Below are 56,940 nucleotides of genomic sequence, written 5' to 3'. Positions count from 1 at the left end.
TAAAATCTTACCGTTATTCTATAAGGATCCCCAGAAGTATGCCTTCTTGCTCCAAATCTACTTTTTAAATAAACGGCTGGATAGCATCAAGGCCGCTAACGCTGATCCAGAAAGCGTGATGGACCGGTCAATCTTTGAAGATTCCCTGTTGTTCCATCTGAACGCGGACCTCGGCCGAGCGACCAACACGGAAGTTGATATTTACGACTCTTTGTTGCAAAACATGATGCAAGAATTACCAGAGGGGACTTACCAAAAGAACCCAGACCTGTTGATTCACATCAACATCTCGTTTGAGACCATGCTAGAACGCATCAAGAAGCGGGGGCGGTCGTACGAGCAGATTGCTAACGACCCGAGCCTATATGACTATTATAAGCAGTTAGACCAACGCTATACGGCTTGGTATGCTGACTACGACAAGTCGCCGAAGATGCAGATCAACGGGGATGAACTGGACTTTGTCGAGGATCCCAGTGCCCGGCAACAGGTCTTACACTTAATCGACGAGAAAATTGCGTCGCTCTAGGACTTGTTTCCTAACAAAAAGTGGGGTATGATAACGGTACTTCAAACACGAGGTGCCTAATCCTAGTAGACGACCAGAGAAGCGGGGAAAGCTGGAAACCGCGACGTCGAATCATTCCAGCACTAATCACGTGGGCGGGTAATGCCGCACGGTGCAAACCGTTATCATGTTCAAGGGTGTTATTGAGGCGACTTAATGACGAACTTGGGTGGTACCGCGAAGGTCTTCGTCCCATGTGACGGAGGCTTTTTTTGTACCATTTGATCAGTAGAAGGGAGAACTAAAATGTTAGATTTAAAGATGATTCGCCAAGAGACCGACATGGTCAAAGAAAAGTTGGCAACTCGCGGTATTCCGGCTAAGGAAATTGATGACTTATTGGCCTTAGATGCCAAACGGCGGGAATTGATTGCGAAGAGTGAGACCATGAAGGCCCAACGTAACCAGGTATCCGATGACATCTCTAAGATGAAGCGGGCGCACGAATCAGCTGACGACCAAATTGCCCAAATGCGACAAGTCAGTGCAGCCATCAAGCAAGCAGACGCCGAACTAGAAACGTTACAAACACAGGTTCACGATGCAGCGGCACAGTTGCCGAATATTCCTAACGATAACGTTCCGGTCGGTCTGGACGAAACAGGGAGTGTGGAAATCCGGAAGTGGGGCGAAAAGCCGAACTTGGACTTCACGCCGAAGGCCCACTATGAACTGGGTGAAGACTTGGACATCCTGGACTTCGAACGGGGAGCCAAGGTCTCTGGTAGCCGGTACCTTTACTATTTGGGTGCTGGGGCGCGCTTAGAACGGGCCGTGTACAACTTCTTCTTGGACCAAAACACCGCAGCGGGCTTTAAAGAAGTTCTGCCACCATACATCGTCAATGACGACTCGATGTACGGGACGGGGCAATTCCCGAAATTCAAGCAAGACGTTTACTCCTTGGAAGGCCAGGACATGACGTTGATTCCCACGGCCGAAGTTCCGTTGGTCAACTATTACCGTGATGAAGTCATCCCGGAAGAGAAGCTACCCGTCTGGTTTACGGCGTTAACGCCCGCTTTCCGGTCTGAGGCTGGGAGTGCCGGCCGAGACACCCGAGGGTTGATTCGGTTGCATCAGTTCAACAAGGTCGAAATGGTGAAGTTCTGTAAGCCGGAGGATTCTTGGAACGAATTGGAATCCTTAACGAAGCACGCTGAAATGTTGTTACAGAAGCTAGGCTTGGCCTACCATGTGATTACCCTGACTACCAGTGACATGAGCTTTACGGCGGCCATGACGCATGATCTGGAAGTTTGGTTCCCTGCACAACAAACGTACCGGGAAATCTCTAGCTGCTCCAACACGACGGATTTTCAAGCCCGGCGCGCGCATATCCAGTACCGAGATGAAAATGGTAAGCTCCAATACGTACACGCTTTAAATGGGTCTGGCTTAGCTGTCGGCCGGACTGTTGCGGCAATTCTGGAAAACTACCAAAACGAAGATGGTTCCATTACCGTTCCAGAAGTCTTAGTCCCTTACATGGGCGGAATGACAAAAATTACGAAGTAAGACAAGAGCTTAAGGGCTGCGGCGTGAGCCGCGGCCCTTTTGCCGTCTATTTAGGGCTCAGTTACGGGCAAATAACGAAAAAAGGGGGGGATTTAGAAGATGGTGCACAGTTTTTTGCAAAAAAATGCAAAAAAGGGGTAGCTTTTTTGCGATGGTTACGCTATGATATTAAATGTTGTTAAGGCAGTAGTTATTCAGCAAACGAATAATTATTCAAAAAGTTTTCAAAAATAAGTTGACAACATTTCCACGACATGGTAAATTGTAATAGTTGTCACGGCGATGTGAAAGTGACAAGCAACGGATTGAATTGAAGAACGGATATTTATTCAAAAACATTTCAAAAAGTTGTTGACAATTCCCGAATCAAATGTTACATTATAATAGTTGCTTCAAACGAGTTATCAAAAACTTGATTGAACATATGGAGGATTAGCTCAGTTGGGAGAGCGTCTGCCTTACAAGCAGAGGGTCACAGGTTCGAGCCCTGTATCCTCCATTGGGACTCCGGTTCCCAAGGGAACTATCGTCACTACGCAGGTGTGGCGGAACTGGCAGACGCGCTAGATTTAGGTTCTAGTGTCTTATGACGTGGGGGTTCGAGTCCCTTCACCTGCATTCATCATCGTAATTGCAAAATCTTAAATGATTTTGCCGACTTAGCTCAGTTGGCAGAGCATCTCACTAGTAATGAGGAGGTCGGAGGTTCGAATCCTCTAGTCGGCATGGCACCATTAATTGAATTTGCCAATGCGGAAGTAGTTCAGTGGTAGAACATCACCTTGCCATGGTGGGGGTCGCGGGTTCGAATCCCGTCTTCCGCTTTTGCCCTTTTGCCGGGGTGGCGGAATTGGCAGACGCACAGGACTTAAAATCCTGCGGTCAGTGATGACCGTACCGGTTCGATCCCGGTCCTCGGCATTTAACTTAATATTGACTATGCACCCATAGCGCAATTGGATAGAGTGTCTGACTACGAATCAGAAGGTTGTAGGTTCGACTCCTACTGGGTGCATTTTTGTCGCTTGTAAATCTAGTTTATGGGCAGACTCGGGAAGTAGCTCAGCTTGGTAGAGCACCTGGTTTGGGACCAGGGGGTCGCAGGTTCGAATCCTGTCTTCCCGATTAACCGGTGATTGCCGATTAATCAATAGCATAGTAAGGCTTATTATCGGGAAGTAGCTCAGCTTGGTAGAGCGCCACGTTCGGGACGTGGAGGTCGCAAGTTCGAATCTTGTCTTCCCGATTTTTTAGTCTTATAATTCAGAAAAGCCCCCTTAATCATTAATGTTATGCGTCAAGGCACCGACCTTCCATCGAATTGTTTGGAAGCCGGGGCCTTTTTTGGTATCATAGACTACCAGGGCAAAGCCCGTTTAGTCCGTTAAGTGGACCAGCGGGTAAGGATTAGTAAAGACTAATCCATTGCATTTTTATGGGAAGTTCGTATAATATTAGTCAACATTAGTCAAAAGAACTGCTGAAGGGGGATGCGAATAATGGAGAATCAAAATATTTCGGATATTATTGAAGCTTACCTCAAGCAGATTCTCGCCGAATCGCAAGAAGTTGAGATTCGGCGCTCGGAGATTGCGAATCAGTTCAATGTTGTGCCCTCACAGATTAACTACGTGATTAAGACGCGGTTTACGATTCAAGATGGGTACGTGGTTCGGAGTAAGCGTGGTGGCGGTGGCTATATTCGGATTGAGAAGGTCAAGTTACTGGATAACCTAGACTTTATCGACTCGTTGGTCACGGCTGTGGGTGATCGCATCACCCGCCACGATGGCTTGGCAGTGGTGCGCAGCCTATTTGAAGCGGGCACCATCAATCGCCGAGAGGCCAATATCATGTTAGCGGCCATTGACAAAACCGCAATCAATACTGGGAACCGTGATTTGGACGAACAGTTACGGGCGCGGATCTTAATCTCAGTTTTAGACCATTTACGTTACGAGAGTTAAGAAAGTGAGGAGTTGCAATGGATAACCTATTTACGCCAAGTGCTAAGAGCGTGTTAGTCTTAGCCCAAGAACAGGCAAAGTATTTTAAGCATCAAGCGGTGGGTACAGAACACTTGCTGCTGGCCCTCACCATTGAAAAAAACGGAATCGCCAACAAGGTCTTACAACAATTTTCTGTCAGCGACGATGATGTTCGTGAGGAAATTGAACGCTTTACGGGTTATGGCACTCTAGATAACACCGACAAGGACAGCTATTTACCGTACTCCCCGAAGGCTAAGGCGATGCTGGCCATTGCTGGTGACGAAGCGAAACGCTTAGGCGCCACCAAGATTGGGACGGAACACCTGTTATTAGCGCTGCTCAGTGACGAAACGATTCTGTCTTCACGGATCTTGAAGAACTTGAACGTGGAACTGACAACGGCACGTAAGGTCGTTCTGCGGAAGCTCGGAGTCACTGAGACACCTAAGCGGCGCAACGAGACCCGTTCTCGGCGCGGTCCGGCTCAAGGGACGCCAACGCTGGATTCCTTGGCCCGGGACCTGACCCAGTCGGCTCGTGACGGTAAAATGGATCCTACGGTGGGCCGTGACAAGGAAGTTAAGCGGGTCATTCAGATCCTGAGTCGGCGGACCAAGAACAACCCCGTCTTGATTGGGGAACCCGGCGTTGGGAAAACGGCGATTGCCGAAGGCCTGGCGCAACGGATCATCAAAGGTGACGTTCCGGAAGACATGCAACGCAAGCGGTTGATGATGCTCGATATGGGTTCATTGGTCGCAGGAACCAAGTACCGGGGCGAGTTTGAAGACCGCTTGAAGAAAGTTATTGAAGAAATTTACAATGATGGGCAAGTTATTCTGTTCATTGATGAACTGCACACCTTGATTGGTGCGGGAGGCGCAGAAGGTGCTATTGATGCATCGAACATCTTGAAGCCTGCCTTGGCTCGGGGTGAACTGCAAACCATCGGGGCCACGACGCTGGACGAATATCAAAAATACATTGAATCCGACGCAGCGTTGGAACGGCGGTTTGCGACGGTCCAAGTCGATGAACCAACGAGTGACGAAGCCTTGGAAATCTTGAAGGGGCTGCGGCCACGGTATGAAGACCACCATCACGTGAATATCACGGACGAAGCGTTGTCCCAGGCGGTCAAGTTGTCCGTTCGCTACATTAGTGATCGGTTCCTGCCTGATAAGGCTATCGATTTGATGGACGAAGCGTCAGCCAAGGTTCGTATCGACCAGATGGATAAACCAACGCCTGAAAGCAAATTGTCTCAGCAACTGACTCAGTTGGCTAAGGACAAGGATACAGCTATCGAACAACAAGACTTTGAAAAGGCAGCCCAACTGCGGACGGAAGAGATTACGTTGCGTAATAAGCTGGAGACGCGTAAGGCCAAAGTAGCGGCTGCTAAGCCGGATGAAGGCCAGCAATACCAGTTGGACGTTACGGGTGAGGACGTTGCCCAGGTCGTCGCAGAATGGACCGGTGTGCCGTTGACGCAGTTGAAGCAGACGGATGCCGAACGACTGGTCAACCTGGAAAAGATCTTGCACGAACGCGTTATTGGTCAAGAAGAAGCCGTTTCGGCGGTTGCCCGAGCGATTCGGCGGGCCCGTTCCGGGTTGAAAGACCCGAACCGGCCAATTGGGTCGTTTATGTTCCTGGGCCCAACCGGGGTCGGAAAGACTGAATTAGCCAAGGCTTTAGCGGCCGCGATGTTTGGTTCTGAAGACAACATGATTCGGGTCGATATGAGCGAATACATGGAGAAGTACTCCACGAGTCGTTTGATTGGGTCGGCCCCAGGTTATGTTGGGTACGACGAAGGTGGTCAGTTGACCGAAAAAGTACGGCAAAAGCCATACTCCGTCGTTCTCTTTGACGAAGTGGAAAAGGCGCACCCGGATGTCTTCAACCTATTATTGCAAGTCTTAGATGATGGGTATTTGACCGATTCCAAGGGTCGACGCATCGACTTCAGAAACACGATCTTGATCATGACATCAAACTTAGGGGCCACGAAGCTACGGGACGAAAAGACTGTGGGCTTTGGGGCTGAGAACGAAACGAACGATTACCGGGCCATGGCGACGACGATTCGTCAGACCTTGAAGCAATCTTTCCGGCCAGAGTTCTTGAACCGAATCGATGAGACCGTCATTTTCCACGCCTTGAAGAAGCCTGAATTGCACCAGATCGTGAAGCTGATGGCGCAACGCATTACCAAGCGGGTGGCTGACCAAGACATTAAGTTGAAGTTCACGCCAGCAGCCTTGGATGCGGTGGCCCAAGCAGGTTATGACCCAGAGTACGGGGCCCGGCCGTTACGGCGGGCGTTGCAGACACAAGTCGAGGATAAGCTGAGTGAGGCTCTGTTATCGGGTGAGGTAAAACCACACGAACAGGTTACTATTGGAGCGACTCGCGGTAAGATTACGCTGAACTCTAAAGCATTGACGCCTCGGAAGGCCGTTACCAGCAAATAAGTAAGGATTAATCAGACACAACGAGAGCAGTGTGGTGGGTGTAAGCCTACTAACACTGCTCTTTTGGTCAGTGTTGAGGTGTGGTAAACTGACATTATTGAGAAACGAAAGGAACGAATGGCGTCATGAAGAGAAAAGAGCAACTGACCCAAACCCATGCGGCAATATTAGCGGCGGCCCGCGAACAATTCTTGACCCAGGGCTACCAGGCAACGTCGACCCGGGAGATTGCTCGGCAGGTGGGGATTACCCAACCAGCTTTGTATCACCATTTCAGCGATAAAGAGGCCATCTTCCTAGCGGTCGTGGCAGAAGTGGGGCACGAGACGCAGACCGGTATCTTGGCGGTCAATGCCCGGGTCAAGGCAGAGAAGCTGACCGACCCGGTCGAGGCGCTAGCCGCTGTGACTGAAGTTTTATTGACCGTTCATCCTCGCGACGTCTTCACCGTGTTGCACGCTAGTTTTCGTTACCTGGCGCCCAGCAATAAAGGTCAACTCGGCAAGATCATGATGCAGGATTACCTGGGACCACTGGCAGCGTTCTTTGACCAGGGCCTCGTCACCCTCCAGCCGCACCTGACGTCACAGGAAGCAGCCTCGTTTTATTTGACCAGTCTCAGTCCACTGTTTAATAATTTTCATCACGTAGGACCGGCCGACGCATCGAAACACGATCAAATCGTCATTTTGCTGCGATTAATTTTATTTGGCATCGCCACAAAGAATTAAGGGTTAAGTATTGACAGATAGACAATAGTTTTGTATTATATCATCTGTATGCAACTGTGAACTGAAATTGGGGTAACCGATCTATTGTCCGGGGCACCCACTATAAGAAGCCAAAAGCAAATTTTGATTTTGTTTTTGGGTTTTTTTTGCCAAAAAACCGTTAAAAAGTGCATTTGTAATCAAAATGTAACATTCGGTTTGGCCAGTCACAGAATAAATAGGAGAGGTGAACAACTTGGCAGGACACTTAGTGAAATACGGGAAACACCGTACGCGTCGTAGCTATTCACGGATCAAGGAAGTTCTTGACTTACCAAACTTGATCGAGATCCAAACCAATTCTTACAACTGGTTCCTCGATGAAGGGTTACGTGATATGTTCGATGACATCATGCCAATCGAGGATTTCCAAGGAAACCTTTCGTTAGAGTTTGTGGATTATCAATTATTGGAACCCAAGTATACGGTCGACGAAGCACGGGAGCATGATGCTAACTACTCCGCGCCGTTACACGTCACCTTACGGCTAACGAACCACGAGACGGGCGAAATCAAGTCACAAGATGTCTTCTTCGGCGACTTCCCATTAATGACCCATCAAGGGACGTTCATTATTAATGGGGCAGAACGGGTAATTGTTTCTCAATTAGTTCGTTCGCCAGGCGTTTACTTTAATGAAGATACCGATAAGAATGGCCGGACTATTTTTGGTGCCACGGTCATTCCTAACCGCGGGGCTTGGTTGGAATTCGAAACCGACGCCAAGAACATTTCTTACGTGCGGATTGACCGGACACGGAAGATTCCAATGTCCGAATTAGTGCGGGCCTTAGGATTTGGTTCTGACGACGAAATCTTGGATATTCTAGGTGACAACGAAAGTCTGATGGCGACGTTGGAAAAGGATATTCATAAGGATACCGACGACTCCCGGGTCGAAGAGTCCTTAAAGGATATTTACGAACGCTTGCGGCCAGGTGAACCGAAGACGGCGGATTCTTCACGGAGTCTGTTAACGGCCCGGTTCTTTGACCCGAAGCGTTACGACATGGCCCCTGTTGGTCGTTATAAGACCAACAAGAAGCTCAGCTTAAAGACCCGGCTGTTAGGCCTGACTTTAGCTGAAACGTTAGCGGATCCAGACACTGGTGAAGTCATTGCGCAAAAGGGAACGACGGTCGACAAGGACGTCATGAAGACTTTGGCACCTTACTTGGACCGCGATGACTTTAAGATGGTCACTTTCCAACCATCCGATGAAGCCGTTGTAACGGAACCGTTGAAGTTACAAATCGTGAAGGTGCAATCACCGGATGACCCTGAACAAGACGTTCCGGTTATCGGTAACGGCAATATCGATTTGAAGCTGAAGCATATTCGCCCAGCTGACATCATTGCCTCGATGAACTACTTCTTCGATCTGCAATTAGGTATCGGCAACACTGACGATATCGACCACTTAGGGAACCGGCGGATTCGTTCTGTGGGTGAATTGCTTCAGAACCAATTCCGTATCGGGTTATCCCGGATGGAACGGGTCGTTCGTGAACGGATGTCGATTCAAGATGCTGCGACGGTGACGCCACAACAATTGATCAACATTCGTCCAGTTGTAGCTTCCATCAAGGAATTCTTTGGGTCCTCACAATTGTCACAATTCATGGACCAAACCAATCCGTTAGGTGAACTGACGCATAAGCGGCGGTTGTCTGCCTTAGGACCTGGTGGGTTAACGCGTGACCGGGCCGGTTATGAAGTCCGAGACGTGCACTACACCCACTATGGTCGGATGTGCCCAATCGAAACCCCTGAAGGCCCGAACATTGGGTTGATCAACTCGTTGTCCAGCTATGCGCGGGTCAACAAGTACGGGTTCATCGAAACGCCATATCGGCGGGTTTCATGGGACACTCACAAGGTTACCGACAAGATCGATTACCTGACCGCTGATGAAGAAGATAACTATGTTGTAGCGCAAGCTAACACGCCGTTGAATGATGATGGTTCTTTTGCCACGGATACAATCATGTCCCGGGCAAAGTCCGAAAACATTGAAACGACGCCAGACCGCATCGACTACATGGACGTTTCGCCAAAGCAAGTTGTTTCTGTGGCGACAGCCTGCATCCCATTCTTGGAAAACGATGACTCCAACCGGGCCTTGATGGGTGCGAACATGATGCGTCAGGCGGTGCCATTGTTGAACCCACACGCCCCATTGATTGGGACTGGGATTGAATACAAGGCGGCCCATGACTCCGGTGTTGCGCTGATTAGTGAACACGCCGGAACCGTTGAATACGTTGATGCTCGTGAAATTCGGGTGCGGCGTGAAGACGGTGCTTTAGATAGCTACAAATTAATGAAATTCCGCCGGTCAAACGGTGGGAAGAACTACAACCAACGGCCAATCGTTAAGGTGGGCGACCACGTTGACAACGACGAAGTCATTGCCGATGGTCCTTCCATGGAAGGTGGAGAATTAGCCTTAGGGCAAAATCCACTGGTTGCCTTCATGACTTGGCAAGGGTACAACTTCGAAGATGCCATCGCCATCAACGAACGGTTGGTTCGCGATGACGTTTATACGTCAATTCATATTGAAGAGTATGAATCCGAAGCCCGGGATACTAAGCTCGGACCGGAAGAAATGACGCGTGAAATCCCTAACGTGGGTGAAGACGCCTTGAAGAACTTGGACGAAGATGGGATTATCCGCATCGGTGCCGAAGTTCAAGACGGCGACATCTTAGTTGGTAAAGTCACGCCTAAAGGGGTCACGGAACTCTCCGCTGAGGAACGGCTATTACACGCTATCTTTGGTGAAAAGGCCCGTGAAGTTCGGGATACTTCCCTGAAGGTTCCTCATGGTGGCGGCGGTATCATCCAAGACGTTAAGATCTTTACGCGTGAAAACGGGGATGAATTATCACCAGGTGTCAACATGATGGTGCGGGTCTACATCGCGCAAAAGCGGAAGATTCAAGTTGGTGACAAGATGTCTGGTCGGCACGGGAACAAAGGGACCGTTTCGGTCGTTATTCCTGAAGAAGATATGCCATACATGCCAGACGGTACACCAATCGACATCATGTTGAGTCCCATGGGTGTGCCTTCCCGGATGAACATCGGGCAAGTGCTCGAATTGCATTTAGGGATGGCTGCCCGGAAGTTAGGCATCCACATGGCCACGCCGGTCTTTGATGGGGCCCGTGATGCTGATATCTGGGACGCCGTTAAGGAATCTGGCATGTCTACGGACGCTAAGACGATCCTTTACGATGGCCGGACTGGTGAACCGTTCGATAAGCGGGTTGCCGTCGGGGTCATGCACTACTTGAAGTTGGCCCACATGGTCGACGACAAGATGCATGCCCGTTCGATTGGACCTTACTCCTTGGTTACGCAACAACCCCTTGGTGGGAAAGCGCAATTTGGGGGCCAGCGGTTTGGTGAAATGGAAGTCTGGGCCTTGGAAGCTTACGGGGCTGCTTACACCCTGCAAGAAATCTTGACTTACAAGTCTGATGACGTTGTGGGTCGGGTGAAGACTTACGAGGCCATTGTTAAGGGCGAACCAATTCCTAAGCCGGGTGTTCCAGAATCCTTCCGGGTACTGGTTAAGGAACTTCAATCCCTTGGTTTGGATATGAAGGTCTTAAACGGTAACAACGAAGAGATCGAATTACGCGACATGGATGATGAAGACGATGACGTGGTGAACGTTGATGCGTTGAGCAAGTATGCCCAACAACAGGAAGAACAACGGAAGGCCCAAGCTAGTGATAGCAAGGAAACCAAACCCGCGGCAACGACAAATCAAAACGAGAGTCAACCGAATACGCAAGATTAATTCATAAGGGAGGTCGCTTCTTTGGTCGATGTCAATAAGTTCGAAAGTATGCAAATCGGACTCGCCTCACCAGATAAGATCCGCAGTTGGTCTTATGGTGAAGTCAAAAAGCCAGAAACCATCAACTACCGGACGTTGAAACCGGAAAAAGACGGTCTGTTCGACGAACGCATCTTCGGTCCTACTAAGGACTGGGAATGTGCTTGTGGGAAGTACAAGCGCATCCGTTACAAGGGTGTCGTTTGTGACCGTTGTGGGGTCGAAGTTACCCGCTCCAAGGTACGTCGGGAACGGATGGGCCACATTGAACTGGCTGCGCCAGTAACGCACATCTGGTACTTCAAGGGAATCCCAAGTCGGATGGGCTTGGTCCTTGATATGAGTCCCCGGGCGTTGGAAGAAATTATCTACTTCGCTTCCTACGTTGTCTTAGACCCAGGTGACACTGCGTTGGAACGCAAGCAATTGCTGTCCGAACGCGATTACCGGGATAAGGTTGCCGAATACGGCTCCAAGGCCTTCAAGGCTGAAATGGGCGCCGAAGCCATTAAGAAGTTATTGATGGCTGTCGATTTGGATAAAGAAGTTAAAGAATTAAAAGAAGCTTTGAAGGAAGCCACTGGCCAAAAGCGGACGCGGGCCGTTCGTCGTTTGGACATCTTGGAAGCCTTCGTGACGTCGGGTAACCGTCCGGAGTGGATGGTTATGGATGCCATTCCGGTCATTCCGCCTGACTTACGGCCGATGGTTCAGTTGGAAGGTGGCCGGTTTGCCACGTCCGACTTGAACGACCTGTACCGTCGGGTCATCAACCGGAACAGTCGACTCAAGCGGTTGCTTGATTTGAATGCCCCCGGCATCATCGTGCAAAACGAAAAGCGGATGTTGCAAGAAGCTGTCGATGCGTTGATCGATAATGGTCGGCGCGGTCGGCCAGTGGCTGGACCGGGTAACCGGCCGTTGAAGTCACTGTCCCACATGCTAAAAGGGAAGCAAGGTCGGTTCCGGCAAAACTTGCTGGGGAAGCGGGTTGACTACTCTGGTCGTTCCGTTATCGACGTTGGGCCTTCTTTGAAGTTCAACCAAATGGGCTTGCCCGTTCCGATGGCGCTGGAACTCTTCCGGCCGTTCATCATGAAGAAACTGGTTGCTCGGGGTTTGGCGTCGAACATCAAGAACGCTAAGCGGCAAATCGACCGGGAAGACGATGACGTCTTTAACGTTTTGGAAGATGTTATCAAGGAACACCCCGTTCTGTTGAACCGGGCCCCTACGCTTCACCGGTTAGGGATTCAAGCCTTTGAACCCGTCCTGGTCAGTGGAAAAGCGATGCGGTTGCACCCGTTGGCGTGTGAAGCTTACAACGCCGATTTCGATGGGGACCAAATGGCCATCCACGTGCCGCTGTCTGACGAAGCCCAAGCGGAAGCACGGTTGCTGATGCTTGCGGCGCACCATATCTTAGCCCCAGCTTCTGGGAAACCAGTTGTGGCGCCTTCTCAAGATATGGTTATCGGGAACTACTACCTGACGATGGAAGAATCCGGTCGGGAAGGTGAAGGCATGATCTTCACCGACTTGAACGAAGCCGTCTTGGCTTACCGTAACGGGTTAGTGCACTGGCACACCCGGGTTGGGGTTCAAGTTTCCTCCATGCCAGACAAGCCGTTCACCGACGAACAACGGCAAAAAATCATGGTGACGACCGTTGGGAAGTTGATTTTCAACAACATCCTGCCGAAGTCGTTCCCATACTTGAACGAACCGACGGACACGAATTTGAACGGTTACGTTCCGGACAAGTACTTCTTGGCACCGGGCGAAGACATTCATGATTACCTGCAAAATGCAGAACTCATCGGGCCATTTAAGAAGGGCTTCTTGAGTGACATCATTGCGTCGGTTTACCAACAATACAAGGTTACCGCGACGTCCGAACTCTTGGACCGGATCAAGGACTTAGGGTACGATGAATCTACTAAGTCTGGGTTGACTGTGGGGATTTCCGATATCACTGACTTGAAAGAAAAGCCAGTCATCATCGACGAAGCCCACAAGAAGGTCAAGACGGTCACGAAGCAATTCCGGCGTGGTTTGATTACCGACCATGAACGTTACGAACGCGTTATTGGCATCTGGAACGACGCCAAGGACGACATTCAAAACGCCTTGATTCACAGTTTCGAGCAACAGAACCCAATCTTTATGATGAGTGATTCTGGGGCTCGGGGGAACATTTCTAACTTTACCCAGTTAGCCGGGATGCGTGGTTTGATGGCGGCGCCAAATGGTGAAATCATGGAACTGCCTATCACCTCTAACTTCCGTGAAGGACTCTCCGTCATGGAAATGTTCATTTCGACCCACGGGGCTCGTAAAGGGATGACCGATACGGCCTTGAAGACTGCCAACTCAGGTTACCTGACGCGGCGGCTGGTTGATGTGGCCCAAGACGTGATTATTCGGGAAAAGGACTGTGGGACTGACCGTGGTTTGAAGATTCGGGCCATCACCGATGGTAACGAAATGATCGAACCATTGTACGACCGGATTCTTGGTCGTTACACCCAGAAGTCCGTCATTGATCCACAAACTGGTGATGTGATTGTACCGAAGAACCAAATGATTGTTGAAGACACCGCCCAGAAGATCGTTGATGCTGGGGTTCAAGAAGTCACGATTCGGTCTGCCTTTACTTGCAACACAGAACACGGGGTTTGTGAACGCTGCTACGGTCGGAACATGGCTACTGGTGATGAAGTTGAAGTTGGTGAAGCTGTCGGAACGGTTGCCGCGCAATCTATCGGTGAACCAGGGACGCAGTTAACCATGCGGAACTTCCATACCGGTGGTGTGGCTGGTAACGAAGATATCACCCAAGGGCTTCCCCGGGTTCAAGAATTGTTTGAATCTCGGAACCCTAAAGGTAAAGCTGAGATTACTGAAGTCACCGGGACGGTTGAAAAGATCGAAGAAAATCCGGCTGAACGGACTAAGGAAGTCACCATTAAAGGTGAATCCGATACGCGGAGCTACACGTTGCGAATTACGGCCCGGATGCGGGTTTCCGAAGGCGACTTTGTGCACCGTGGGGCAGCCTTGAACGTCGGGTCTGTCGATCCGAAGGAACTGCTCCGAGTTCGGGACGTCTTGTCTACTGAGACCTATATCTTAGGTGAAGTTCAACGGGTTTACCGGATGCAAGGTGTGGCTATCAGTGATAAGCACGTGGAAATCATGGTTCGGCAGATGCTCCGGAAGGTTCGCATCATGGATCCAGGTGACACCGATGTCTTACCAGGTACCCTGATGGATATCCAGGACTTCCGGCGCGCTAACTACCAGACGTTGATTTCTGGTGGCATTGCGGCAACGGCTCGTCCGGTGATCCTCGGGATTACCAAGGCTGCGTTGGAAACGAACAGTTTCTTATCTGCAGCTTCCTTCCAAGAAACGACGCGGGTTCTGACCGACGCGGCTATCCGCGGCAAGAACGACCCGTTAGTTGGGTTGAAGGAAAATGTTATCATTGGGAAGATTATTCCTGCCGGGACTGGGATGCCAGATTACCGACAGATCAAACCCAAGGAAGTCGGCAGTGCTTCAACGGAGGGCGTTTACTCAATCAGCGACCTCGAAAAGCAAATGCAAGAAGACTCCCAAGCTTAATTGAACAATTAAGTGAAAGATAAAAGAACAGGTTGGCCTTACGGCTGACCTGCTCTTTGTCTTATAATGGGGACGGAATCCAGGTTGACCAGCCCCACCAAAACCAAGCACTAAGGGTCAATGCTGGAATGAATGCAAAACGTGCACGTGGCGTCTTGCGGGTGGTTGCTAGAGCGAGCCCGCAAGCGACCACTAACCACTGACTGGTCGCCCAAAGTCCCCAAGTAATCAAATAGCTGATAATGAATTCGAGATCACCATCCCCAATCCAGGGACGAGGCCACCGGGGCCAAAGTACGTGAATCAAGAAGTAGCTCCCCAACAACCAGGCGCCAGTACTAAATGACCAGATGTGCGGTGCCACCAAAAGGTTCGCGACCCCAATCCAGGCGGGAAACGTCAGGTTGGTTCGGTCACAAAGGGCGGCGTAGCCCCAAAGAAGGAGCCACGCGATGGGGTGCCAGTCAGTGGGGGTGTGGTAGGTCGTAAGGAGTAGCCCACAACCTAACTCGACCAACACGGTCGTTGGGGGGATTGGACTATGACAGTAGAAGCATCGGCCGCGAAGTAGCCAGTAGCTGACTCCCGGTACCAGTTGCCAAGCGGCTAATGGCGTTTGACACCAGTCGCAGTGTGAAGCCGGAAAGAGTAGTGATTCGTGGGTTGTGTAGCGGTGGGCGGCTGCCACGATAAAGGAGCCCATGCAACACCCGTAGATAAAAAGAATTAACGTCATGATTATCACCTCAGAATCATTTCCGCAAACTCCGACGAAAAGTTTGAGGGATTTTGAAAACGGCAAGTTGACAGTCTTTGACGTGCGTGGTATTCTATTCAAGGTGCTTTTCGCAGACAGGTCTTTGGTATTATTTTTACCGGACATGCTGACTGGACGGCGAGGAGGACACTTCAATTGACAGACACCATTGTGGTGGCTTTTTCTTTAAAGAAAAATGAACCACCTGGATGTGTGGACTTAAAAATCTAGCAAAGATATGGAAAGGAGGACTATTTAGATGCCTACTATCAACCAATTGGTACGTAAAGGTCGTAAATCTAAAAGTTCGAAATCAGATGCCCCAGCTTTAAACTATGGGTATAACAGTTACAAGAAGGCGCAAGTTAAGAATCCTGCTCCGCAAAAGCGGGGCGTGGCCACTCGTGTTGGAACGATGACGCCAAAGAAGCCTAACTCAGCTTTACGGAAGTACGCGCGTGTGCGTTTATCTAACTTAATTGAAGTGACTGCTTACATTCCAGGGGTTGGACACAACTTGCAAGAGCATAGTGTTGTCTTAATCCGTGGTGGCCGGGTAAGGGATTTACCTGGGGTTCGTTACCACATTGTTCGTGGTGCGCTTGATACGGCCGGTGTGACTGACCGTCGTCAAGGCCGTTCCAAGTACGGTACTAAGAAGCCTAAGAACTAAAAGAATCATGTTAGCAGCTGCACGGTTGCCGTCAGCTTCTAAACAAGTTACTTCAAGGAGGATATTGAATAATGCCTAGAAAAGGAAACGTACAAAAGCGTGAAGTCCTTCCTGATCCAATCTACAACTCAAAGCTGGTTACTCGTTTGATTAACCACACGATGATGGATGGGAAACGTGGAACTTCCACTAAGATTATTTATGGTGCATTTGACATCATCAAAAACGAAACGAACAACGACCCCGTAGAAACGTTCGAAGAAGCAATGAAGAACGTTATGCCTGTCTTGGAAGTCAAGGCACGGCGGGTTGGGGGTTCTAACTACCAAGTCCCAATCGAAGTTCGCCCAGACCGGCGGACGACGTTAGGCTTGCGTTGGATCGTGCAATACGCACGGCTCCGGGGCGAACATACCATGGTTGAACGGCTTGCTCGTGAAATCATGGATGCCGCTAACAACACTGGTGCTGCGGTTAAGAAGCGTGAAGACACTCACCGGATGGCTGATGCTAACCGGGCCTTCGCCCACTACCGCTGGTAAGCGAGCAGTTTTTAAACTGCACGTCCGTCAGTGTGCTAGAATACTGGGGCAAAACGTGCTAGCCACGTTTACCGCTCTAGTTTAAAGGAGTAATCCTTTAATTTAGAGGTGGCTACAATCTATAGATGATGGTAGTCACCTTTTGTTCAAACGACGATCATTTTGAGAGGAGTTACACATTAATCATGGCTAATACTCGTGAATTTCCGCTTGAGAAGACGCGTAACATCGGTATCATGGCCCACATCGATGCCGGGAAGACGACGACTACTGAGCGTATCCTGTATTACACTGGTAAGATCCATAAAATTGGTGAAACCCACGATGGGGCTTCACAAATGGACTGGATGGAACAAGAACAAGAACGTGGGATCACGATCACGTCTGCCGCAACTACGGCGGAGTGGAAGGAACACCGGATTAACATCATCGATACCCCAGGACACGTGGACTTCACCGTTGAAGTTGAACGTTCATTACGGGTCTTAGATGGTGCCGTTGCCGTTCTGGATGCTCAAGCCGGAGTTGAACCACAGACTGAAACGGTTTGGCGTCAAGCGTCCGACTTTAGTGTTCCCCGGATTGTGTTCGTCAACAAGATGGATAAGATCGGGGCTAACTTCGACTTCTCCGTTCAATCCTTACACGACCGTTTGGATGCCAACGCCGTAGCCTTACAAATGCCAATCGGGGCCGAAGACAACTTTACTGGGGTCGTCGACTTGATTGAAATGAAGGCCTACGTTTATGACATGGACGACTTAGGTTCCAAGTGGGACACGGTCGACATTCCAGATGACATGAAGGAAGAAGCTCAAAAGCGCCATGAAGGCATCATCGAAGCCGTTGCTGACGTCGATGACGAAATCATGGAAAAGTACCTGGAAAACGAAGAAATCACTAAGGATGAATTGAAGGCTGCCATTCGGCGGGCAACGTTATCCCTAGAAATGTTCCCAGTTTTCGCTGGTTCTGCCTTTAAGGATAAGGGTGTTCAGATGTTGATGGACGCCGTTGTGGACTACTTACCATCTCCATTGGATGTTAAGCCTTACAACGCCACGGATCCTGATACTGGTGACGCCGTTGAACTTCGGGCTAACGACGAAGATTCCTTCGCTGCGTTGGCCTTCAAGGTGGCCACTGACCCATTCGTTGGTCGGTTGACTTACATCCGGGTTTACTCCGGAACCTTGGAAGCTGGTTCTTACGTGCTGAACTCCACGAAGGACAAGCGTGAACGGGTTGGACGGTTGCTGCAAATGCACTCCAATCACCGTCAAGAAATCCCTGAAGTCTTCTCCGGTGATATTGCCGGGGCCATTGGGTTGAAGAACACCACTACTGGTGATTCTTTGACTGACCCTGATCACCCACTGCACTTGGAATCCATGGACTTCCCAGATCCAGTTATCCAGGTTGCCGTTGAACCGAAGACTAAGGCTGACCAAGACAAGATGAACACGGCCCTCCAAAAGCTTTCTGAAGAAGACCCAACTTTCCAGGCGGAAACTAACCCTGAAACTGGTGAAACTCTGATTGCCGGAATGGGTGAACTTCACTTGGACATCATCATTGACCGGATGAAGCGTGAATTCAAGGTTGAAGCCAACATTGGTGCGCCACAAGTGGCTTACCGTGAAACCTTCACCAAGGACACGTCCGTTCAAGGTAAGTTCGTTCGTCAATCTGGTGGTAAAGGTCAATATGGTGACGTTTGGATTGAATTCACCCCTAACGAACGTGGTAAGGGTTACGAATTCGAAGACGCCATCGTTGGTGGGGTTGTTCCACGTGAATTTATCCCATCTGTCGACCAAGGGTTACAAGAAGCGATGGCCAACGGGGTCTTAGCTGGTTACCCATTAGTTGACGTTAAGGCTAAGCTCTATGATGGGAGTTACCACGAAGTCGATTCTAGTGAAGCAGCCTTCAAGGTTGCCGCTTCTCTGGCTTTGCGGAACGCCGTTAAGAGTGCCGGTCCAGTGATCTTGGAACCAATCATGAAGGTTGATATCCAAGTTCCTGAAGAATACATGGGTGATATCATGGGTCAGGTTACCGCACGTCGGGGCCGGGTCGATGGTATGGAAGCCCGCGGTAACGCACAAATGATTCACTCATTCGTGCCGTTAGCCGAAATGTTCGGTTACGCCACTACTTTACGGTCTGCTTCGCAGGGTCGTGGGACGTTTACCATGACGTTCGACCACTACGAACCAACGCCTAAGAGTGTTCAAGCTGACATTATCAAGAAGAATGGTGGCACTCCAGTCGAAGACTAAGCGCTAATTGTTCTTAGTGCGAGGAAACTCGGACGCAAAGCGTCGTCAAACCCAATTTGGGCTTGGCGACGTTTTTTTGCTATTTTTTAAAATAATTTATCCATTGCCGATAAAGTGATTAAAGAGCTGGAAAATCCTGCTACCAGCTTCGTCCTTGATGAAGTGGTGCCGCTTATTGATGGCGAACGTCTTGTGAATTGTGTAGATGAACTGTGGGGCGGGTGACGCCCATGTTCATTCAAGAACCATTCGGAGCGTCCGGGGCGTATGCTATGATGGTCAAGCGGGATTACCAGTTCTTATCCCGGCAGATTGAAAACAAAGGCCAAGTCATCAAAGGCGATATCGACTAGATTTTAGCCGACGTTCGAGCGGTGCTTTAAGTCTAATAATGATTAACTTGAATCGGAATGTAAAACCGTAGGGATTTTAAAAATAATTAGTGGCGTGAAAGCTTGATTTCACGCCATTTTTTGCGCCTGATACGGGAAAAAGTAGCTAAAATGATTTACAAATCGCGCAACATTACTATAATAATGAAAGCAATAAACTAATGGGGGTGCAGATTTGGCATATTTTGAAACGGAACGACTCGTGCTACGGCCGATTCAGCCGACCGACCACGACCAGTTACAGGCATTGATTTTAGATCCACAAGTGGTCGCGTACGTGCGCTACCGGTCGATTCAGACCCCGGCCGCTTTTGATGCGGCGTTCACGACGCACTTTTTAGCGGAACCACGGACCGTCTTTGGGCTGGAAACGAAGCGTGACCATCAACTAATCGGCTTTTATGAATTTCACATGACTCAAACGACCGGTGAACTGACCTATGCTTTGCGACAGTCCGCGTGGGGCCACGGGTACGTGGCGGAAGCGGGGACGACTCTAATGGCCTATGGTTTTGACAGCTTGGCGCTAGAGCGGATTGAAGCGCACTATGCCAGCGTGAATCCCAATTCTGGCCGGGTCATGGCCAAGATGGGTATGCACGATGAAGGGGAATTACAGACCCACACCCTGGATAATGGGGAGACCGTGCACGTGATGATGTATGGGTTGAGCCGTTCGGACTGGCGGGGGCAACGTCACAGTCAAAGTGCCTAAGCCGACTAAATTGAATAGGAAGTCGAGTCATAAAAAACGCGTTAGCAAGAAGCTAGATTTTTGCAGCGCGTTTTTGTGGTTAAAGACTGGCGGGATGGGAGTTAAACGGACAGTTGATCGAATAAATGAGAAACTTTGCTACCATAATAATAGACTTCACTTAAGGTAAGCAGGAGCTTGGCCGTTTGACTTACTAAATCCAAGTAACGAAATGATTGACAAACACCTTAATTTCGCGGTATTCTAAAACGCGAATTTATAAAAGTTTTTGCGGACCCTAACACGGGAGAATCCCCAAAAAGTTTGAGGAATTCTACGAATGCCCTTGTCATACGGCGCTTTATTTAGTATGATATTTAAGTGCTGATCTTCAGGGGTGTCTTTTTGTACGCCTGTTAGCGGCCCAAAAGTTTAAGCGATGATGTGGGAGATTGCGACACGCCCGGCCGCATTGCCATGAGGGCGTGGCGGGAATTCACACGGAGTTAGTCTTATTTTTAAAATAGACGAAGGAGGGAACACAATGGCAAAACAAAAAATTCGGATTCGGTTGAAGGCTTACGAACACCGTATCTTGGATCAATCAGCAGAAAAGATTGTTGAAACGGCGAAGAGAACTGGTGCTGGCATTTCTGGCCCAATCCCATTGCCGACTGAACGGACGGTCTACACTGTCTTACGTTCACCGCATAAGTTCAAGGACTCGCGTGAACAGTTCGAAATGCGGACGCACAAGCGTCTGATTGATATCGTTAACCCAACGCCAAAGACGGTCGACTCATTAATGAAGCTTGACCTGCCTAGCGGTGTGGACATCGAAATCAAGTTATAATTTAGTACCAAAATCTAAAAAACATTAAATCGGAGGTGTACTCATGACCACTAAAGGAATCTTAGGGAAAAAGGTCGGGATGACGCAAGTCTTCACTGATGCTGGTGAATTGATCCCCGTGACTGTTGTCGAAGCAACGCCCAACGTTGTGTTGCAAGTTAAGACGATGGAAAACGACGGTTACAATGCCATTCAACTTGGCTACCAGGACAAGCGTGAAGTTCTTAGCAACAAGCCCGAACAAGGTCATGTAGCAAAAGCAAACACGACTCCTAAGCGCTTCATTCGTGAATTCAAAGATGTTGAGCTGGGAGATTACAAGGTAGCTGACGAAGTTAAGGTCGACGTCTTCCAGACGGGCGACATCGTTGACGTCACTGGTGTCACTAAAGGTCATGGATACCAAGGTAACGTCCACAAAGACGGTCAAAGCCGGGGCCCTGAAACCCACGGTTCTCGTTATCACCGTCGTCCAGGTTCTCTGGGTGCCATCATCAACCGGGTTTTCCCTGGGATGAAGCTTCCAGGTCGGATGGGTAACAAGCGTGTTACGATCCAAAACCTGCAAATCGTTAAGGCTGACGTTGACAACAACGTTCTGCTGATCAAGGGTAACGTGCCAGGTGCTAACAAGTCACTCGTTGTTGTCAAGAGTGCTGTTCGTCCGCCACGTCCTAAGCAATCTGAAAAATAAATCGGAAGGGAGGATAATTAAATGACAAGCGTAGCATTATACAAACAAGATGGTAGCCAAAACGGCGACGTAACCTTGAATGCTGATATCTTCGGCATCGAGCCTAACGAAAATGTCGTTTTCGACACGATTTTGATGCAACGAGCTTCCTTACGTCAAGGAACCCACGCCGTTAAGAACCGGAGTGCTGTTCGTGGCGGTGGTAAGAAGCCATGGCGTCAAAAGGGTACTGGTCGGGCACGTCAAGGTTCCATCCGTTCCCCACAATGGGTCGGTGGTGGTGTGGTCTTTGGCCCTACCCCTCGTTCCTACAGTTACCGCCTTCCTAAGAAGGTTGGTCGTTTAGCACTTAAGTCCGTTCTTTCCCAAAAGGTTCTGGATGAAAGCTTGGTCGTTGTTGACGGCTTGGCCTTCGATGCACCTAAGACGAAAGAATTTGCTGCTGTGCTGACTGGTTTGAATGTCACGACCAAGACGTTAGTGGTCTTAGAAGACGACAACACGACGGCTGCTTTAGCTGCTCGTAACTTGGCTAACGTTAAGGTTATCCCAGCGAAGAGTTTAAACGTCTTAGACGTTGCGAACGCGGATAAGTTAGTGATTACTCAACCAGCTCTTTCTCAAGTAGAGGAGGTGCTCGCATAATGGAAGCACGCGACATTATCTTACGTCCCGTTGTCACTGAAGCAACGATGGCAACCATGGACGACAAGCGTTACACTTTCGATGTTGATGTCCGGGCAACCAAGACGCAAGTCAAGCACGCCATCGAAGAAATCTTCGACGTGAAGGTTGTTAAGGTCAACATCATGAACTTAAAGGGTAAGAAGAAGCGTCAAGGACGTTACGAAGGCTACACTAAGAAGCGTCGTAAGGCCATTGTCAGCTTATCTGCCGACTCAAAAGAAATCAAATTATTCAACGAAGAATAATATCCTGATAAATATAGGAGGGAAATAACGTGGCGATTAAGAGATACAAACCAACAAGTAATGGTCGTCGGAACATGACGAGCTTGGTTTACAAAGACGTCATCACTAAGACGACTCCTGAAAAATCATTGCTTGCTTCACAAAGCCACACCGCTGGCCGGAACAACGCCGGTCGGATGACGGTTCGTCATCGTGGCGGTGGTAACAAGCGCCAATACCGGATCATCGATTTCAAGCGAATCAAAGATGATGTTCCTGCAACGGTTAAGGCCATCGAATATGATCCTAACCGGACGGCTAACATTGCTTTACTGGTCTATGCTGATGGGGTAAAATCCTACATCTTAGCACCTAAGGGCTTAAAGGTGGGCGACCAAGTTCAATCTGGTCCCGAAGCTGATATCAAGACTGGTAACACGTTACCATTGAAGAACATTCCGTTTGGAACGGTTATTCACAACATTGAATTGAAGCCAGGTAAGGGTGGCCAATTGGTCCGCTCCGCTGGGACTTCCGCACAACTTTTAGGTAAGGCCAACGATGACAAGTATGTCTTGGTTCGTTTATCTTCCGGTGAAGTTCGGATGATCTTAGGCGCTAACCGGGCAACCATCGGTGCAGTTGGTAACGAAGAACACGAATTAATCAACGTTGGTAAAGCCGGCCGGACTCGTTGGGCTGGTCAACGTCCTCACGTTCGTGGGTCTGTTATGAACCCTAACGATCACCCTCATGGTGGTGGTGAAGGTAAAGCACCAGTCGGGATGCCATCTCCTCTGTCCCCATGGGGTAAGAAGACGGTTGGTAAGAAGACTCGTAAGAAGAAGAACCGGACCGACAAGTTTATTGTTCGTCGTCGTAAGGGTTCTAAGATGTAATTATCCGTTTCAACGGATAATTGATACCGGGTGTCATCGTTTAAACGATGCGCCACAAGTAGAGGAGGTTTCATAAATGGGTCGTAGTTTAAAAAAGGGACCTTTCGCCGATGCGCACTTGCTGAAGAAAATCGATGCGCAAAAGGATCAAGATAAGAAGGCCGTCATTAAGACCTGGTCCCGCCGGTCTACTATTTTTCCTAGCTTCATTGGTTACACCATTGCTGTTTATGACGGACGGAAGCATGTCCCAGTTTACATCCAAGAAGACATGGTGGGCCACAAGTTAGGCGAGTTCGTACCAACGCGGACCTTCCATGGTCACGGTGGCGACGACAAGAAAACTGCACGATAAGGAGGATTAACTAATGGCTGAACAAGTTACATCAGCACAAGCGACTGCTAAAACGGTGCGCATTGCTGCTCGTAAGGTCCGTCTGGTTATCGACCTTATCCGCGGTAAGAGCGTTGCTGAAGCACTAGCTATCCTTAAGTTCACACCCCGTGGTGCTTCACCGGCTGTGACTAAGGTTTTAAACTCTGCAATTGCGAATGCAGAAAACAATTTTGACTTAGATCGTCAAGATTTAGTTGTTAGCGAAGCCTATGTCAACGAAGGACCAACCCTCAAGCGGTTCCGTCCTCGTGCCAAAGGTTCTGCTTCACCAATCAACAAGCGTACGAGTCACATTACGGTTGTTGTATCTGAAAAAGAGGAGGGATAACGCGTGGGTCAAAAAGTAAATCCAACCGGATTACGGGTCGGTATTATTCGTGACTGGGAAGCAAAGTGGTATGCTGAAAAAGATTTTGCTGCTTACTTACGAGAAGACCTTCAAATTCGTAAATTCATCGAAAAGCGTCTTGAAGATGCTTCCGTTTCAACTGTTGAGATCGAACGGGCTGCTAACCGGGTCAACATCTCGATTCACACTGCCAAGCCAGGAATGGTCATTGGTAAGGGTGGTTCCGAAGTTGAAAACCTGCGGAAAGAATTAAACGCCTTGACTGGCAAGCGAGTTCACATTAACATTGTGGAAATCAAGAAGCCAGACTTGGATGCCAAGTTAGTTGGCGAAAACATTGCTCGTCAATTGGAAGGCCGGGTTGCTTTCCGTCGGGCAATGCGTCAAACGATGCAACGCACGATGCGTTCTGGTGCTAAGGGTATCAAGACGCAAGTTTCAGGCCGGTTAAACGGTGCTGATATGTCCCGTGTTGAATCCTACGCTGATGGTACGGTTCCGTTGCACACGTTACGGGCCGACATCGATTACGCTTGGGTAGAAGCGCACACGACTTACGGTTCCATCGGGGTTAAGACCTGGATCTACCGTGGTGAAATTTTACCTGAAAAGAAAGATAACGGACAAGGAGGGAAATAAGCATGCTGGTACCTAAGCGAGTAAAGTTCCGTCGTGTCCACCGTGGTAAGCTTCGTGGTGAAGCTAAGGGTGGCAAGAGTGTTGCCTTTGGTGACTACGGTTTGCAGGCTCTGGATTCCCATTGGATTTCCAACCGTCAAATTGAAGCTGCCCGTGTTGCGGTCACGCGGTATATGAAGCGTGGTGGGAAAGTTTGGATCAAGATTTTCCCTCACAAATCCTACACTGAAAAAGGTGTTGGGGTTCGGATGGGTAATGGTAAAGGTGCGCCAGCTGGCTGGGTTGCCCCAGTTAAGCGTGGTAAGGTAATGTTCGAAGTTGGTGGCGTTGATGAAGCGACTGCCCGCGAAGCCTTACGTCTGGCTGCCATGAAACTTCCCGTTCGTACTAAGATTTTAACCCGAGAGGAAGTAGGTGGCGAATCTAATGAAGACTAAAGACATCAATGAATTAACCACTGCTGAAATGCTCGATAAAGAAAAGAGCTACAAGGACGAATTGTTTAACTTGCGGTTCCAATTAGCCACTGGTCAGTTGGAAAACACCGCTCGGTTGAAGCAGGTTCGGAGAAACATTGCACGCATCAAGACTGTTCTGCGTCAACAAGAGCTGAACAAGTAGAATACGATAAAGGGAGGCCAATAATACATGAGTGATGTACGTAATCACCGTAAGGTATACCGCGGTCGCGTTGAATCCGACAAGATGGACAAAACGATCACGGTCGTCGTTTCAACGACGAAGACTGATGCACGGTACGGCAAGCGGGTCAAGTACTCCAAGAAGTACAAGGCACATGATGAGAACAACGAAGCCCAAACTGGCGACATCGTTGAAATCATGGAAACGCGGCCACTGTCTGCCACTAAGCGGTTCCGTTTAGTTGACATTGTTGAAAAAGCAGTCATTATTTAAGTGTCGTTTTTATCGTATTCTGAACTAGAACTGAAGGGAGGACACTAGCTGTGATCCAACAAGAAAGTCGCTTAAAGGTTGCCGATAACTCCGGCGCCCGGGAAATCCTGACGATCAAGGTTCTGGGTGGCTCTAAGCGTCGCTACGCCGGAATCGGTGATGTCATCGTTGCTACTGTCAAACAAGCAACACCAGGTGGCGTTGTCAAAAAGGGTGATGTGGTTAAGGCTGTTATCGTACGGACGAAGTCTCGTGTTCGGCGGACTGACGGAACTTACATCAGTTTTGATGAAAATGCTGCAGTGCTGATTAAAGACGACAAGAGCCCACAGGGGACTCGGATCTTTGGCCCAGTTGCTCGTGAATTACGGGACAACGACTACATGAAGATCATCTCATTAGCACCCGAAGTACTATAATCAAGAAACGTGTAAACAAGGAGGTGCCTACAGGAATGCTTATTAAAACTGGTGACAAGGTCCGCGTGATCGCTGGCAAGGATAAGGGCAAGGAAGGAACTGTGTCCAAGGTCTTATTTGCTAAGAACCGCGTGATTGTCAAAGGCGTCAACATGATTAAGAAACACCAAAAGGCTTCACAAACGAACCCTCAAGGCGGAATTCTTGATGTTGAAGCACCAATTCACGCATCCAATGTTATGTTTATCGATCCATCGAACAACGAACCAACCCGGCTTGGCGTTCGCATCGAAGATGGTCACAAGGTCCGGTTTGCTAAAAAATCCGGCGAAACCATCGACAAATAAATCCACGGAAGGAGGAATAACATTTCATGTCAGCTCGTTTAAAAGAAAAGTACGTAAATGATATCACACCATCTTTGGTGGAGAAATTCAACTACAGTTCTGTGATGCAAACCCCTAAGATCGACAAGATCGTCTTGAACATGGGTGTTGGTGACGCGGTTGCCAACGCTAAGAACCTGGACGAAGCCGTTGAAGAACTCGGACTGATTTCTGGTCAAAAGCCATTGGTTACTAAGGCCAAGAAATCCATCGCGACCTTCCGTCTTCGTGAAGGTATGTCCATTGGGGCCAAGGTTACCCTTCGTGGTGACCGGATGTATGAATTTCTGGATAAGTTGATCAACGTGTCATTGCCACGTGTTCGTGACTTCCACGGTGTTAGCACCCGTTCTTTTGATGGACGTGGGAACTACACGTTGGGGGTTAAGGAACAATTGATCTTCCCAGAAATCAATTTCGACAACGTTAACCGTGTTCGTGGTTTGGACATCGTTATCGTTACGACGGCAAACACTGATGAAGAGTCTCATGAATTACTGGCTCAATTCGGCATGCCGTTTGCACACTAATATAAGGAGGTTCACACAAATTGGCTAAGAAATCTCAAATTGCTAAGAACAAGCGTCCTGCGAAGTTCTCTACTCAGAATTATACTCGTTGCGAACGTTGTGGACGTCCACACTCTGTTTATCAAAAGTTCCATCTTTGCCGGATCTGCCTACGCGAATTAGCCCACAAGGGTCAAATTCCTGGCATGAAGAAGGCTAGCTGGTAAACCGATTTTTAAACAAAGGGAGGGAAAACGTTAATGTCCATGACTGATCCAATTGCAGACTTCTTGACGCGGATTCGTAACGCCAACATGGTTCGTCACGAATCACTCGAAGTACCTGCATCAAAAATTAAACGTGACATCGCTGAAATCCTGAAGCGTGAAGGATTTATCCGCAACGTCGAATACATCGACGACGACAAGCAAGGCATCATTCGTGTCTTCTTGAAGTACGGTAAGGATAACCAACGCGTCATCAGTGGTTTGAAGCGTATTTCGAAGCCAGGTTTACGTTCATACGTGAAGTCTGACGCCGTACCAAAGGTATTGAACGGTTTAGGTATCGCCATTATCTCCACCTCTGAAGGGGTTATTACTGATAAAGAAGCGCGGGCCAAGAAAATCGGTGGCGAAGTTCTCGCCTACATTTGGTAAAAATCTTATAAAGACAGGAGGTGCCTTATAGTGAGTCGTATTGGTTATAAAACAGTTGTCATTCCTGCTGGTGTAGAAGTTAAGCGCGATGGCGACGAAGTTACGGTCAAGGGTCCTAAGGGTTCCTTAACGCGGACTTTCGCAACTGAAATTTCGATGAAGATCAGTGACGGTGAAGTTAACTTTGACCGTCCTGATAATGACAACAAGACGCGGGCTATGCACGGAACTCAACGTGCGAACTTAAACAACATGGTCGAAGGAGTCGTTAACGGCTTTGCCAAGACCTTGAAGCTTGTCGGTGTTGGGTACCGGGTTCAATTGAAGGGTTCAGACCTGATCTTGAGCGTTGGTTACTCCAACCCAGTTCACATGGAAGTTCCAGAAGGCCTGGACGTTAAGGTTCCAGACAACACCACCATCAACATTGCTGGTATCAGCAAGCAAGGTGTTGGTGACTTCGCTGCCGAAGTTCGTGCCGTTCGTTCCCCAGAACCTTACAAGGGTAAAGGGATCCGTTACGAAAACGAATACGTTCGGATTCGTGAAGGTAAGACCGGTAAGTAAACTTAAAGCAGCTTAATTGCTGAAATTTTTCAAAGAGGTGACTATTTTGATTACGAAACCAGATAAAAACAAGACGCGTCAAAAGCGTCATGGACGTGTCCGGAACAAAATTTCTGGTAATGCAGAACGCCCACGCTTAAACGTTTTCCGCTCTAACAAAAACATCTACGCTCAAGTAATTGATGACGTAGCGGGTGTAACGCTTGTTAGTGCCTCGACGTTAGATGACGGTGTTAGTGGCGACAACAAGACCGAACAAGCTGCGGCTGTTGGGGCTTTAGTTGCTAAGCGTGCCGTTGAAAAGAAGATTGAAAATGTTGTGTTTGACCGTGGCGGGTACTTGTACCATGGCCGTGTTCAAGCGCTTGCGGAAGCTGCTCGTGAAAACGGGCTTAAATTTTAATAGGTAAGGAGGAATAACCACACATGGCAAAGTTTATTGATCCCGATAAGTTGGAACTAGAAGACAACGTTGTTGCTATCAACCGGATTACTAAGGTTGTTAAAGGTGGTCGGCGTCTGCGTTTTGCTGCCCTGGTCATTGTCGGCGACAAGAACGGTCACGTTGGCTTCGGTACTGGTAAAGCACAAGAAGTTCCCGAAGCAATCCGGAAGGGCGTTGAAGCCGCTCGGAAAAACTTGATCGAAGTTCCAATCGTGGGAACGACCATTCCTCACGAAGTTATTGGAAACTACGGTGGTGGGAAGACGTTATTGAAGCCTGCTGCTGAAGGTTCTGGAGTTGCTGCTGGTGGTGCCGTTCGTTCCGTCATGGAATTAGCCGGTGTTTCCGATGTAACGTCCAAGCGTTTAGGATCCAACACGCCAGTTAACGCTGTTCGTGCAACGTTTGAAGGCTTGGCCCAATTAAAGCGTGCTGAAGAAGTAGCTGCCCTCCGGGGTGTCTCCCTTCAACACTTAGCTGAATAAGGAGGAGTTTTAAGATGGCTCAATTGAAAGTTACTTTAATTCATAGTGCTGCCCACCGCCTCCCTAAGCAGCGGAAAATCGTTGAGGCTTTAGGTTTGAAACGAATCAACAGTTCTGTTTTACAACCTGATAACGAAGCGACTCGCGGTGCGCTTTTCCCAATCGCACATTTAATTAAGGTTGAAGAAGTTAAGTAGTATTCATATCATTAAATAAGGAGGTGCGCAATAGCATGAAGTTGAATGAACTAAAACCTGCTGAAGGCTCACGGAAGGTTCGTAACCGAGTTGGCCGTGGTGATTCTTCTGGTAACGGTAAGACCTCTGGTCGGGGCCAAAAGGGTCAAAAAGCGCGGAGCAAGACTCGTTTGGGCTTTGAAGGTGGCCAAATGCCATTGTACCGTCGGATTCCAAAGCGTGGGTTTACCAACATTAACCGTAAGGAATTTGCTGTCGTAAACCTGTCTGCTTTGAACGTTTTTGATGACGGCGCTGAAGTTACGCCAGCTGCCTTAGTTGAAGCTGGTATCGTGAAAAACGAAAAGGCTGGCATCAAGGTCTTGGGTAACGGAGACTTGACGAAGAAGTTGACGGTTAAGGCCGCTAAATTCTCCAAGTCCGCCGCTCAAGCCATTGAAGCTGCTGGTGGTAAGACTGAGGTGATTTAATGCTATCAAGCTTGAAAAACGCCTTTAAGATTAAAGACATTCGTAATAAGATTCTCTTTACTCTACTGGTTTTGATCGTCTTTCGTCTCGGAACGTATATTACGGTTCCGGGCATCAATGCGGAGGCCCTTCAAAGCGTTGCGTCTTCTGGATTGGTTAGTATTTTAGATACCTTTAGTGGTGGTGGGTTGACCAACTATTCCATCTTTGCGATGGGGGTCTCCCCGTACATCACGGCACAAATCGTTATTCAATTGTTACAAATGGACATCGTTCCGCGTTTCGTGGAATGGAGTAAGCAAGGTGACGTGGGTCGCCGGAAATTAAATCAAGCCACGCGATACCTCGCGATTGTCTTGGCTTTCTTTCAATCTATTGGGATCACGGCCGGTTTCAGTGCGTTAAGCTCACTGAAATTGGTTGAAAGCCCCAGCGTGACAACGTACGTTTCTATCGGGATCATTTTGACCGGTGGGACGATGTTGACCACTTGGATGGGGGATATGATTACCGACCGCGGATTAGGTAATGGGATTTCGATGATTATCTTCGCCGGGATTATTGCCCGGACACCGAAGTCGGTGTACCAAATTTACCAAACTTACTTCGTCGATGCCGATAAAGGAACGTTATGGAAGAGTGTCTTGTTCATTGTTGCTATGATTGTTCTGGTCTTGATCATCGTGACGTTTGTCACCTGGGTCCAACAGGCCGAACGGCGAGTGCCAATTCAATACACGCGGCGGGTGTCTGGGTCACCAGATAGCAGTTACCTTCCATTAAAGGTCAACGTGGCCGGAGTTATCCCCGTTATCTTTGCGAGTTCGTTTATTGCCACGCCGCAAACTATTTTGATGGCGTTCCAAAATGCACACTCTCAAGACACGTGGTACCAAGTTCTTTCCGACGTCTTCAACATGCAAACGTTAGATGGTGCGATTTTGTACACCGTTCTGATCATTGTGTTCACGTTCTTCTACGCGTTCGTTCAAGTTAACCCCGAGAAGTTATCTGAAAACTTGCAAAAGCAAGGCAGTTACATTCCTGGTGTTTGGCCTGGTCACGAAACGCAATCATATGTTTCCAGTTTGTTGATGCGCCTGAGTACCGTTGGGTCGCTCTTCCTTGGATTCATATCCTTAATTCCGTTGTTAGCCCAAAACCTATGGGACTTAGATGAGTCGATTGGGTTAGGGGGTACTAGCCTCTTGATCGTGGTTGGTGTGGCCATCGAGACGATGCGTCAAGTTGACGGATTGATGATGAAGCGCGAATACGTTGGCTTTATCCAAGGTCCAGAACCAGCTTAATGAGTTTCCAGCGGGTGTGTTGAATCCTTTTGGCACACCTGCTTGTGTTTTTCAGGCTAAGTTAACGAATAAGGAGAGCGAACATGACAGCAATGAACTTAATTCTAATGGGTCTGCCGGGTGCCGGTAAGGGCACACAGGCTCAAAAGATTATCGATGAATTCCATTTACCCCACATCTCAACGGGAGATATCTTCCGCGATGCGATGAAGAATGAGACCGAGATGGGTGTGGCCGCGAAGAAGTACATCGATAAAGGTGAATTGGCTCCCGATGAAGTGACAAATGGAATCGTGCGTGATCGGTTAGCCCAGGATGATACCCAAGCAGGTTACATGTTGGATGGCTTCCCGCGTTCCCTGGCTCAAGCTCAAGCCCTTGACAGCTTTGGTCCTGAATTGGACCGGACCGTCAACGGGGTCATCAACATTCACGTTGAACCTGACGTGTTAGTTGAACGCTTGTCCGGACGGTACATTTGTCGGACTTGTGGGGCCACGTACCATAAGCTCTACAATAACCCGAAAGTTGCAGGCACGTGTGATGTTTGTGGCGGACATGATTTCTATCAGCGCGAAGATGATAAGCCGGCAACGGTGAAGAATCGCTTGGCGGTAAACCTGAAGGCCAACACGCCGTTAGTTGATTACTACACCAAGAAGGGGTTACTCTACACGGTTGATGGTAACCGCGACATCGATGACGTTTACGTCGACATCGAAAAAATCCTTAAAGCGTTGAAGTAAACCTGAATCTTGCTTTGTTAAAGCATGTATGGTAAGATTATTCAGGTTTAGCCTGTAAATGGCGCACTGCCGCAATTCGCAGGTGCTCGGTGAGGGCAAATTGGTGTTCTCACCGCTTTTCCGCGTAGTTGATACGCAATTATTAAGGGAGGTACTTTCGTGGCGAAAAGCGATGTCATTGAGGTTGAAGGTAAAGTTACCGAAACATTACCTAACGCGATGTTTCGGGTAGAATTAGAAAACGGTCATGAAATTCTCGCTCACGTTTCGGGTAAGATTCGGATGCATTACATCCGCATTCTGCCTGGTGATCGAGTAACTGTTGAAATGTCACCGTATGACTTGTCTAAGGGCCGGATTACGTATCGTTTTAAGTAACCGGTAGGACAAAAGTAGGAGGGTTATTCATGAAAGTAAGACCATCAGTTAAGCCAATGTGCGAACACTGCAAGGTTATCAAGCGTAAGGGTCGAGTAATGATTATTTGCTCTGCCAACCCAAAGCACAAACAACGTCAGGGTAAGTAATTTAATTTAATAGGAGGTGCAAGTAATGCCACGTATTGCAGGAGTGGATTTACCACGTGATAAGCGTATCGCTTATGGTTTGACCTACATTTTCGGAATCGGAATCAACACGGCACATAAGATTGTTGCTGATGCTGGGGTTGCCGAAGACGTTCGGGTTCGTGATTTAACGCCGGACCAAGAAGATAAGGTGCGGGCCGAAGTTGATAAGTACCGTGTTGAAGGTGACTTACGTCGTGAAGTTAGCTTGAACATCAAGAACTTACAAGAAATCGGGTCATACCGGGGTATGCGTCACCGTCGTGGATTGCCCGTTCGCGGTCAACACACGAAGAACAACGCGCGGACTCGTAAGGGTAAAGCCGTTACGATTGCCGGCAAGAAGAAGTAATTCAGTAAGTAAGGGAGGTCAAACACTTTTATGGCAACTAGAAGAACTAGTCGCAAGCGTCGGGTCAAAAAGGATATTGAATCCGGGGTTGCGCACATTCATGCTACGTTTAACAACACTTTAGTGATGATCACTGACGTTCAAGGGAACGCAATTGCTTGGTCATCTGCAGGTGCTTTAGGTTTCAAAGGTAGTCGGAAGTCAACGCCATTTGCTGCTCAAATGGCTGCTGAAGCCGCTGCTAAGGCTTCGATGGAACACGGGGTTAAGTCCGTGGAAGTCGCTGTTAAGGGTCCAGGTTCAGGACGTGAAGCCGCTATTCGGGCTATCCAAGCAGCTGGTATCGAAGTTACGGCTATTCGTGATGTGACGCCAGTGCCACATAACGGTACTCGTCCTCCAAAGCGTCGTCGGGTCTAACGTGAGCGTTTCATTTATGAAGATTGCCTTCATGATGGGATTGACTTATAGGAGCTCAACGCGGTTTGAAAGGGGTAAACGATAAGAATGATTGAATTTGAAAAGCCTAACATTCATAAAATTGACGAGAGCAGTAACTACGGCAAGTTTATTGTTGAACCGTTGGAACGGGGCTATGGGACGACCTTAGGGAACTCATTGCGTCGGATTCTGCTTTCTTCATTACCTGGTGCAGCCGTCACCAGCATTCAAATCGACGGGGTTCTGCATGAATTTTCGACTATCGAAGGTGTCGTTGAAGACGTTACGCAGATCATCTTAAACGTCAAGAAGATCGCGCTGAAGCTTAACGGGGCCGATGATCAAGAAGAAACCATGGAGATCAACGTTAAGGGGCCTGCACAAGTTACTGCTGGTGACATTGTTGCGGGAGCGGATGTCGATGTGTTGAACCCAGACCTGTACATTGCGACGGTCGCTGACGGGGCAACCTTCCACATGCGCATGACGGCCGATAAGGGTCGCGGTTATGTTTCTGCGGACGAAAACAAGACGCGGAATACGGAAATGCCAATTGGCGTTTTAGCCGTTGATTCGATTTACACCCCCATCGAACGGGTTAACTACCAAGTAGAGAATGCACGGGTCGGCCAACGGGCTGACTATGATAAATTGACCCTGGATGTTTGGACAAACGGTTCAATCAATCCGAGCGAAGCCATTTCTCTGGCTGCAAAGATCTTGACTGAGCATTTAGCGATGTTCGTTGATTTGACCGACGAAGCCAAGAACGCTGAAATCATGGTTGAAAAGGAAGAAACTCATAAGGAAAAGATGCTCGAGATGACCATCGAAGAGCTCGACTTATCCGTTCGTTCTTACAACTGTTTGAAGCGGGCTGGCATCAACACGGTGCAAGAATTGACTAACAAGACCGAAGCGGACATGATGAAAGTTCGTAACCTGGGTCGCAAGTCTCTGGAAGAAGTTAAGACTAAGTTAGCTGATTTAGGCTTATCACTTCGGAAAGAAGACTAATTTTAGATACTCAAAGGAGGGTTTCTGGTTATGAGTTACCGTAAATTACAACGGACTAGTTCTCAACGGAAGGCTTTGTTGCGTGATTTGACCACTAGTTTAATTTTAAATGGTCGGATCGAAACGACTGAAGCACGTGCCAAGGAAGTTCGCAAGTCGGCGGACCAAATGATCACCTTGGGTAAGCAAGGCGACTTGCACGCACGGCGTCAGGCGGCAACGTTCATTCGTAACGTGGTTGCCGATGTTAAGGAAGATGGCGATGACATCAAAATCACTAGTGCATTGCAAAAGCTATTCAGCGAATTAGCACCGAAGTACGCGGATCGTAACGGTGGTTACACGCGGATCTTAAAGACGATGCCTCGTCGCGGTGATGGTGCTGCAATGGCAATTTTGGAATTTGTTGACTAATTTTTAATTAATCGCGAGTCCGGGCTGGTCACGCCACCGTAGTGTGTGACAACTGGTAACACATAAATCACTAGAACCATGTGGTATAGAGCGCTATGATGATGGAGTTTCCTAGTCTAGCTTGAATGGGGGCGAAAGCCTCAGCGCCGCTGGTTTGTTAGTGATTTTTTTTGTACGCTTTTTTATGATGCGGGCAAAAATTGCGTTGATGAAGAATTCTTTGGTATAATTAGCGGTGACTTTTTCAAAGGGAGCGACGGACCAACGGATGGAAAATATAATTGAAGTACATCAGCTATCATATCAGTACCCCGATGCCAGTGAGCGCCCCGCCTTGAATCAAATCAGTTTTGACGTTCGGGCGGGGGAGTGGTTGGCCATCGTCGGCCATAATGGGAGCGGCAAGTCCACCCTGGCCAAGGCAATTGACGGGCTCTTACCGTTCACGGAAGGAGAAGTTATTGTCGGCGGGGTCGCACTCACGGCGGACACGGTCTGGCAAGTTCGTCACCAAATTGGGATGATCTTTCAAAATCCAGATAACCAGTTCGTGGGGGCCACGGTCGAAGACGACGTGGCGTTCGGGCTGGAAAACCGGCAGGTCCCGCGTGATCAGATGATCAAACAAGTGGCCGAGGCCTTACAACGGGTCGGCATGGCCGACTTTGCCCAACGGGCGCCCAGTTCGCTTTCGGGGGGGCAGAAGCAACGGGTGGCTTTAGCGGGAATTGTGGCCGTAGCGCCGAAGATTTTAATCTTAGACGAGGCGACAAGTATGTTAGATCCGCAAGGTCGCCAAGCGATGCTAGCGTTGGTACGCGAGTTACACGAGACGCAACATTTGACCGTGATTTCGATTACCCATGATATTGATGAAGCGGCGAGTGCCAACCGAATCCTAGTGGTCGATGACGGTCGACTGGTCCAAGAGGATTCCCCGGCCGCTATCTTCGCTCAAGGGGAACGCCTCATCGAGTTGGGGTTGGACGTCCCCTTCACCGCAAAATTAGCCACGGCATTACGACAACGTGGCATCACGCCGCCCAGTGGCTATCAGACAACTGCAGAAATGGAGGAATGGTTGTGGCAATCACTTTCGAACACGTCGGCTACACCTACCAAGCCAACACACCCTTAGCGACTCCGGCTTTGACTGACGTGTCATTCACGGTCCCTGACCATGGCTATTTGGCCATCATTGGCCATACTGGGAGCGGGAAGTCGACTTTGATCCAACAGCTCAACGCGCTGTTGAAACCCACCACGGGGCAACTCACGGTCGACCAGTTCACCGTGACGCCTACGACCACCAACGCCGATTTAAAACCGTTGCGGCGGCACGTGGGCATGGTCTTTCAATTTCCTGAAAGTCAACTCTTTGCGGAAACCATCCGCCAAGACATTGCCTTTGGGCCACAGAACTTCGGCTTAGACCCGGATAAAGCGTTAAAGTTAGCCGATGAGATGTTAGCCTTAGTGGGTTTAGACGCTAGTTATGCTCAACGTTCGCCCTTTGAGCTATCGGGAGGGCAGATGCGGCGGGTCGCTATCGCCGGTGTTTTAGCGATGCATCCCAAGGTGTTGGTCCTCGATGAACCCACGGCGGGCCTTGATCCCCAGGGGCGGCAAGAAATGATGTCTCTGTTTGAACGCTTGCACCGTGAACAGGGGTTGACCATTGTTTTGGTGACCCACCAAATGGAAGACGTGGCTCAGTACGCCGAACAGGTCGCCGTGATGCAACACGGGACCTTGTTACGGGTCGGAACACCACAGGAGATTTTTAGCGATGTGGCGTGGTTACGGACTGCTGATTTGGATCTTCCTCGAGCGGCGCAATTTGCCCAAAAATTGGCACAACGTGGCGTAAATTGGCCGCAGGGGCTACCGTTAACTGCGGACGATTTAGCAGCTCAGCTGGCCGCGCAGTGGCCAACCAAGGGGGTGGACCATGTCTAAGTTTCTTTTTGGGCGGTATTTACCGCTCAACTCCATCGTTCACCGCTTAGACCCCCGGAATAAGCTATTATTGAGTTTTTGTTATATTATTCTGGTTTTCCTGGCGAACAATTGGTTAAGCTACTTGATTTTGATTGCGTTCACCCTGGGGGCGATTCGGGCCTCGACGATTCCATTACGGATCTTTGTCCGGGGGATTCGGCCGTTGATTTGGTTGATTCTCTTTACCGTGGCGCTGCAATTGCTTTTTAGTCCAACGGGGGGCCACGTCTACTTTCATTGGACCTTCATCAACGTTACGCAATACGGGGTCGTCAATGCGGGGTACATCTTCATTCGGTTCTTACTGATTATCACGATGTCCACGCTGCTGACCCTGTCGACGCAACCGTTGGACATTGCGACTGGCTTAGCGTCACTGATGAAGCCATTACGGTGGGTACGCGTCCCAGTCGATACACTAGCGATGATGCTGTCGATTGCTTTGCGGTTCGTGCCTACCTTGATGGATGAAGCCCAAAAGATTATGAACGCTCAGCGGGCCCGCGGTGTCGATTTCGGTGAGGGAGGCTTGATCAAACAGGCCAAAGCCCTATTACCCTTGATGGTCCCGCTGTTTATCAGTGCTTTTAACCGCGCTGAAGATTTGTCGATTGCGATGGAAGCGCGGGGATATCAAGACAGTGAGCATCGCAGTCAGTACCGTATTTTAACTTGGCAACGACGGGATACGGTGACCTGGCTGATTTTTGCCTTAGGCTTAGCCTTGATTTTGATTTGCCGTCGTTGGTAGGAGAAAAAATGCAACGTTACAAAGTGACATTAATGTATGACGGGACCGCTTTTGCGGGGTTCCAACGTCAACCAAATAAACGGACCGTGGAAGGCGTTTTGACCAAGGTCGTCAATAAGATGGCCAAGAACCCGACCCCCGCCATTGGCGTTTATGGGTCTGGGCGCACCGATGCGGGTGTCCACGCCTTAGCGCAGGTGGTCCACTTTGATTTGCCGTTTAATATTCCGGCAGAGAGTATGCGTAAAGGACTCAACAGTCTATTACCGATGGACATGGAAGTGACCCACGTTGACCTCGTGGCTGCCGATTTTCACGCCCGTTATGATGTGTCGGGGAAACGCTACCTGTACCGGATGGATTTGGGTGAATTTCGTAATCCGTTCAAACGTAACTACACCGGTCACTGGAAGTTTCCCATTGATTTGGCGAAAATTAACACGGCCCTCCAGGATTTAGTGGGGGAACACGATTACACCAGTTTCGTGGCATCGGGGGCGCAGACCCGGACCTTCGTGCGCACCATTTACGAAGCCACCTGTCACGTAGATCAGCACAACAACGAATTGATTTTTGAGTTCTACGGGAACGGCTTCATGTACAACCAGATTCGGATCATGGTGGGTGTGTTGGTCGAGATTGGATCCGGGACCCGCCCGGTGCACGATGTGTTGCGACTGTATCAGGTCAAGGACCGCAAACAGGCGCAACGGACCGCCCCGGCGGCGGGCTTGTATCTCAAACATGTCTATTACATGGGTGAGGACCCGCAACACCCAACGAAATTACCGCCACACCAACGCTAAATTTAGCTAAGGGACCAAACAATCATTGACTTTAAGGTGAAAACTTTGTATCATAGTCGTTGGTATTGTTTGCCCCACGATAAGCCCCGGAAAGTTTACTTGGTGTCAGACAAACACAGATTTATGGAGGAATTTAACGTGCGCACAACATATATTGCAAAACCCGGCGACATTGACCGTAAATGGTATATCGTCGACGCAACCGACGTTAGCTTAGGTCGGCTTGCTTCCGTCGTCGCAACTGTCTTACGTGGTAAGAATAAGCCAACGTTCACCCCTAACGTGGACACCGGTGACAACGTGATTGTAATCAACGCCAGCAAGATTGCCTTGACTGGTCGGAAAGCAACTCACAAGATCTACTACCACCATACGCAATTTGCTGGTGGCTTGAAGTCACGGACTGCCGGTAACTTCCGGGATGAAAACCCAGAAAAATTGATCGAAACTTCTGTTCAAGGCATGCTTCCTAAGGGTTCATTAGGTCACCAAATGGCATTAAAGCTTCACGTGTATGCTGGTGAAGACCACAAGCACGAAGCCCAAAAGCCAGAAGTATTAGACATTACGAACCTAATTTAAGGAGGAAACCCAATTGGCACAAGTTCAATATCGCGGCACTGGCCGTCGTAAAAACTCTTCTGCCCGTGTACGTTTAGTACCCGGTTCAGGTAAGATTGTCATGAACAACAAGGCAATTGAAGACTACATTCCATTCGCAAGTATCCGTGAAGTGGTTTTACAACCATTCAACGTAACGGAAACGCTTGGTAACTACGATGCATTAGTTACTGTTCGCGGTGGTGGATTCTCCGGTCAAGCCGGTGCAACCCGTCACGGTATCGCTCGGGCATTGCTCGAAGTTGATCCTGATTTCCGTGGTCCGCTGAAGCGTGCGGGTCTCTTGACTCGTGACGCCCGGATGAAAGAACGGAAGAAGCCAGGTCTCAAGAAGGCCCGGAAAGCTTCACAATTCTCCAAGCGTTAATCTTTGGATTTATCTTGGATTATGGAAAGACACTCACAGCAATGTGGGTGTTTTTTTTATGGGTAAAAAGTGACACGACAGGGAAAACGAATGGATGAAGAATTTTGAAAGCGTTGTCTGAGCTGTCTAAAAATGGTAATCTTAGAGTATGGTTTTATAAAATAACTAATTATCGTCTGATATTTTAAATTTTGTAATTAAAGATAGTAAGTGAAGGAGATGGATTCTTGGAGAATTATCGACGTTATCCGTTAGGACCCGATATCGCTAAATATGGTGGAATTGTGTTAGTCTTCTTGGTTACAGGAATAATGTTAGCGGTTTCTTATATGCGACAGTACCCGGCGCTATTATCTATGGCAGTCGTAGCCTTTACGTTAGGCTTACAACATGCTTTTGATGTAGATCATATCACGGCTATAGATAATATTACGCGAAAGATGATTAATGAAGGACGGAATACGCACGGCGTAGGTTTTGCTTTTTCTCTGGGTCATTCATCCGTCGTTATGTTGATGGCCGTAGCAACTATTTTATTTGTGACCTGGTCGAAACGACGGTTACCAGATTTTCAGCGTCTCGGCGGTGTGATTGGCACAACTTTTGCAGGAATCACCTTAATTTTATTAGCAGTGGTTAACTTAGTTCTTTTGCATCACATTTGGCACGATTTTCGGCGAGCCAAACATCCACAGGCTTCAGTTCAGGTAAAAAAATCGATTATTTATCGAATTTTTGAGCGGGGATTACATTTGATTAATCATAATTGGCAAGTAATCGGTATTGGCTTTTTATTCGGATTAGGGTTCGATACGGCATCGCAAATTGCGGTATTGGCGACGTCTGCCATTACGACTAGTCAGGGGGTTCCTTGGTATGCGGTCCTCTCCTTTCCCTTATTGTTTATGGCGGGGATGTGTCTTTTGGATACTAGTGATGGCCTATTTATGAGTACTGCTTATGCCTGGGTATTCGCGTCTCCAATACGGAAAGTCTACTATAACTTGGTTTTAACAGCGGTGTCCGTCGGAGCAGCGTTGTTTGCAGGCAGTGTGAATCTCTTGTTAGCGGCTAAGCTAGTGTTTAAAGTCCATAGTCCATTAATTTCTTGGGTATCAGGGCTTAACTTCTTTCACTTAGGAGTAGGCCTTGTCAGTTTGTTTATTGTTTTGTGGGTGGTTGCACTACTTGGGTGGCATTACCTTGGTGTTGGGAAAAAGGATGATGCAATACAAAATTAGTACAGATTAAGGAGATGGTTTTTTGCAAATTAAAGTGCCTTATGGAAAATCAGATGCTTTTCACGTTGACATTGCTGACAATCAACTGACGGGGGTGTTTAACCCGAATCATGTGGATAAGGTTGATGCTGATACCGCAATCGATCAAGCCTTGGCTAATCCATTTGAAACGGATTCCTTCGAGAAATTCATGGATACGAATGAACGAGTAGTTTTTATTGTTAATGATGGTACGCGGCCGACCCCTACAGCACAAGTTTTACGGCATATTTACCCCAAGATTAAGGATAAAAACATCTATTTTATTGTTGCGACTGGGGTGCATCGGGAACCGACTGAAGAGGAGTATAATTTCATTTTTGGTGCTGATATTTACCAGGACTTAAAGGCAAAAGGTCGTATCCATAGTCATGATTGTCATCATGATGCTATGACGTACTTGGGGAAGTCTTCGAATGGTACAAAAATGTTGCTAAATAAAATTGTGGCAGATGCGGCTAAGGTGGTTCCCATTAGTTCGATTGAACCTCATTATTTTGCTGGTTATACTGGCGGGCGTAAATCATTTTTGCCCGGAGTAGCGGCTTATGAAACGATTTCAGAGAATCATTACCTGGCTCTAAAGAATTCCGCTAGAGCGTTAAAACTCAAGGGAAATCCAGTTCATGAAGATATGATGGATGCCATGCAGGTCTTAAAAGGTATTGATATTTTTGCAATTGAAATGGTGTTGGATAGTCAGCATGACATTTATGCTGTCACGACGGGAGACCTATCCCAGTCGTTTTATGCGGGAATTGATAAAGCCAAGGAAGTTTATGGCGTTCGGATTCCACATAAAGCAGATATTGTGATTTCAGTAGCCCCATACCCGATGGACGTAGACCTGTATCAGGCACAAAAAGCCCTGGATAACGGTAAGTTAGCTCTTAAACGCGACGGTATTTTAATTCTAGTGGCGAAGTGCCGAACGGGTATTGGCCCCAAACCTTTTTATGATCTTTTGAGTTCAGAAAAGGATGCTCAGGCAGTACTTGATAAGATTCATCATAGTTGGAAACTCGGCTATCATAAGGCAGCCAAGATGGCGCAGATTGATACTTGGGCGCAAACTTGGGCAGTCACGGACTTGACGGACCAACAGATGCGTAACGTGCACTTTAAGCCATTCCATGAGTTAACAGCGGCTTATCAAGCTGCAGTTGCGGAAAAGGGGGACCAAGCTAGTGTAATTGTGTTGCCAGCTGGGTCGATGACTGTACCAGAGGTTCAAGCTTAGGAGGAATGCTCGGTGACTGAAGAAGATCAGAAAAAGTTGTTGCAAGCGGTAGCAAGTCATCAATTAGATGTTGCCACAGCGTTAAAACAACTAACGGCGTCGCCGACAATGGCAGAAATAACTAATCTGGATTTTGATCGTCAACAGCGGACTGGGTACCCAGAGACCGTATTTGGTGAAGGGAAAACAGCGGACCAAATTATTGATATTATGCGGCAGTTTACCCAGCAAGGCCAAACCGTTTTGGGCACGCGAATAACGGCCTCTAAAGCTAAATTAGTGAAACGGCAATTGCCTAATTTATGTTATTTTCCAATAGCACGTTGCTTAGTAAACGGAGCATTACCGACTGAAGTTACCCCAACGACGATTGCTATTGTGACGGCTGGAACGTCGGATCTATCTGTTGCCGAAGAGGCGGCAGTGACCGCAAAAGTCTTCGGTAATCAGATTGAACGTGTGTATGACGTGGGTGTTGCGGGTATTCACCGGCTATTTGCTAAGTTAGATGCAATCCGGCAGGCCAAGGTCGTCATCGTTGCTGCTGGAATGGACGGAGCTTTGGCTAGTGTTGTTGGCGGTTTAGTTGCCAGCCCAGTTATTGCGTTACCCACGAGCGTTGGGTATGGTAGCAGTTATCATGGGTTAAGTGCACTCTTGACTATGTTGAATAGTTGTGCGGAGGGCGTCACCGTTGTCAATATCGATAATGGCTTTGGTGCGGCCTACGCGGCAAGTGTGATGAATCATTTGAAGGGGTAGATGAAATGCGAACACTTTACTTAGATGCTTTTTCTGGCGTGAGTGGTGACATGTTTATTGGGGCTCTTTTAGACTTAGGGGTGAAGTTAAGCGACCTGGAAGTAGCTCTAAAACAGCTGCATGTGACGGGGTATACTTTGCAGGCTGAACGGACAGCTAAAAGTGCCATTTACGGGACTAATTTTGATGTAGTCCTTGACCGTGGTACCAAGGATCATGGGTTTGTTGAGGGGCCACATAATCACCATGGTCGTCACCTGAGTGACATTGTCCAACTCATTCAGTCTAGTGATTTAAAAGCTACGGTGAAGCAACATGCAATTGCAATCTTTCAGGATATTGGACAGGCGGAATCGCAGGTCCATCAGGTCCCACTAACGAACGTTCATTTTCATGAAGTGGGGGCTTTGGATTCCATTGTGGATATCGTAGGGTCGTGTATTTGTTTAGATTTATTGCATGTTGACCAGATCAAATGCTCAACGATTGCCGATGGTAGTGGGTTTATCAATGTTGCACATGGCGAAATGCCGGTACCAGTACCAGCAGTTGCACAAATGTTGACGGAACGACCGATACCGGTTCAACAACATCCGGAAATTCATACGGAATTGTTGACGCCCACAGGATTAGGCCTAGTTAAGGAATTTGTGACAGAGTTCGGGCCGCTTAATTCACAAATGGCAGTTCAAAAAGTTGGCTATGGTTTTGGAAAGCGGGAAACGGGCCGCTTCAATGCGTTACGAGCCATGGTAGTAACGACTGCGCAGTCACAAAAAGAGACAGTTGCGACTCAAGATCAGGTATGGGTCTTGGAGACGAATCTCGATGATCAGACAGCTGAGGGTATTGGTTTTGCCCAGTCACAATTACTGACGGCGGGAGCATTGGATGTTTACGTGACGCCAGTTCAGATGAAAAAAGCCCGGCCCGGTGTCTTACTCACCGTTTTAGCGGCTGAAAATGACCGTGAACGACTCGTAACAGCGATGTTAAAGTACACCACAGCTAAGGGAATTCGGTATACTCAGATGGCGCGAACCGTCATGAAACGACACTTTACAACCGTGTCTTACAAGGGGATGCCTATTCGATTAAAGGTAGCAACTTATCATGATATTCACCGAGTGACGCCAGAATACGAGGATTGTCAAACGGCAGCTCAGAAATTGGACGTCGCGTTAGAAACGGTAATGGCAGGGGTTCAAGCCCAATTAAGTTAGGAGGAATTTTCATTAAAATTTTGGCGGGAAACCCATGATTTCAATCATGGGAGGAACGCCCATGTTTCGCAACGTTAGTTGCGTTTTAGCAGAGGCCTTCCCGCCTTCCCCCTTTCTGTTCGTTGGTTCTCAATGTAGTGTTCGACTGTTTCTTTTGACATATCCCCTAAAGTGCCCATGTAATAGCTTGGCGACCAAAGGTGACCGCCCCAAACTATTTGTTGTGTTTCTGGGTGAATTTTGAACCATTCGCGTGCTGAGACCCCCTTTAATACCTTGACAATATTGGCCGGCGCGTACTTTGGTTTAAAGCTGATTAGTAGATGGATATGATCAAGCATGACTTCACCTTTCTCAATTTCAATTTCGTTTTGATTCGCAATGTTTTGCAAGATTGTCAACATCTCCTTTGCTAATCTTGGTGTGTTAAATATTTGTTTCCGATACTTCGTTACCCAGACTAAATGGAAGTGAAAGTTATAAACATATCCGCGTTCGTGTTTCACATTTTCTTTTGACATACGATTTACTCCTAACGTTTATAGATAAACGACTTTGTTGTTTAAATGTGGTGACAGTCGTATAATAATTATAGTCTAAGGAGGTGATATATGTGACTAAGAAAATGTCTGAGTTCAAATACCATTACGGAATTAAAATGCGAATATTCCCATCTCGTGAGCAGAAACATCAGCTTGACAACAATATCAACGCAAGCCGTTTTGCTTACAACGAGATGGTGGCCATCGACAAAGAACTATTTCAATTGCGTAAAGTAAAGTGTTACATTGCTTCGGTTGTTAATCGCATTGCCTACCTGCAGAAACGTAAAAACAACACACAAATGTTGTTTGCACTACATCCTTGGTTATCAGGTACCAATGTAGGTACCGACGTTGTAGATCAAGCACGACGAGCTTATCAGAGCGCGTGGCGTTTATTTCGACAAGTACACAGATCTGGCACACCAAAGTTCCATAAAAAGCAGATGAGTGGCAGCTTTCAGCTCCCAAATCGCTATGCTAAGGTTAAGCCGAATTTGTTCAATGGCAGTTGCCGTTTTCTCGATTCTAAGCATGTGAAAATTAGCTTGATTGGCCGATTGCGTGTGTCTGGGTCACATAGACGCTTGTTTAGTTGTGGCAATGATGTTCGTATTGGAACAATCACTGTCTCGCGCGATGTCACTGGGCGTTACTACTTATCTATGCAACTAGGATCGGACACCCCGTTTGTTGCGGGTGGCAAGCAACAGATCTCTCCAGTAGGCATTGACCTAAATACTGACAATTTCCTAACTGATTCAAACGGCAACATCGTTGCCAACCCACGTTACTATCGCTCTATCAAGGGCAAGCTAGCCAAAGCCCAACGTAAACTTTCTCGTCGTGCGCTACGGGCTAAAAAAGAAAATCGGCCGCTTCGTGAAGCTAAGAATTATCAGAAACAACGTGTATTGGTGGCCACCCTCCAGCGAAAAGTTGCTAATCAACGTAACAACTTTCTACATCTTGTCTCAACAACACTTATCAAGAACCACGATTTAGTTGTTGCAGAGGAGTTGCGGAGTAAGAATATGTTACGAAACCATGCATTGGCAATGAGCATTGCTGATGTTGGCTGGCGAACTTTTTTAGGCATGCTGGCCTATAAAGCCGACCTATACGGCCATAAATTTGTCACCGTTAATCCGCGTAACACGACACAAACCTGTAGTGAGTGTGGATATTTGATGTGCGGTGATAAAAAATTGACCTTAAAAGATCGTGAATGGACTTGCCCGCAGTGCGGTAATCACCACATTCGCGATTGGAATGCTGCTAAAAACATTCTCAAAAAAGGCTTGGCAAGTGCTTAACTTGTTTGTCCGTCTGGCAACCTGCGGGCATAAAAGGCTTTGGTAATTAGCACGTAAGACCTGCATGCAGGCAATTGCTGTATCTAAGCAAATTGTGGTCGTTGCACCGTTAGGTGCAGTTCTCACAAGCTTCCGACTTTAGTCGGGAGTGGTTGACGGACGTAGTTACAAATAAAACAGAACAATTGCAAACAGTGTTAAGTCAATATCGCTCAGCTTTGGTGGCTTTTTCTGGCGGAATTGATAGTACCGTGGTCTTACAGGCAGCAATTACAGCTTATGGGACTAAAAATGTCGTTGCCATAGTGGCTAATTCAGAGCTCTTTAGTGATGTAGAATTTACCCAGGCAGTTGCCCTCGGAAAGCAACTGGGTGTTCAGGTTGTTCCCACAACGCTGGCTTATTTGAAAAATGAAGATGTCCGGCAAAATACACCAAATAGTTGGTATGCCGCTAAAAAGCTGTTCTATCAACGAATGAATGGTTTAAAAGCCCAGTATCCGGCTGATGTCATTTTTGATGGGATTATTGCAGATGATTTGCAGGATTACCGTCCAGGACTTAAAGCTCGAGATGAAGAAGGAATCGTTAGTCCACTAGCTCTTGCAAACTTTACTAAAGTCGATGTGCGACAATTGGCACAAGATTATGGTTTGAGTAATTGGAACAAAGTTCCGTCGAGCAGTGTATCATCCCGTTTTCCTTATAATACAACGCTGACTCAGACAGCAATTGACCGGGTCATGCAAGCTGAAAGCTATCTTCGCCAGTTGGGTTTCTCGACCGTGCGAGTGCGGGTTCATGGTGACTTGGCCCGGATTGAGGTGCCTAATCAGCAGATGAGTGCTCTAATGGCACAACGGGAAGCCATTAATACAAAGCTAAAGCAATTAGGCTACGATTATGTTTCTGTGGATTTAGGTGGTTTTATCAGTGGGCATATGAATGACGTATTGGCAACGACTACCACTTCAGAAGATTAACAAGTAGAGGCTCTGGACCTTAGTTTGGAGCCTTTTTTGACTAAAAAAACACCTGATGATCATCGGCAACGCTTCCATCAAAAAAGTCACGTCGTCAGTATGGTATGATATTGAAGATGAAATTTTTCTGAAAGAAGGCCAACCGTGAGTAAGTCGGAGACAGGCAGCACCAAATTATTTTCACGTGATATTATTCTCTTGTTGATTTGTACCTTTTGTTATATGTGTTCCTCAATGTTGATCAATCCAATCATCGTTGGGTTCACTAGAAGCCTGGGGGCCAGTACCTTGATTGCTGGTGGCGTGACGGCCGCAATGAACGTGTGCTCGTTGATTTTTCGCCCGTTTGCCGGCCAAATCGTCGACAAGATTACCAAGTATAAAGTGGCGTTTATCGGTAGTGGCCTCTTAGTCGTGGCCACGGCTGGCTACGCAGTAGCTACGGCCCCGTGGATGGTAGTTTTCTTCCGAATCGTTCATGGGTTCGGCTTTGCGTTAAGTTCCATTTGCCTGGCTACCTGGTTTTCAAGTCTCTTGCCGCGCGAACGAATGGGGGCGGGGATGAGCTACTATGGCATGATGAACGCCTTGGGGATGGCCGTGGCGCCCGCTTTGGGTATCTGGGTCTACCATCAGGTCAATTATCGGGTCGCCTTTCTGTGTTCTACAGCGTTTAGTGCGGTCCTTTTAATCCTGATTCAATTTGTGATCAATCGTGGTCGCCCGTACCAACCACGGACTCAAGTAACGAAAAAGGCGGCAGAACCTCGGTTTCGAATTGTTCAACCGAAAGTCATCCCGATAGCCATCATCTTGATGTTGTTGTCGATTCCGTATTTTGCGACACAATCCTATATCGTCGAGTACGTGGCGGCTCGGCAGTTACCAGTCTCGTCCGGAAGCTTCTTTATCATCTACGCCATCATTCTCTTGGTGGTACGACTGGTCTTTAAGGACTATTTTGATCGGGTCGCTTTTAAGTGGTTTCTGTTGATTGGAAGTATTTGTAACTTGATTGGTATGATGGGACTGACCTATCTGACGAATAATTGGTGGATGGTTTTGGCCGCGGCGGGATTAGCTGGGGGCTACGGGGTCATGTACTCTGTGTGTCAGGCTACCGCTTTGCTGATTGCCCCGTTAGACGAACAGGGACTTGCTAACAGTACCTTTTATATCGGCATGGATACGGGGATGATTTTAGGGCCAGTCATTGGCGGGGCGTTGTTTGATGCCTTACCATTGCCTACTTTTTATCCCGCGTTGATGATTACGGTGCCGTTGACCGCCTTAGTCTACCTGATTTTCCACCGGCAGTTAGCCGTCAAAGCCCAAAATAGTTAAGAATAAACCGGTTGTTTTTCGACTTTTAGTCGGAGCAACCGGTTTTTGAGATACGGTTTAGTTGCGGGGAACAACGTTTCAGTTATACAATCAACGATGTAATCTAATTTGAGGAGGAATTGACGGATGACAAATTCGGTATTAACGCAACGGGTTACCTTGAATAATGGCTACACCATGCCACGACTAGGCTTAGGCGTTTGGAAGACCTCGAACACGGATGCTGCTCAATCAGTTAGCCAAGCGATTCAACATGGCTATCGGTTGATTGATACGGCTAAACAGTACGGGAATGAACCAGGAGTTGGAGCCGGGATTCAAGATGGCCTGCTTCAAACCGGGTTGAACCGCAAGGATTTGTTTGTGACCACCAAGGTCTTAAATGATGATCAGGGTTATGATTCCACGCTCCGGGCTTTTGAGGCCAGTTTGAAACAATTGCGGTTACACTACGTAGACTTATACTTGATTCACTGGCCAGTCGACGGGCGCTTCATTGATACTTGGCGGGCATTAGAAGAGCTTTACCGTAACGGTCAGATCCGTGCAATCGGCATCTCTAACTTTGACCGGGACCGGTTGAGTGAGTTGCTGGACAAAACCAGTATCACGCCGGTAATTAACCAGATGGAGTTTAATCCGTTAAACCAGGAAAAGGACATTCGGCAATTGATGCAGTTAGCGGGCATTCAATTGGAAGCTTGGTCTCCCTTAGGCGGCGGTGAAGCGCTCAATAATCTGGTGATCACTAAGTTGGCCGCCAAGTATCAGCGCTCGGCTGCTCAGATTATTCTCCGTTGGGATTACCAGCAAGGGATTGTCGTGATTCCAAAGTCGACGCACGTCAAACGCATTATTGAAAACAGCCAATTAGGCGACTTTGAATTAAGTGATGAGGACGTGGCTGCCATTCAAGCGTTAGACCAAGGCAAGCGGGGGCTCTGGTATGATGATTTTACCTGGCATAACCCAACCAATCCACAAGCAATCGCTGGTGGTATTGAAACTTGGGACGATACGGCAAAATTTTTACAGAAATAACTAAACAATGAGCGAATAAAAGGCGAGCCCGGTTATTCGGGCTCGCCTTTAATGTGTCAAAATTTAAAGCCGGTCACGATTATAGTAATCGATCTTCAGGTGTAAATCGGGGTCATGTTGCAACGTTAGCCGGGTAATCTTGCTGTTTTCGGGGGTGAGGGGGTCCAACAACATTGGGGCGTAACGTGCAATTAGGGCCCGCAGGTTTGAACTGTGAGAAATCAGCAACACGGGTTGGTCACCGGTGTTCTCGTGGTAGATTTGGTCTAAGCCCATTAAGAAACGTTCCCAAAAGTCCTGACTAGTTTCCGCCAATTGGGCAGGGTCGGCGGTATGCAGTAAATCTTGAGCGGTGTCGACTGAAGTGTGAGCAACTAAATCGGCGTAATCGGTCCAGCCGTGAGCCTGGGCAATCAAGTGCCAGGTATAAGCTACTGGTTGACCTTCAAACGCGCCGTAAAAGTGTTCTCGCAAGCTGGCAAGAGACGTCACGGGGAGGTGCCAATCGTTAGTCGCTTGAATTTGCGTGGCGCTACTAATCGCCCGGCTGGTATCACTAGTGTAGATACGGGCAAACGACAATGGACGCAAAGCTACCGCCGTTTGGGCCAACTGCCGGTGGCCCCGATTAGTCAACGGGGTATCACTCCATCCCTGGAATTCATGGAACACGTTGAAGTAGGTTTCGCCGTGGCGAACAAGGTACAACGTGATGGTTTTCATAGGCGTTTCCTCCTTAAAAGTAACCTCTCCTGTAGTGTACGACCTTTTGGCTCTTAGTAGGCATACAAACGGGGGACTTAGGACGGTGACCAAGAAAGCCGGCAAGTGACGCCCAAAAACTTGCCTTCGAGGCTAAAATCCCCTTGCTTTTAAGCGGGTTTCGGGCTTAAGCTGAGAGGAGCAGATTTTGGGATTTAGGAGGTGAAGTGAGGGGCTCAATCGCTAATTTGGGTGTGAGTGTCTTGCTTGGGTTTGATGAAGATTTGGCACATGCGATTTTTAGATACGCTTTCGAAAAAAATGGTCTTTGGGTTCGTGCTGATTATTGCCCTGGGAACCATCTTATTAAGTTTACCCGCGGCGACCCGTACCGGCCAAGAGACATCCTTTCTGAACGTCGTCTTCACGGCCTCGTCAGCAACCTGTATCACGGGCTTGACTGTGGTGAACACAGCCACCCACTGGTCGATTTTTGGTCAGGTGGTCATTTTGGGGATGGCCGAAGTCGGGGCCCTAGGATACATGACCTTTGCCGTGTTGTTGTTTAACTTGATTCGCCGCCATCGTAATATGGGGTTATCAACGCAACTGATGGTCAAGGAATCTTTGAACCTAGAAACACTGAGTGATACTAAGAGCGTGATGAAATACGTCATTGGGTTATCTGCAGCGTTTCAAGTGGGTGGCGTGGGACTTTTGGCCCTAGATTTCGTCCCCCGGTATGGTTGGGGACGCGGCCTTTATGTATCGGTCTACCACTCAGTGATGTCCTTTTGTAACGCCGGTTTCGACGTTTTCGGTAATAGTCTCGAAGGATTTCGTCACGACCCGTACTTACTCATCGTGACCATTATTTTAATTATTAGTGGGGGCCTGGGCTTTTTGGTCTGGCGCGATCTCTTGCTCTACCATGAGCGTAAGCGCCTCAGTTTAAACTCAAAATTGACCCTGGTGACCACGGGAACGTTGTTCGTGGTTGGTTTTGTGGCCCTATTAGTGACCGAGGGGAACTTGAGCCGCTTTGCGGACCAAATGGCGTGGCCCAATCGGGTTTTGAACACTTTATTTTTGAGTGTGACGCCCCGGACGGCGGGAATTATTACTTTACCGACACACTCACTACATGCTGGGAGTATTTTCTTAATTATGATTTTAATGTTTGTTGGGGGGACGCCCGGGTCAACGGCCGGTGGGATTAAAACCACGACTTTTGGGGTGTTGATGCTCCAAAGTATCGCCCAGTTGCGAGGTAAGGACGACGTTGAATTCAGTCACCGGCGCTTCAGCCAGGCCAACATCAGCCGGGCGCTATTGTTAGTCTTTTTGGCTAGTATCGTGATTGCCGTTGCAACGCTGATCTTGACGCAGACCGAGAAGATTCCGCGCGGGTATGGACTAGAATACATTGTGTTTGAAGTCCTCTCCGCATTTGGGACCGTAGGCTTAAGCATGGGCTTGACCCCGGATCTAAGTGCTGTGGGCAAAATCGTGATTATTTTATTGATGTTTATTGGCCGGGTCGGTATCTTTACCTCGTTGTACTCACTGTCGAAGCGGCAGACGCGGGTCAACCGTATCCGGTATCCGGAAGAAAACATTTTAATTGGTTAAGGAGTGGCAAAATTGCGAAAAAACTGTGCGGTATTGGGCTTAGGACGCTTTGGCGAAGCAGTCGTGCGAACGTTGGTCGATATGCACCAAGATGTATTAGCCGTTGATGTTGACGAGGAACGGGTCAACGAGTTAGTCGATGTGGCCACACAGACTCTAATTGCGGACACGCGTGACGAAGAGGTCTTACGGCGGTTGAATATCGATACCTTTGATTACGTCATCGTTGGGATTGGGAACAACATGGAGGCCAGTATCCTCACCACATTATTGGCTAAAGAACAGGGGGCCAAGAAAGTGATAGCCAAGGCCGAAACGGCCGACCATGACGAGTGGGTGCCGACCAGGTTGTGTTCCCCGAACGGGACATGGGCCGGGGCATCGCCCGTAAACTCTTGTCGAACCATATTCTGAATTTTATTGACTTGAGCAAGGATTACACCCTTGCCGAAGTTGTCATCACGGATCCGACCTTCGTCAACCAAAATTTGATTCAGTTGAATTTACGCCAACGCTTCGATTTAACGGTGATTGCGATTCAACGGGGCCAAAAGATTGACATCTCCCCGGACCCCACGGCAATCGTGCAATTACACGATATTTTGACCGTGGTGGGACCGGTCAAACAAGTCGAGGCCCTTGACGAAACATTAAAGAAATAATACACTAGTCAGCTCCTGGGAAAACGAGCTGACCGACCACGTGGTTAGAGTAGCCGTTTTTAGCAGGACGGTCAGCTGACGACGTGGTTTTTTGATAGCCCAATGGTGCTTGACAACTGGTTAAAATATAATTAAAATATTATGATAATCTAATCATTTTATCATTGTTTTAGAAACCTTGGAATTTGATTAAGGTCAGGACAAGCTTAGGAAGACTTAAGGAATCCCGCTTATAATGGACGGGTTCAATCATTTTTAGATTATGTGTACCCCGGTGGTCGCAAGCCGGTGGTTGAAAGGATGGCAACATGCAACGTAGACGAAGAAATCGACACCCCTGGCTCAAAACATTTTTAGCACTCATCTTGGTGCTGGTCGTGGGTGGTGTCGCGTACGGCGCCCATCAATATCAAAACTTGCAAAGTTCCGTCAAGAAGTCGTATAAGGCGTCGGGCGTTACTAAACTGCGGAACGTGAGTCAACAATTGGCGAAGAAAAAGCCGATTTCGATTTTGTTGATGGGGACCGACACCGGTGCGTTGGGCCGAAACTTTCAGGGCCGAACCGATAGTATGATGGTGGTGACCATCAACCCTAAGACCAAGAAGACCACGATGACCAGTTTGCCCCGTGACTTAGCGGTCAATATTCCGGGGTACACCAGCCAGTCACCCGCTAAATTGAATGCGGCGTACGCTTGGGGCAAGTCCAAGACCGCCATTACCACGGTCCAAAAGATGCTGAACGTCCCCATTGATTTCTACGCCATTATCAACATGGGCGGAATGAAAAAAATCATTAACGAAGTCGGTGGTGTGACTTTGAAGCCAACTTTGAGCTTTAGTTATGGCGGGTACACCTTTAAAAAGGGTGTCAAGACCCACATGAACGGGAAGAAAGCGTTGGCTTATGCCCGGATGCGTGACGATGATCCGCAAGGGGATTATGGTCGGCAGACGCGGCAACGAAAGGTCATCATGGCCCTGTTGAAGCAAAGTAAATCAGTATCGACACTACTGAACGAATCGTTTATCCAATCGCTGTCGAAGCAAACGCAAACTGATTTGACCTTTAATGATTTAACGGCGTTGGCGCAGAATTACCGTACGGCGCTTAAGCACATCAAGACGACCCATATCCAGGGAAGCAGTCAAACGATGAACGGGCAAAGTATGGAAGTTGCGACGAAATCGGAACTCCAACGGGTCACGAACTATATTCGTAACGGTCTTAGCTTGGCCTATGCCAAAACAGGAAAAATCGCTATTATGACCACCGCCGATACCACTACGACGACGGGGTCGACCGCTATCTCACCAGGCAATAGTACTGGTACCGGCACCACTGGGGGGGCTGGAGGTACCGGCGGCCCAGGTGGTGGCCAATAACAAGCTACTAAAAAGTTAATGAGTTTAGACTAAATACGAAAGTGCACCGCTTTTAAATGGAAGATCCATTTGAAGGCGGTGCACTTTTAAGTTATTCGTTGTCTACAAGGGGGCCAAAACGGACGGTCAAAGTCAATTAGGGGGGGACGCTTGGTTTACAGTCTAATCAGTAGACGTTAATTTGAAAAGATGGGGCTTGCCGTAATACCATCCCTGGCGGAGATTAAGTCCCAATTGATTAGCCATGGCGTCTTCGGCGGGGGTTTCTACACCTTCTAAGATAAAGCGTAAATGCTCACGAGTGGCGACTTCTTGCCAAAATTTTAAAGCTGTGGGAATTTCGGCTTCACGGTGAGCTTGCCGGAAGTTCTGGAGGGCAAACTTCACCTCGCTGGCAGCGCCCAGGATTGGTTTCAAGTGTGGGTAAGTGTTGAGGCCGGTCCCCACGTCATCGAGGCTGAGCTGGATGCCGCGTTGGTGAAAGAAGCGTACCTGATCGATAATCTGCTGGGTGGTGACGGCTACGGTCGTGGGTTCCTCGGTGACTTCTAAGACGAGGGTCACGGGATAGATTTGTTGTTGCGCCGTTAAAATGGCTTGGGCAATCTGGGGATCGATAAACTGGGCTTGGTTCGTGTTGAATGAGACCGAGCCAATCTTTAAGCGCAATTTCTGCGCGGTCTGGCGAATCAAGTCGCTCTGAACGGCAATCGGAATGGCACCAAAGTCGTGGGGGAGGACCCATTGACCGGCCCGCTTTTGACGAATGAGTAATTCGTAACCAACCAGTGATTGGTTGGAAACGTCCAGTTGCGGTTGGATAAAGTAACGATACATGGGACTTGATTCCTCCTTGTATGGCTGTTCAGTAACTATCATACTGTACTTGGCCGTTAAACCATAGAGCTGGCTGATGATTTGATTAGAAAACAGGCTCATTGTCAGCTAATGGTCTATTTAATATAGTCCGTTATATAATTCTTTATGGCTTTATTATATGAATTGATTTATAGTAAATGTAATCAGTAAACTTACCTATTTTGGCCTTAAAATCAGTTGGGCGCTGATTGCCAGTGAATGAGGTAAGAAATTGAACGACAATACACGGGGAGTCTGATGAAATGACCTGGTCAATGTGGTTAGTGCCACCCTTTATAACAAGTGTCTTTTTTGTCCTCGGGGTCATCACACTCTATTGGTCAATCTACAATTGGACTACAGCTTGGTATGAAGCCCGTAATCGCCCCGTCAATACCAAGCGGGTGCAGACCTGGATTGGGGCGGGGTGTGCAGTTATTGCCGTTTTTGCACTCCAATTATTGGTCCGAGACAGCCAGCTTTCTTGGACGTTCACTAATTTTCAACTGTTGATTTTAATGTTTACGGCTTACTTCTTGCAATTACGGGTCCCGTACTGGATGATCTGTGTGTTGGGAGTCGGCTTTATGTTTTTGAACGGCAACGTTGCCCAGCCGCTGTCGTGGGTGTACATGATCGTTTTTGCGGCGTTTTACGTGGAATCCTATATTCAAGGGGTCCATATGTGGCGCTGGCCGTTTACCCGCTACATTGCGTTGGCCATGATCAATGGTGCCATTCTTTGGGGAATCGTTAAGCTACGGCTTAATCTGTCCTGGTCAACGGTGATGGAAGAGTTGATTAACTTTTTCTTGCTTGCCGTGTTGATGTATGGGTACTTTCGGATTCAAAATCAGGATCGGCACATCAAAGATCGGCTTTTTCGTTCGGCAAACTGGGATGCATTGACCAAGGTGCAAAATTATGCCGCCTATGACCGCGCCATCGGCCGGCAGTTCTACCGCAATGTGTCCCGGCACCACGATTTGTCGATGATTATGTTCGATATCGACCATTTTAAGCACGTGAACGATACCTACGGGCATTTGGCCGGGGATGAGGTGTTGCGGGCCGTGGCTAAGACGGTCAGCGTGACGTTGAAACGTTTGGACCCGGGGATTGCGCTTTACCGAACTGGAGGCGAAGAATTTAACATTATTCTTCCTAATTATACAGCCAGTCAAGCGCATCCCGTAGCCCAACAAGTCTTTAACAGTATCGTCAACCAAGCAGTGGCTTATAATGGACAGGAGATTAGTGTGACTTTGTCGCTGGGAGTCTCCGAACTGACGGTCAAGGACCAGACGCCACTCGACTTCTACAAGCGGGTGGACGCCAACCTCTACCATTCTAAACGGAATGGCCGGATGCAGATTACAACAACACCGTGGCAAACGGACATCTCGGAATAACTTTTGACTGACGAATTGTCAAATCAAGTGTAACTTTTTACCGAAGAAAACTTCAGATGGTGTCTTCCAGCCTAAGACCTTACGGGGGCGATTATTTAAATTCCTGACAAACTTCGCGATATCTTGATCGGTCAGTTCATCAAGGTCAGTTCCTTTGGGAAAATACTCTCGGATGAGACCATTGGTATTTTCGTTGGTCCCACGTTGTTGTGGTGCGTGCGGGTCTGGAAAATAGACTGAGATACCAAGCTCTTTACCGACTTCACGATAACCCGCAAACTCTGTACCTCGGTCTGGTGTAAGCGTACGAACGCGTTTAGGTGTGACTGTATGCAGGAGGTCGATCATCGCTTGGGTCACATTCTTGGCATTCACTTTGGGTACACGCTCAGACAGAAGGTATCGTGACTTACGGTCGACCAGTGACACTAAACCCGAACGCCCGACCTTGCCGCGAACGGTATCGCCTTCCCAATGGCCAAAACGAGTCCGATTCTCACATGAGACTGGTCGTTCATGGACTGATGGGACATTATTAAAACGGCCACGTCGTTCGTTGACAGTTCCTTTAACCTTACGAGTTTTCCCACGATGTCGTAACTTTCGAGCGAATCCTCGAGCCCCATGACTTTTACGTTTAACGCCTAAATTATTTCGTTCAATTCCGCGATAAATCGTGTTGTAGCTGATATGCCAATTACTGGTCTCTAAAGATAAACGACCGGCGATTTGCTCGGGTGACCATTGTCGTTGAAGAATGCAGTGAAGGACAAAGTCGCGTAGCTTTAAATTCTCCAGTACCCTGAGGCGGCGACTCTTTAATCGGCGCTGTTGATAGTTCTGCTGGGCTTTTACGGCGGAATAGGCGCCCCGACCGCCGTTGCGTTTAATTTCTCGTGACACAGTGGCTTTGGAACAACCGATTTGATTGGCAATAACCTGGTAAGTATGGTGTAAAGTTACACCTAACAGTATGCATTCGCGGTCTTTTAAGGTAAGATGTGTATATGGACTCATAGCCTAAGAACTCCTTTAGATGATTGTTATGGTGACTTCATTCTACAGGACTCAGGCTAGGAGTCTATTTTTATTTTCTTACTTGTTGCACTTCAATTGTAAATTCGTCCTTGAAGTTTAAGGTAAAGGGGGACTAGAATGATTTTTGGTTTTTTAATGCTTTTATTACTGTTTCCAATTTTACGGCTAGTCTTTGGTC

Annotated in this window: 64 protein-coding genes, 8 tRNA genes and 1 pseudogene (2 of these 73 only partly in view); 68 read left to right on the top strand and 5 right to left on the bottom strand. The window is 48.2% G+C overall.

Annotation, left to right across the window (positions count from 1 at the left end; all coding sequences use genetic code 11):
* The 15 genes from H3M12_RS11445 to rpoC all read left to right on the top strand — a co-directional run.
* Positions 1-529, top strand: partial view of a deoxynucleoside kinase gene (locus H3M12_RS11445; RefSeq protein WP_129031381.1) — the 3' portion only. 104 nt of this gene lie to the left of the window's left edge; 529 of the gene's 633 nt are visible here — the last part of the coding sequence; the start codon falls outside the window, past its left edge; its stop codon occupies positions 527-529.
* A gap of 285 nt (positions 530-814) precedes the next feature.
* Positions 815-2,086, top strand: a complete 1,272-nt coding sequence (gene serS / locus H3M12_RS11440) for a serine--tRNA ligase (RefSeq protein ID WP_129031380.1) — start codon at positions 815-817, stop codon at positions 2,084-2,086.
* 426 nt (positions 2,087-2,512) lie between these two features.
* Positions 2,513-2,585: transfer RNA gene (locus tag H3M12_RS11435), tRNA-Val, on the top strand.
* Between the two features lie 37 nt (positions 2,586-2,622).
* Positions 2,623-2,704: transfer RNA gene (locus tag H3M12_RS11430), tRNA-Leu, on the top strand.
* A gap of 35 nt (positions 2,705-2,739) precedes the next feature.
* A tRNA-Thr gene (locus H3M12_RS11425) sits at positions 2,740-2,812 on the top strand.
* 26 nt (positions 2,813-2,838) lie between these two features.
* Positions 2,839-2,910, top strand: a tRNA-Gly gene (locus tag H3M12_RS11420).
* 11 nt (positions 2,911-2,921) lie between these two features.
* Positions 2,922-3,007, top strand: a tRNA-Leu gene (locus tag H3M12_RS11415).
* A gap of 20 nt (positions 3,008-3,027) precedes the next feature.
* A tRNA-Arg gene (locus H3M12_RS11410) sits at positions 3,028-3,101 on the top strand.
* Positions 3,102-3,137: 36 nt separating this feature from the next.
* Positions 3,138-3,211, top strand: a tRNA-Pro gene (locus H3M12_RS11405).
* 47 nt (positions 3,212-3,258) lie between these two features.
* Positions 3,259-3,332: transfer RNA gene (locus H3M12_RS11400), tRNA-Pro, on the top strand.
* Positions 3,333-3,585: 253 nt separating this feature from the next.
* On the top strand, positions 3,586-4,053 hold the full coding sequence (locus H3M12_RS11395) for a CtsR family transcriptional regulator (RefSeq protein ID WP_129031379.1): 468 nt from the start codon (positions 3,586-3,588) through the stop codon (positions 4,051-4,053).
* Between the two features lie 17 nt (positions 4,054-4,070).
* Positions 4,071-6,557, top strand: coding sequence for an ATP-dependent Clp protease ATP-binding subunit (locus tag H3M12_RS11390; protein WP_182150728.1), 2,487 nt, complete (start codon positions 4,071-4,073; stop codon positions 6,555-6,557).
* A 125-nt stretch (positions 6,558-6,682) separates the two neighbouring features.
* Positions 6,683-7,288 carry a TetR/AcrR family transcriptional regulator gene (locus H3M12_RS11385; RefSeq protein ID WP_129031377.1) on the top strand — a complete coding sequence of 202 codons (606 nt, stop codon included), beginning with the start codon at positions 6,683-6,685 and terminating at the stop codon, positions 7,286-7,288.
* A 235-nt stretch (positions 7,289-7,523) separates the two neighbouring features.
* A complete protein-coding gene (gene rpoB, locus H3M12_RS11380; protein ID WP_129031376.1) occupies positions 7,524-11,141 on the top strand; it encodes a DNA-directed RNA polymerase subunit beta in 3,618 nt (1,205 codons plus the stop codon).
* Positions 11,142-11,162: 21 nt separating this feature from the next.
* Entirely contained in the window at positions 11,163-14,810 is a 3,648-nt protein-coding gene (rpoC, locus tag H3M12_RS11375; RefSeq protein WP_182150727.1) for a DNA-directed RNA polymerase subunit beta', read from the top strand.
* A 61-nt stretch (positions 14,811-14,871) separates the two neighbouring features.
* Here the strand turns inward: rpoC and H3M12_RS11370 are convergent, their stop codons facing one another.
* Positions 14,872-15,546: a prepilin peptidase gene (locus tag H3M12_RS11370; RefSeq protein ID WP_129031374.1), complete on the bottom strand. Its 675-nt coding sequence runs from the start codon at positions 15,544-15,546 to the stop codon at positions 14,872-14,874.
* A gap of 280 nt (positions 15,547-15,826) precedes the next feature.
* Between H3M12_RS11370 and rpsL the strand changes: the two genes are divergently transcribed.
* The 44 genes from rpsL (at position 15,827) to larC (ending at position 43,844) form a co-directional block, all read left to right on the top strand.
* Positions 15,827-16,240 (top strand): 30S ribosomal protein S12, encoded by a 414-nt coding sequence (gene rpsL, locus H3M12_RS11365; RefSeq protein WP_129031373.1) that lies wholly within the window; start codon positions 15,827-15,829, stop codon positions 16,238-16,240.
* A gap of 71 nt (positions 16,241-16,311) precedes the next feature.
* Complete coding sequence (gene rpsG / locus H3M12_RS11360; RefSeq protein ID WP_129031372.1) at positions 16,312-16,782, top strand: 30S ribosomal protein S7; 471 nt, start codon at positions 16,312-16,314, stop codon at positions 16,780-16,782.
* Positions 16,783-16,967: 185 nt separating this feature from the next.
* Positions 16,968-19,067, top strand: coding sequence for an elongation factor G (fusA, locus tag H3M12_RS11355; RefSeq protein WP_129031371.1), 2,100 nt, complete (start codon positions 16,968-16,970; stop codon positions 19,065-19,067).
* 230 nt (positions 19,068-19,297) lie between these two features.
* Positions 19,298-19,420, top strand: a complete 123-nt coding sequence (locus tag H3M12_RS13010; RefSeq protein WP_263853889.1) for a hypothetical protein — start codon at positions 19,298-19,300, stop codon at positions 19,418-19,420.
* 214 nt (positions 19,421-19,634) lie between these two features.
* Positions 19,635-20,174: a GNAT family N-acetyltransferase gene (locus tag H3M12_RS11350; protein WP_129031370.1), complete on the top strand. Its 540-nt coding sequence runs from the start codon at positions 19,635-19,637 to the stop codon at positions 20,172-20,174.
* A 523-nt stretch (positions 20,175-20,697) separates the two neighbouring features.
* The gene (gene rpsJ / locus H3M12_RS11345) at positions 20,698-21,006 is read left to right on the top strand and encodes a 30S ribosomal protein S10 (RefSeq protein ID WP_129031369.1); all 309 of its coding nucleotides are present in this window, start codon (positions 20,698-20,700) and stop codon (positions 21,004-21,006) included.
* A 43-nt stretch (positions 21,007-21,049) separates the two neighbouring features.
* Positions 21,050-21,700: a 50S ribosomal protein L3 gene (gene rplC, locus H3M12_RS11340; protein ID WP_129031368.1), complete on the top strand. Its 651-nt coding sequence runs from the start codon at positions 21,050-21,052 to the stop codon at positions 21,698-21,700.
* A gap of 21 nt (positions 21,701-21,721) precedes the next feature.
* Positions 21,722-22,345 (top strand): 50S ribosomal protein L4, encoded by a 624-nt coding sequence (rplD, locus tag H3M12_RS11335; RefSeq protein ID WP_129031367.1) that lies wholly within the window; start codon positions 21,722-21,724, stop codon positions 22,343-22,345.
* Positions 22,345-22,632 carry a 50S ribosomal protein L23 gene (gene rplW, locus H3M12_RS11330; RefSeq protein WP_129031366.1) on the top strand — a complete coding sequence of 96 codons (288 nt, stop codon included), beginning with the start codon at positions 22,345-22,347 and terminating at the stop codon, positions 22,630-22,632. Before rplD ends, rplW begins: the two co-directional genes overlap by 1 nt.
* Positions 22,633-22,661: 29 nt before the next feature.
* A complete protein-coding gene (gene rplB / locus H3M12_RS11325) occupies positions 22,662-23,510 on the top strand; it encodes a 50S ribosomal protein L2 (RefSeq protein ID WP_129031365.1) in 849 nt (282 codons plus the stop codon).
* A 76-nt stretch (positions 23,511-23,586) separates the two neighbouring features.
* A complete protein-coding gene (gene rpsS, locus H3M12_RS11320) occupies positions 23,587-23,865 on the top strand; it encodes a 30S ribosomal protein S19 (RefSeq protein WP_129031364.1) in 279 nt (92 codons plus the stop codon).
* A 13-nt stretch (positions 23,866-23,878) separates the two neighbouring features.
* Positions 23,879-24,235 carry a 50S ribosomal protein L22 gene (rplV, locus tag H3M12_RS11315; protein ID WP_129031363.1) on the top strand — a complete coding sequence of 119 codons (357 nt, stop codon included), beginning with the start codon at positions 23,879-23,881 and terminating at the stop codon, positions 24,233-24,235.
* A gap of 3 nt (positions 24,236-24,238) precedes the next feature.
* Entirely contained in the window at positions 24,239-24,895 is a 657-nt protein-coding gene (gene rpsC, locus H3M12_RS11310; protein ID WP_129031362.1) for a 30S ribosomal protein S3, read from the top strand.
* Between the two features lie 2 nt (positions 24,896-24,897).
* Positions 24,898-25,332: a 50S ribosomal protein L16 gene (gene rplP / locus H3M12_RS11305; protein WP_129031361.1), complete on the top strand. Its 435-nt coding sequence runs from the start codon at positions 24,898-24,900 to the stop codon at positions 25,330-25,332.
* Entirely contained in the window at positions 25,322-25,516 is a 195-nt protein-coding gene (rpmC, locus tag H3M12_RS11300) for a 50S ribosomal protein L29 (RefSeq protein ID WP_129031360.1), read from the top strand. Before rplP ends, rpmC begins: the two co-directional genes overlap by 11 nt.
* A 27-nt stretch (positions 25,517-25,543) precedes the next feature.
* A complete protein-coding gene (rpsQ, locus tag H3M12_RS11295; RefSeq protein ID WP_129031359.1) occupies positions 25,544-25,810 on the top strand; it encodes a 30S ribosomal protein S17 in 267 nt (88 codons plus the stop codon).
* Between the two features lie 50 nt (positions 25,811-25,860).
* On the top strand, positions 25,861-26,229 hold the full coding sequence (gene rplN / locus H3M12_RS11290; RefSeq protein ID WP_129031358.1) for a 50S ribosomal protein L14: 369 nt from the start codon (positions 25,861-25,863) through the stop codon (positions 26,227-26,229).
* Between the two features lie 35 nt (positions 26,230-26,264).
* Positions 26,265-26,576, top strand: a complete 312-nt coding sequence (rplX, locus tag H3M12_RS11285) for a 50S ribosomal protein L24 (protein ID WP_129031357.1) — start codon at positions 26,265-26,267, stop codon at positions 26,574-26,576.
* A 26-nt stretch (positions 26,577-26,602) separates the two neighbouring features.
* On the top strand, positions 26,603-27,145 hold the full coding sequence (gene rplE, locus H3M12_RS11280) for a 50S ribosomal protein L5 (RefSeq protein WP_129031356.1): 543 nt from the start codon (positions 26,603-26,605) through the stop codon (positions 27,143-27,145).
* 20 nt (positions 27,146-27,165) lie between these two features.
* On the top strand, positions 27,166-27,351 hold the full coding sequence (locus H3M12_RS11275; protein ID WP_010621638.1) for a type Z 30S ribosomal protein S14: 186 nt from the start codon (positions 27,166-27,168) through the stop codon (positions 27,349-27,351).
* 33 nt (positions 27,352-27,384) lie between these two features.
* On the top strand, positions 27,385-27,783 hold the full coding sequence (gene rpsH, locus H3M12_RS11270; protein ID WP_129031355.1) for a 30S ribosomal protein S8: 399 nt from the start codon (positions 27,385-27,387) through the stop codon (positions 27,781-27,783).
* A 30-nt stretch (positions 27,784-27,813) separates the two neighbouring features.
* Positions 27,814-28,350, top strand: coding sequence for a 50S ribosomal protein L6 (rplF, locus tag H3M12_RS11265; protein WP_129031354.1), 537 nt, complete (start codon positions 27,814-27,816; stop codon positions 28,348-28,350).
* A gap of 37 nt (positions 28,351-28,387) precedes the next feature.
* The gene (gene rplR / locus H3M12_RS11260; protein ID WP_318531335.1) at positions 28,388-28,753 is read left to right on the top strand and encodes a 50S ribosomal protein L18; all 366 of its coding nucleotides are present in this window, start codon (positions 28,388-28,390) and stop codon (positions 28,751-28,753) included.
* 23 nt (positions 28,754-28,776) lie between these two features.
* Positions 28,777-29,280: a 30S ribosomal protein S5 gene (rpsE, locus tag H3M12_RS11255; protein ID WP_129031352.1), complete on the top strand. Its 504-nt coding sequence runs from the start codon at positions 28,777-28,779 to the stop codon at positions 29,278-29,280.
* Between the two features lie 14 nt (positions 29,281-29,294).
* Positions 29,295-29,477, top strand: coding sequence for a 50S ribosomal protein L30 (rpmD, locus tag H3M12_RS11250; protein ID WP_129031351.1), 183 nt, complete (start codon positions 29,295-29,297; stop codon positions 29,475-29,477).
* Positions 29,478-29,512: 35 nt separating this feature from the next.
* Positions 29,513-29,947 (top strand): 50S ribosomal protein L15, encoded by a 435-nt coding sequence (gene rplO / locus H3M12_RS11245; protein ID WP_129031350.1) that lies wholly within the window; start codon positions 29,513-29,515, stop codon positions 29,945-29,947.
* Positions 29,947-31,257, top strand: a complete 1,311-nt coding sequence (secY, locus tag H3M12_RS11240; RefSeq protein ID WP_129031349.1) for a preprotein translocase subunit SecY — start codon at positions 29,947-29,949, stop codon at positions 31,255-31,257. Before rplO ends, secY begins: the two co-directional genes overlap by 1 nt.
* Before the next feature lie 92 nt (positions 31,258-31,349).
* Complete coding sequence (locus H3M12_RS11235; protein ID WP_318531334.1) at positions 31,350-32,003, top strand: adenylate kinase; 654 nt, start codon at positions 31,350-31,352, stop codon at positions 32,001-32,003.
* A gap of 159 nt (positions 32,004-32,162) precedes the next feature.
* Entirely contained in the window at positions 32,163-32,381 is a 219-nt protein-coding gene (infA, locus tag H3M12_RS11230; RefSeq protein WP_011668477.1) for a translation initiation factor IF-1, read from the top strand.
* Positions 32,382-32,410: 29 nt separating this feature from the next.
* Entirely contained in the window at positions 32,411-32,530 is a 120-nt protein-coding gene (gene rpmJ, locus H3M12_RS11225) for a 50S ribosomal protein L36 (RefSeq protein WP_008855781.1), read from the top strand.
* 25 nt (positions 32,531-32,555) lie between these two features.
* Positions 32,556-32,921: a 30S ribosomal protein S13 gene (gene rpsM / locus H3M12_RS11220; RefSeq protein ID WP_129031347.1), complete on the top strand. Its 366-nt coding sequence runs from the start codon at positions 32,556-32,558 to the stop codon at positions 32,919-32,921.
* A 30-nt stretch (positions 32,922-32,951) separates the two neighbouring features.
* Positions 32,952-33,341 (top strand): 30S ribosomal protein S11, encoded by a 390-nt coding sequence (rpsK, locus tag H3M12_RS11215; protein WP_129031346.1) that lies wholly within the window; start codon positions 32,952-32,954, stop codon positions 33,339-33,341.
* Between the two features lie 87 nt (positions 33,342-33,428).
* Positions 33,429-34,379 (top strand): DNA-directed RNA polymerase subunit alpha, encoded by a 951-nt coding sequence (locus tag H3M12_RS11210; protein ID WP_129031345.1) that lies wholly within the window; start codon positions 33,429-33,431, stop codon positions 34,377-34,379.
* Between the two features lie 30 nt (positions 34,380-34,409).
* Positions 34,410-34,793 carry a 50S ribosomal protein L17 gene (gene rplQ, locus H3M12_RS11205; RefSeq protein ID WP_129031344.1) on the top strand — a complete coding sequence of 128 codons (384 nt, stop codon included), beginning with the start codon at positions 34,410-34,412 and terminating at the stop codon, positions 34,791-34,793.
* Between the two features lie 268 nt (positions 34,794-35,061).
* Entirely contained in the window at positions 35,062-35,931 is an 870-nt protein-coding gene (locus tag H3M12_RS11200) for an energy-coupling factor ABC transporter ATP-binding protein (protein WP_129031343.1), read from the top strand.
* Positions 35,877-36,752 carry an energy-coupling factor ABC transporter ATP-binding protein gene (locus H3M12_RS11195; protein ID WP_182150726.1) on the top strand — a complete coding sequence of 292 codons (876 nt, stop codon included), beginning with the start codon at positions 35,877-35,879 and terminating at the stop codon, positions 36,750-36,752. Before H3M12_RS11200 ends, H3M12_RS11195 begins: the two co-directional genes overlap by 55 nt.
* Positions 36,745-37,545, top strand: coding sequence for an energy-coupling factor transporter transmembrane component T family protein (locus H3M12_RS11190; protein ID WP_129031341.1), 801 nt, complete (start codon positions 36,745-36,747; stop codon positions 37,543-37,545). Before H3M12_RS11195 ends, H3M12_RS11190 begins: the two co-directional genes overlap by 8 nt.
* 8 nt (positions 37,546-37,553) lie before the next feature.
* Complete coding sequence (gene truA, locus H3M12_RS11185; protein ID WP_129031340.1) at positions 37,554-38,351, top strand: tRNA pseudouridine(38-40) synthase TruA; 798 nt, start codon at positions 37,554-37,556, stop codon at positions 38,349-38,351.
* Between the two features lie 138 nt (positions 38,352-38,489).
* Complete coding sequence (gene rplM, locus H3M12_RS11180; protein WP_129031339.1) at positions 38,490-38,933, top strand: 50S ribosomal protein L13; 444 nt, start codon at positions 38,490-38,492, stop codon at positions 38,931-38,933.
* A 13-nt stretch (positions 38,934-38,946) separates the two neighbouring features.
* On the top strand, positions 38,947-39,339 hold the full coding sequence (gene rpsI, locus H3M12_RS11175) for a 30S ribosomal protein S9 (protein ID WP_011668466.1): 393 nt from the start codon (positions 38,947-38,949) through the stop codon (positions 39,337-39,339).
* A gap of 227 nt (positions 39,340-39,566) precedes the next feature.
* Entirely contained in the window at positions 39,567-40,580 is a 1,014-nt protein-coding gene (locus H3M12_RS11170) for a HoxN/HupN/NixA family nickel/cobalt transporter (RefSeq protein WP_225423480.1), read from the top strand.
* A 22-nt stretch (positions 40,581-40,602) separates the two neighbouring features.
* Complete coding sequence (locus H3M12_RS11165; protein ID WP_182150725.1) at positions 40,603-41,859, top strand: lactate racemase domain-containing protein; 1,257 nt, start codon at positions 40,603-40,605, stop codon at positions 41,857-41,859.
* Positions 41,860-41,871: 12 nt separating this feature from the next.
* Positions 41,872-42,621, top strand: a complete 750-nt coding sequence (gene larB, locus H3M12_RS11160) for a nickel pincer cofactor biosynthesis protein LarB (protein WP_233449183.1) — start codon at positions 41,872-41,874, stop codon at positions 42,619-42,621.
* Between the two features lie 5 nt (positions 42,622-42,626).
* Positions 42,627-43,844: a nickel pincer cofactor biosynthesis protein LarC gene (larC, locus tag H3M12_RS11155; protein ID WP_129031337.1), complete on the top strand. Its 1,218-nt coding sequence runs from the start codon at positions 42,627-42,629 to the stop codon at positions 43,842-43,844.
* Positions 43,845-43,918: 74 nt separating this feature from the next.
* Here the strand turns inward: larC and tnpA are convergent, their stop codons facing one another.
* Positions 43,919-44,365, bottom strand: a complete 447-nt coding sequence (tnpA, locus tag H3M12_RS11150; protein WP_129033013.1) for an IS200/IS605 family transposase — start codon at positions 44,363-44,365, stop codon at positions 43,919-43,921.
* Between the two features lie 104 nt (positions 44,366-44,469).
* On the opposite strand from tnpA, the gene H3M12_RS11145 reads away from it, so the two are divergent.
* The 4 genes from H3M12_RS11145 to H3M12_RS11130 all read left to right on the top strand — a co-directional run bounded on the left by H3M12_RS11145 (position 44,470) and on the right by H3M12_RS11130 (position 49,070).
* The gene (locus tag H3M12_RS11145) at positions 44,470-45,702 is read left to right on the top strand and encodes an RNA-guided endonuclease InsQ/TnpB family protein (RefSeq protein WP_129033056.1); all 1,233 of its coding nucleotides are present in this window, start codon (positions 44,470-44,472) and stop codon (positions 45,700-45,702) included.
* A gap of 113 nt (positions 45,703-45,815) precedes the next feature.
* On the top strand, positions 45,816-46,685 hold the full coding sequence (gene larE / locus H3M12_RS11140; protein ID WP_233449182.1) for an ATP-dependent sacrificial sulfur transferase LarE: 870 nt from the start codon (positions 45,816-45,818) through the stop codon (positions 46,683-46,685).
* Between the two features lie 222 nt (positions 46,686-46,907).
* On the top strand, positions 46,908-48,029 hold the full coding sequence (locus H3M12_RS11135) for an MFS transporter (RefSeq protein ID WP_129031417.1): 1,122 nt from the start codon (positions 46,908-46,910) through the stop codon (positions 48,027-48,029).
* A gap of 126 nt (positions 48,030-48,155) precedes the next feature.
* Complete coding sequence (locus H3M12_RS11130) at positions 48,156-49,070, top strand: aldo/keto reductase (protein ID WP_170954922.1); 915 nt, start codon at positions 48,156-48,158, stop codon at positions 49,068-49,070.
* Positions 49,071-49,133: 63 nt separating this feature from the next.
* On the opposite strand, the gene H3M12_RS11125 is transcribed toward H3M12_RS11130, so the two are convergent.
* Positions 49,134-49,793, bottom strand: coding sequence for a histidine phosphatase family protein (locus H3M12_RS11125; protein WP_129031335.1), 660 nt, complete (start codon positions 49,791-49,793; stop codon positions 49,134-49,136).
* Between the two features lie 270 nt (positions 49,794-50,063).
* Here H3M12_RS11125 and H3M12_RS11120 point away from each other — a divergent pair, with 270 nt between their 5' ends.
* The 3 genes and pseudogenes from H3M12_RS11120 to H3M12_RS11110 all read left to right on the top strand — a co-directional run bounded on the left by H3M12_RS11120 (position 50,064) and on the right by H3M12_RS11110 (position 53,454).
* Positions 50,064-51,404: a TrkH family potassium uptake protein gene (locus H3M12_RS11120; RefSeq protein WP_225423477.1), complete on the top strand. Its 1,341-nt coding sequence runs from the start codon at positions 50,064-50,066 to the stop codon at positions 51,402-51,404.
* 12 nt (positions 51,405-51,416) lie between these two features.
* Positions 51,417-52,066, top strand: a pseudogene (locus H3M12_RS11115) (potassium channel family protein).
* A gap of 308 nt (positions 52,067-52,374) precedes the next feature.
* Complete coding sequence (locus H3M12_RS11110; RefSeq protein WP_129031334.1) at positions 52,375-53,454, top strand: LCP family protein; 1,080 nt, start codon at positions 52,375-52,377, stop codon at positions 53,452-53,454.
* A gap of 162 nt (positions 53,455-53,616) precedes the next feature.
* On the opposite strand, the gene H3M12_RS11105 is transcribed toward H3M12_RS11110, so the two are convergent.
* Positions 53,617-54,291 carry an EAL domain-containing protein gene (locus tag H3M12_RS11105; protein WP_129031333.1) on the bottom strand — a complete coding sequence of 225 codons (675 nt, stop codon included), beginning with the start codon at positions 54,289-54,291 and terminating at the stop codon, positions 53,617-53,619.
* A gap of 284 nt (positions 54,292-54,575) precedes the next feature.
* Here H3M12_RS11105 and H3M12_RS11100 point away from each other — a divergent pair, with 284 nt between their 5' ends.
* Positions 54,576-55,724 carry a GGDEF domain-containing protein gene (locus H3M12_RS11100; RefSeq protein WP_182150724.1) on the top strand — a complete coding sequence of 383 codons (1,149 nt, stop codon included), beginning with the start codon at positions 54,576-54,578 and terminating at the stop codon, positions 55,722-55,724.
* Positions 55,725-55,742: 18 nt separating this feature from the next.
* On the opposite strand, the gene H3M12_RS11095 is transcribed toward H3M12_RS11100, so the two are convergent.
* Complete coding sequence (locus H3M12_RS11095) at positions 55,743-56,741, bottom strand: IS30 family transposase (RefSeq protein WP_182150575.1); 999 nt, start codon at positions 56,739-56,741, stop codon at positions 55,743-55,745.
* A gap of 138 nt (positions 56,742-56,879) precedes the next feature.
* On the opposite strand from H3M12_RS11095, the gene H3M12_RS11090 reads away from it, so the two are divergent.
* Positions 56,880-56,940, top strand: the beginning of a protein-coding gene (locus H3M12_RS11090; protein WP_129031331.1) for a hypothetical protein. It continues 143 nt past the right edge of the window; 61 of the gene's 204 nt are visible here — the first part of the coding sequence; the start codon lies at positions 56,880-56,882; its stop codon lies off the right edge, out of view.

It is taken from the genome of Levilactobacillus suantsaii (genome assembly GCF_014069315.1).
Lineage (GTDB): Bacteria > Bacillota > Bacilli > Lactobacillales > Lactobacillaceae > Levilactobacillus > Levilactobacillus suantsaii.
Note: the sequence above shows the minus strand (reverse complement) of the source record. Positions and strands in the feature narration are given on the sequence as shown.

Excerpts from the sequence above, each read along its gene's own strand:
- serS (WP_129031380.1), top strand. The coding sequence starts at position 815 with ATGTTAGATTTAAAGATGATTCGCCAAGAGACCGACATGGTCAAAGAA.
- H3M12_RS11395 (WP_129031379.1), top strand. The coding sequence starts at position 3,586 with ATGGAGAATCAAAATATTTCGGATATTATTGAAGCTTACCTCAAGCAG.
- H3M12_RS11390 (WP_182150728.1), top strand. The coding sequence starts at position 4,071 with ATGGATAACCTATTTACGCCAAGTGCTAAGAGCGTGTTAGTCTTAGCC.
- H3M12_RS11385 (WP_129031377.1), top strand. The coding sequence starts at position 6,683 with ATGAAGAGAAAAGAGCAACTGACCCAAACCCATGCGGCAATATTAGCG.
- H3M12_RS11370 (WP_129031374.1), bottom strand. The coding sequence starts at position 15,546 with ATGACGTTAATTCTTTTTATCTACGGGTGTTGCATGGGCTCCTTTATC.
- rpsL (WP_129031373.1), top strand. The coding sequence starts at position 15,827 with ATGCCTACTATCAACCAATTGGTACGTAAAGGTCGTAAATCTAAAAGT.
- rpsG (WP_129031372.1), top strand. The coding sequence starts at position 16,312 with ATGCCTAGAAAAGGAAACGTACAAAAGCGTGAAGTCCTTCCTGATCCA.
- fusA (WP_129031371.1), top strand. The coding sequence starts at position 16,968 with ATGGCTAATACTCGTGAATTTCCGCTTGAGAAGACGCGTAACATCGGT.
- H3M12_RS13010 (WP_263853889.1), top strand. The coding sequence starts at position 19,298 with ATGTTCATTCAAGAACCATTCGGAGCGTCCGGGGCGTATGCTATGATG.
- rpsJ (WP_129031369.1), top strand. The coding sequence starts at position 20,698 with ATGGCAAAACAAAAAATTCGGATTCGGTTGAAGGCTTACGAACACCGT.
- rplC (WP_129031368.1), top strand. The coding sequence starts at position 21,050 with ATGACCACTAAAGGAATCTTAGGGAAAAAGGTCGGGATGACGCAAGTC.
- rplD (WP_129031367.1), top strand. The coding sequence starts at position 21,722 with ATGACAAGCGTAGCATTATACAAACAAGATGGTAGCCAAAACGGCGAC.
- rplW (WP_129031366.1), top strand. The coding sequence starts at position 22,345 with ATGGAAGCACGCGACATTATCTTACGTCCCGTTGTCACTGAAGCAACG.
- rpsS (WP_129031364.1), top strand. The coding sequence starts at position 23,587 with ATGGGTCGTAGTTTAAAAAAGGGACCTTTCGCCGATGCGCACTTGCTG.
- rplV (WP_129031363.1), top strand. The coding sequence starts at position 23,879 with ATGGCTGAACAAGTTACATCAGCACAAGCGACTGCTAAAACGGTGCGC.
- rplP (WP_129031361.1), top strand. The coding sequence starts at position 24,898 with ATGCTGGTACCTAAGCGAGTAAAGTTCCGTCGTGTCCACCGTGGTAAG.
- rpmC (WP_129031360.1), top strand. The coding sequence starts at position 25,322 with ATGAAGACTAAAGACATCAATGAATTAACCACTGCTGAAATGCTCGAT.
- rpsQ (WP_129031359.1), top strand. The coding sequence starts at position 25,544 with ATGAGTGATGTACGTAATCACCGTAAGGTATACCGCGGTCGCGTTGAA.
- rplX (WP_129031357.1), top strand. The coding sequence starts at position 26,265 with ATGCTTATTAAAACTGGTGACAAGGTCCGCGTGATCGCTGGCAAGGAT.
- rplE (WP_129031356.1), top strand. The coding sequence starts at position 26,603 with ATGTCAGCTCGTTTAAAAGAAAAGTACGTAAATGATATCACACCATCT.
- rpsH (WP_129031355.1), top strand. The coding sequence starts at position 27,385 with ATGTCCATGACTGATCCAATTGCAGACTTCTTGACGCGGATTCGTAAC.
- rpsE (WP_129031352.1), top strand. The coding sequence starts at position 28,777 with ATGGCAAAGTTTATTGATCCCGATAAGTTGGAACTAGAAGACAACGTT.
- rpmD (WP_129031351.1), top strand. The coding sequence starts at position 29,295 with ATGGCTCAATTGAAAGTTACTTTAATTCATAGTGCTGCCCACCGCCTC.
- rplO (WP_129031350.1), top strand. The coding sequence starts at position 29,513 with ATGAAGTTGAATGAACTAAAACCTGCTGAAGGCTCACGGAAGGTTCGT.
- secY (WP_129031349.1), top strand. The coding sequence starts at position 29,947 with ATGCTATCAAGCTTGAAAAACGCCTTTAAGATTAAAGACATTCGTAAT.
- H3M12_RS11235 (WP_318531334.1), top strand. The coding sequence starts at position 31,350 with ATGAACTTAATTCTAATGGGTCTGCCGGGTGCCGGTAAGGGCACACAG.
- rpmJ (WP_008855781.1), top strand. The coding sequence starts at position 32,411 with ATGAAAGTAAGACCATCAGTTAAGCCAATGTGCGAACACTGCAAGGTT.
- rpsM (WP_129031347.1), top strand. The coding sequence starts at position 32,556 with ATGCCACGTATTGCAGGAGTGGATTTACCACGTGATAAGCGTATCGCT.
- rpsK (WP_129031346.1), top strand. The coding sequence starts at position 32,952 with ATGGCAACTAGAAGAACTAGTCGCAAGCGTCGGGTCAAAAAGGATATT.
- H3M12_RS11210 (WP_129031345.1), top strand. The coding sequence starts at position 33,429 with ATGATTGAATTTGAAAAGCCTAACATTCATAAAATTGACGAGAGCAGT.
- rplQ (WP_129031344.1), top strand. The coding sequence starts at position 34,410 with ATGAGTTACCGTAAATTACAACGGACTAGTTCTCAACGGAAGGCTTTG.
- H3M12_RS11200 (WP_129031343.1), top strand. The coding sequence starts at position 35,062 with ATGGAAAATATAATTGAAGTACATCAGCTATCATATCAGTACCCCGAT.
- H3M12_RS11190 (WP_129031341.1), top strand. The coding sequence starts at position 36,745 with ATGTCTAAGTTTCTTTTTGGGCGGTATTTACCGCTCAACTCCATCGTT.
- truA (WP_129031340.1), top strand. The coding sequence starts at position 37,554 with ATGCAACGTTACAAAGTGACATTAATGTATGACGGGACCGCTTTTGCG.
- larC (WP_129031337.1), top strand. The coding sequence starts at position 42,627 with ATGCGAACACTTTACTTAGATGCTTTTTCTGGCGTGAGTGGTGACATG.
- tnpA (WP_129033013.1), bottom strand. The coding sequence starts at position 44,365 with ATGTCAAAAGAAAATGTGAAACACGAACGCGGATATGTTTATAACTTT.
- H3M12_RS11145 (WP_129033056.1), top strand. The coding sequence starts at position 44,470 with ATGTCTGAGTTCAAATACCATTACGGAATTAAAATGCGAATATTCCCA.
- H3M12_RS11135 (WP_129031417.1), top strand. The coding sequence starts at position 46,908 with ATGTGTTCCTCAATGTTGATCAATCCAATCATCGTTGGGTTCACTAGA.
- H3M12_RS11130 (WP_170954922.1), top strand. The coding sequence starts at position 48,156 with ATGACAAATTCGGTATTAACGCAACGGGTTACCTTGAATAATGGCTAC.
- H3M12_RS11125 (WP_129031335.1), bottom strand. The coding sequence starts at position 49,793 with ATGAAAACCATCACGTTGTACCTTGTTCGCCACGGCGAAACCTACTTC.
- H3M12_RS11120 (WP_225423477.1), top strand. The coding sequence starts at position 50,064 with ATGCGATTTTTAGATACGCTTTCGAAAAAAATGGTCTTTGGGTTCGTG.
- H3M12_RS11110 (WP_129031334.1), top strand. The coding sequence starts at position 52,375 with ATGCAACGTAGACGAAGAAATCGACACCCCTGGCTCAAAACATTTTTA.
- H3M12_RS11105 (WP_129031333.1), bottom strand. The coding sequence starts at position 54,291 with ATGTATCGTTACTTTATCCAACCGCAACTGGACGTTTCCAACCAATCA.
- H3M12_RS11100 (WP_182150724.1), top strand. The coding sequence starts at position 54,576 with ATGACCTGGTCAATGTGGTTAGTGCCACCCTTTATAACAAGTGTCTTT.
- H3M12_RS11095 (WP_182150575.1), bottom strand. The coding sequence starts at position 56,741 with ATGAGTCCATATACACATCTTACCTTAAAAGACCGCGAATGCATACTG.